We start from the raw sequence: 56,747 nt of genomic DNA, 5'->3' as shown, positions 1-56,747 counted from the left end.
CGGGTGCCCTGGCGCTCCTCGGATGGATCGCGGGGCCGGCCCTTGCCCAGACCGCGCCGGCGGCCCGCACGACCGCACGGCCGGTGTCGGCCGCATCGGCGTCGTTCGCGAAGAGCTTCGTCCGGGCCGACCTCGCCAGCGCGGCGGTCCGCCTGGAGACCGCGCTGAAGGCGGAAGCCGGCGGACCGCTGCGGCCGGCCGGCCAGTCCCGCGCCGCCGGGCTGGCCCTGCTCACCGCCGACAAGCCGGACGAGGCGGTGGCGCCGCTCGCCGCCGCGGTGGCGGCCGACCCGGCCGACGCGCGCAACTGGCAGGCCTATGCCCGCGGGGCCGCGGCGGCCCTGGGCGCGCTCGAGGACAACGACTATCAGGGCCGGTCGCGCCTGCGCGGTCGGGTGACGGCCGCCGCCTACCGCGCCTACGAGCGCGCCGGCACGGCCGCCGACGCCGCGGCGTCGCTGGCGGCCCTGGGGGCGGCAGAGGCCGAGCAGGAATCCTGGCGCCCGGCGCTGGACGCCTACGCAGCGAGCCTCGCCCTGGCCGAGACCGGTTCGGTCCGGGAGACCTACGAGACCCTGCGCGCGCAGCACGGCTTCCGCATCCTCGACTACAAGGTCGATTCCGACGCGGCCGCCCCGCGGGCCTGCTTCACCTTCTCGGAGGCGATCAAGCCCAAGACCGACTACGCCCCCTTCGTCGCCGTCTCGGGTAGCAGCGCGGCCGCGGTGACCGGGGAGGGCTCCCAGGTCTGCGTCGACGGGCTCAAGCACGGCGGCCGCTACGCCATCGTGGTCCGCCAGGGCCTGCCCTCGGCCGTCGGCGAGAGCCTGCTCAAGGCCGCCGATTACGAGATCTACGTCCGCGACCGCGCCCCGCAGGTGCGCTTCACCGGCCGCAATTACGTCCTGCCGCGGACCGGGCAGGCGGGCGTGCCCCTGGTCTCGGTGAACGCGCCGAAGCTCGACGTCGAGGTGCTGCGCATCGGCGACCGCAGCCTGCTGCCGACCCTGCGGTCGGAGGACTTCCTGGGCCAGCTCAGCGGATCCACCGCCCGGACGATCGCCTCCGAGAAGGGCCAGCGCGTCTGGAAGGGCACCCTCGACACCGCCAAGGCCGAGATCAATCAGGAGGCCGTCACCGCCTTCCCGGTGCTGCAGGCCGTGGGCAAGCTGGAGCCCGGCCTCTACGTGATGCTGGCCCGCCCCTCGGGCACGGCCGCCTCCGACGAGGAATACGATACGCAGGCGACCCAGTGGTTCGTGGTCTCCGACCTGGGACTCACCGCCACCAAGGGCCGGGACGGGGTCACCGTGGTCCTGCGCTCGCTGGCCTCCGCGCAGGTGATGGCGGGCGCCGAGATCCGGCTGATCGCCCGCAACAACGAGGTGCTGGGCACGCGGACCACGGATTTGCAGGGGCACGTCGCCTTCGATCCGGGTCTCGCCCGCGGGGAGGGCGGTCTGGCGCCGAGCCTCGTGGTCGCCCAGGCGGGCGGCGATTACGGCTTCCTCGACCTCAATCTCGGCGCCTTCGACCTCACCGACCGCGGCGTGAAGGGGCGGCCGGAGACCGGCGGCCTCGACGCCTACCTGTTCCCGGAGCGCGGGGTCTATCGCACGGGCGAGACCGTCCAGCTCACCGCCCTGCTGCGCGACCCCCGCGGCGCCGCCGTGCCGGACCTGCCGCTGACCCTGGTGGTCAAGCGGCCGGACGGCGTCGAGTACCGGCGCGTCTCGGTGCCCGACCAAGGGCTCGGCGGCCGCGCCCTGCCGCTGCCGCTCCTGTCGGGGGCGATGCACGGCACATGGCGGGTCTCGGCCTACACGGACCCGAAGGCGCCCGCGATCGGCGAGACCAGCTTCCTCGTGGAGGATTACGTCCCCGAGCGGCTGGAGGTGACCCTCAAGGCCCGGCAGGTGGCCCTGAACCGGGGCGAGGCCGCGCAGGTCGACGTCGCCGCCCGCTACCTCTACGGCGCCCCGGGGGCGGACCTCGACGTGTCGGGCAGCGTGACCGTGCAGGCGGCGGCCGCCAGCGGCATCAAGGGGCTGGAGGCCTACGCCATCGGTCTCGACGACGAGGCCGTGGAGCCGGCGACGCAGGAGTTGCAGGAGCATGCCACCACGAACGCGCAGGGCGGCGCCACCGTCACGGTGCCGGTGCCCCAGGTCGCGGCCCCGCGCGCCCTGGAGGCGAAGATCACGCTGGCGGTCGGCGAGCCCGGCGGCCGGGCGCTGTCGCGCAGCCTGACCCTGCCGATCCTCCCGGCCGGCCCGGTCCTCGCCCTGCGCAAGGGCTTCACCGATCTGAAGGAGGGCGGGGTCGCGGGCTTCGACGCGGTGTTCGCGCGCCCCGACGGGGCGCTCCTCGCCCGGCCAGGCGTGAGCTGGACCCTGTCGCGGATCGATTCCTCCTACCAGTGGTACCGGGCGGAAGGGCGCTGGTCGTTCGAGGCGGTCAAGTCCGCCCGGCGCATCGCCAGCGGCACCGTCGACCTCACGGCCGCCGGTCCGAGCCGGATCGAGGCGCCGGTCGGCCTCGGCCGCTATCGGCTGGAGGTCTCGACCGCGGGTGCCCCGGAGGCGACCGCGAGCCTCGGCTTCGAGGTGGGCTGGGGCGGCTCCGAGACCGCGGAGGCGCCCGACCTCCTCGACCTGACCCTCGACAAGGCCGCCTACGCGGCCGGCGACACGCTGCGGGCCAAGCTCAGCCCGACGTTCAAGGGTCAGGCCAGCCTGATGGTCGTCAGCGACCGCGTGCACCAGACCCTGGAGGTCAGCGTGCCGGAGGGCGGCACCACGGTCAGCATCCCGGTGAAGGCCGAGTGGGGCGCCGGCGCCTACCTGGTGGCCACCGCCTACCGGCCCCTCGACCAGGCGGCCAAGCGCCTGCCGGGCCGGGCGCTGGGTCTGGCGTGGTTCTCGGTCGACCGCGAGCGGCGCAGCCTCGGGGTCGCCCTGAAGGCGCCGGAGCGGGCGCGTCCGCGCCAGGACCTGACCCTGCCGGTCCAGCTCACCGGACTGAAGGCCGGCGCGCCGGCACGGATCACCGTGGCGCTGGTCGATGTCGGCATCCTTAACCTGACCCGCTACGCGGCGCCGAACCCGACCCAGTACTTCCTCGGACAGCGGGCGCTCGGGCCGGAGGTCCGCGACCTCTACGGCTACCTGATCGACGGCATGCAGGGCTCGGCCGGGGCGATCCGCTCCGGCGGCGACGCGGGCGGCGGCGAACTCGCCGATTCCCCGCCGACCCAGGCGCCGCTGGCGCTCTATTCCGGAGTCGTCACCGTGGGGCCGGACGGCGCGGCCAGTGTGACCTTCCCGATCCCGGCCTTCAACGGCACCGGTCGCGTCATGGTCACCGCCTGGAGCGGCGACCGGGTCGGGCAGGCGCAGGCCGACGTGATCATCCGCGATCCGGTCGTGCTCAGCGCCACGCTGCCGCGCTTCCTCGACACCGGCGACCGCTCGCGCCTGTTCGTGGCCCTCGACAATGTCGAGGGGCCGGCGGGCGAGTACACGGTCGACCTGAGCCCGACCGGCCCGGTCGTGGTCGGCGCCAGCGCGCTGCGCCAGACGCTGCGGCTGGAAGCCGGAGCCAAGGGCCAGTTCGCGATCCCGCTCACCGCCGCCGGACCGGGCACGGCCCGCCTCGACCTCGCCTTGTCGGGGCCCGGGCTCCCGGGCGCCCTGAACCAGAGCTTCGCCCTGGGGATCTCTCCGGGGACCGGCGCCCTGCTGCGCCGCTCGGTGCGCAGCCTCGCCCCGGGGGTCGGCCTGACGCTGACCTCGGACCTCCTCGCCGACCTGCAGCCGGGGACCGGCAGCGTCTCGCTCTCGGCCACGGCCCTGCCGGGGGTCGACGTGGCGGCGCTGCTCCGGGCCCTCGACCGCTACCCCTACGGCTGCTCCGAGCAGATGGTGAGCCGGGCGATGCCGCTCCTCTACGTCAACAAGCTCGCGGCCCTGGAGAAGCTCGCCCTCGACAACGGCGCCGACGATCGGGTGCGCGAGTCGATCGAGCGCCTGCTCGCCCGCCAGGATTCGAGCGGCGATTTCGGCCTGTGGTCGGCCCAGGGGTCGAGCGATCTCTGGCTCGACGCCTACGTGACCGACTTCCTCACCCGCGCCCGCGAGCGCAACTTCGCGGTGCCGCAGAAGGCCTTCGCCCAGGCGTTGGACTACCTGCGCAACGCCGTGGCCAACGCCACCGAGGTGCGCAACGGCGGCGCTGACCTCGCCTACGCGGCCTACGTGCTTGCCCGGAACGGCCGGCCGGTGATGGGCGACCTGCGCTACCTCGCCGACACCAAGATCGGCGACTTCTCCTCCGCCCTCGGGCGCGCGCAGCTCGCCGCCGCCCTGGCCCTGCTCGGCGACCGCGGCCGGGCCGCCAAGACAATGGACTCGGCGCTCACCCTGCTGCGCGCCGACCGCGACAAGGGCCTGTACCGCGCCGATTACGGCTCCCGCCTGCGCGACGGGGCCGGGCTGATCACGCTCGCCGCCGAGAGCGGGCTGGCGCAGGGGGCGCTGGGCCCCGCCGCTTCCGTGCTCGGCGAGGAGCAGCAGGCCGAGCGGGCGACGAGCACGCAGGAGAATGCCTGGATGGTGCTCGCCGCCGAGAGCCTGTCGAACGAGGCGGGCGCCCTCTCGTTCACCGTGGACGGCGCCCCGCAGACCGGAATGCTGGCCCGGGTCTACCGGGAGGCGGCCCTGGCCGACCGGGGCGTTCAGCTCACCAATACCGGGCGCAGCCCCGTGCAGGTGGCCGTGACCGTCAACGGCAGCCCTCTGGTGCCGGAGCCGGCAGCGCAGCAGGGCTACACGATCGAGCGCAGCTTCCGGCGGCTGGACGGCAGCACCGTCGACCCGGCGAGCGGCCTGCGCCAGAACGACCGGCTCGTGGTCGTGCTCAAGGTCACCGAGGCCAAGGCGGAAGCGGCGCGGCTCCTGCTGGTCGATCCGCTGCCAGCGGGGCTGGAGATCGACAATCCGAAGCTCCTCGACGCCGACGCGCTCCAGGGGCTCGCCTTCGCCAAGTCCGACGTCCAGCCGGTCCACACCGAGTTCCGGGACGACCGGTTCGTGGCGGCCTACGACCGCGACCCGAGCCAGTCGGCCTTCTTCACGGTAGCCTACACGGTGCGGGCGGTCTCGCCCGGGACCTACGTCCATCCGGGCGCCACCGTGGAGGACATGTACCGGCCGGCCCGGTTCGGCCGGACCGCCTCGGGCAGCGTGACGGTCGGGACGGCGAAGTAGGACGGGCGGCGTTCGAGCACTGCGCTCGCGAGGACGTCGGTGCTGAAGCCCTCGTCCGGACCCGCCTCGGACGCGACGGCGCAACCCGCCGGGCCGGGCCGCTGCGTTGCGGCGGGCACATGGTGCGTCGCGGAACCCCCATAATCGCCCGTCCATTCCCATAGGTCCCATTCGGAACCCGTGGAGCGATGCCCGATGCCGGACCTCGACGCGCTCGCCGGCTCCGCAGCCCGCGCGCTGGCCTACCTGCCGTGGTGGGCCGAGAGCCTGATCCTCATCGTCGCCTGCTGCGCCGTGGTGATGCCCCTGCACGGGGTCGTCTACCGGGCGATGAAGCGGGCGGTCTCGGGCAAGAGCCTGTTCTGGCGCTCGCTGGTCTCGCGTACCCGCGGGCCGAGCCGCCTCGGCCTGATCGTGGTGGCGATCAGCCTCGCCTCGACCACGGTGCATCTGTCCTGGGAGGTGCGGATCGCCCTCAACCAGATCCTGCTGGTGGCCTTCGTGACGCTGACCGGCTGGTGCTGCGCCACCGCGCTCCACATCGCCACTGTCATCTACCTGCGCCGGTTCAAGCTCGACGCCGAGGACAACCTGCTGGCGCGCAAGCACTTCACCCAGATGCGCATCCTGGAGCGGGCCGGCGTGACGCTGGTGGCGCTGATCACCCTCTCGGTGGCGCTGATGACCTTCGAGCCGGTGCGCCAGTACGGGGTCAGCCTCCTGGCCTCGGCGGGCGCGGCGGGCCTCGTCCTCGGGCTGGCCATGCAGCCGGTCCTGTCGAACCTCGTGGCCGGCATCCAGATCGCCATCACCCAGCCGATCCGGATCGAGGACGCGATCATCGTCGAGAACGAGTGGGGCTGGGTGGAGGAGATCACCGCCACCTACGTGGTGGTCCGCCTCTGGGACTGGCGCCGGCTGGTCCTGCCGCTGACCTACTTCATCCAGAAGCCGTTTCAGAACTGGACCCGCGACGGCGCCTCGCTGATCGGCAGCGTGTTCGTCTACGTCGACCACCGGGCGCCCGTCGCGGCGATGCGCGAGAAGCTCGCCGAGATCGCCAGGGCCACGCCCCTGTGGGACGGCAAGGTCGTGAACCTCCAGGTCTCGGACGCGAAGGAATCGACGATCGAGATCCGGATGCTGGTGAGCGCCCGCAACGCGCCCCAGGCCTGGGACCTGCGCTGCGTGGTCCGCGAAGCGATGATCACGTGGCTCCAGGCCGAGCACCCGGAGGCCCTGCCGCGGCACCGGACGGAATGGGTCGGCGCCGAGGAGCCGGCCCTGCGCCGGGCGGAGGCGCGGCGGTTCGCGGCGTGAGGCACTGCGTTCAGTGTTGCGGGATTCCCAGCCACGCCCTCATCCTGAGGTGCCGAAGCGCAGCGGAGGACTCGAAGGAGGGCTCCAGGAATCGCAGCGGCTTCTGGAGGGCTCCTTCGAGGCGGCTTCGCCGCACCTCAGGATGAGGGCGCGGGTCGGATGTCTTCCGATGGACCGTCGCTCAGTCGTCGGCGCCGGCGTAAAAACTCTCCACGCCGATGCCCTCCTCCTGCATCAGCCGGGCGCGGGCGCGCAGCTTCTCGGTCTCGCTCTTGAGCTGGCCGCAGGCCGCCAGGATGTCCCGGCCCCGGGGCGTGCGCACCGGCGAGGCGTAGCCGGCGTTGAACACGATCTCGGAGAAGCGCTCGATCCGGTCCCAGTCGGAGCATTCGTAGCGGCTGCCCGGCCAGGGGTTGAACGGGATCAGGTTGATCTTGGCCGGGATGCCCTTGAGCAGGCGGACCAGCTCCCGCGCGTCCGCGTCCGAATCGTTGACGCCCTTCAGCATCACGTACTCGAAGGTGATCCGGCGGGCGTTGCTCAGGCCCGGATAGGCCCGGCAGGCGGCGAGCAGCTCGGCGATCGGGTATTTCCGGTTGAGCGGCACCAGCTCGTCGCGCAGGTCGTCGCGCACGGCGTGGAGCGAGATCGCCAGCATGGCGTTGGCCTGCTCGCCGAGGCGCGGGATCTGCGGCACGACCCCCGAGGTCGAGACCGTGATGCGCCTCCGGGACAGGCCGAGCCCCTCCTGGTCCGACATCACCCCCACCGCGTCCACCACGGCGTCGAGATTGTAGAGGGGCTCGCCCATGCCCATGAACACGATGTTGGTCACGAGCCGGCCGACCTCGCCGGAGCCGCCGGCGTCGCGGCTCGGCATCTGGCCGGGCCAGTCGCCGAGCTCGTCCCGGGCGGTGACGAGCTGCTGCACGATCTCGGCGGCCGAGAGGTTGCGCACGAGGCGCTGCGTGCCGGTGTGGCAGAACGAGCAGGTCAGGGTGCAGCCGACCTGGGAGGACACGCAGAGCGTGCCCCGGTCCGGGCCGGGAATGTAGACGCACTCGATCTCGGCGCCGCGATTGTGCTCCTGCCGGTTGGTCGGCGCCATGCGGAGCAGCCATTTGCGGGTGCCGTCCCGGGAGACCTGCCGGCTGGCCACCTCGGGCCGCTCCAGGGTGAAGTGCTCGGCGAGCTGCGCCTTCAAGGCCTTGCCGACATTGGTCATCTCGGCGAAGTCGGACGCTCCGCGGAAATTGACCCAGTGCCAGACCTGGCCGGCGCGCATCCGGCTCTCGCGCTCGGGCACGCCCATGCCGACGAGCTGCGCCTTGAGGGCGTCGCGGGTCAGGCCGACCAGCGATGGGCGGCGGCCGGGCAGCGCCTCGGGGAGGAGATCGGGCGCCTTCTCGATCGCGGCATCGGCCGCGCGGGCGCTGTCGAGCGACGGCGTCGCCATGGCGTTCAAACAATCCATACGATTGGAAAGGGTCTGATATAGGCGATCGCGCCGGCGAATGCGAATGCGCGCTGGCGACGGCTGACCCCACGGAGAGCCATGACGACCGACACGCAGGCCGGGCAGGCGATCTACAATCCGCGGACGCTGCAGATCTACGACCTCGTCGTGCTGCGCCTGTCGAACCCGCTGATCTGGCGCTGCCCCACGGCGCGGATCCTGGATCTCTACGACCGGCACGCGGGCTTGGCGCATTGCGACGTCGGGGTCGGGACCGGCTGGTATCTCGACCGCTGCCGCTTCCCCGCGCCTGCGCCGCGCATCGGCCTGATGGACCTCAACGCCGACAGCCTCGCCTTCGCGGCCGACCGGATCGCGCGCTACCGGCCCGAGACCTACCGGGTCGACGTGCTCGGCGCCCCGGCCACCGGCATCGCGCCGTTCGACTCGATCGGGATGACCTACCTGCTCCACTGCCTGCCGGGCGACATCGCCGCCAAGGCGAAGGCCTTCGACACGGTGCGACCGTGCCTGCGGGACGACGGGGTGGTGTTCGGCGCCACGATCCTGTCGGGGGGCGTCCCGACCACGGCTGCGGCGCGCGCGCTGATGCGAGTCTACAACCGAAAAGGGGTGTTCTCGAACAGCGCAGACACGCTGCCGGCCCTGCGCGCGGCCCTCGATCAGCGGTTCCGGTCGGTGGAGATCACGGTCGTCGGCTGCGTCGCCCTGTTCGTGGCGCGGGAGCCCCGCTGACCCGGCCACCGTCCGCGCACACGAAAAAGGGCGCCCGCAGGCGCCCTGATCCGTTCGGCCAGTCCCAAAAAAAATCAGGCGGCTGCGGTCTTCACCGGCACACCCTTCTCGGCCAGGAAGGTCTGCAGCTCGCCCGACTGGAACATCTCGCGGGTGATGTCGCAGCCGCCGACGAACTCGCCCTTCACGTAGATCTGCGGGATGGTCGGCCAGTTCGAGAAGGCCTTGATGCCCTCGCGGATGCCCTGATCGGCCAGCACGTTCACGCCCTTGAACGGCACGCCGAGGTAGTTGAGGATCTGCACCACCTGCCCCGAGAAGCCGCATTGCGGCATCTGCGGCGTGCCCTTCATGAACACCACCACGTCCTGGGAGGCGATCTCGTTCTGGATGGTCGTGTTGGCGTCGGTCATCGCGTTAGTCCTCGTTCGTCCTGTGACGGTTTATCGTGCAGCAAGCTTATAAGCTTGGCGTATGCTTCCTTGATTCCGCGATTTGCAGCAGTATCGCGTCCATATCAAAGCGTGCCGAAAGAAGCTCGTCCGGATCAACCGGACAGCTATCCGGCAGGTTGGGCAGAAGGCCATCACCGTATGGCGTAAGACCCAAGTTGGCGGTTTCGCGTGCGGATTTCCAGATCCGGTCCCAATCCAAACGCTGCCGCATCGATCGCTCGAACCTGTTGCGCGCGGCGATTTGGAACGCCAGCGTCTCCTCACGCCAGGGGCGGGTGACGGGCAGATCCGGCGCCGATAGGCGCTTCAGCATATGGGCGAGAGCCTGGACCAGCAAACCCTCAACGGCTCGAAGTTGAGACCGTCCTACGCTCTCGATCTCCTCGGCGACATTCTCCCAGTCAACCGCATTCGACAGGTCGCTGCGGGCTCCGAGCGCGCGCAGAGCCGCAGCCTGCTCCTCGGCCGAGGTCACGATGTCGTCGTCGTAGAGGCTCGGTCGATCCATCGGGAGAGCTACCACGAGAAGGCCTAATCCTGCGGGACACCCGTGGTCAGCGCAAGGGCGTGGAGGACGCCGCCCATCCGGCCCTGAAGGGCACCGTAGACCATCTGGTGCTGCGCCACCCGTGACTTGCCCTTGAAGGCCGCCGACAGGACGGTCGCAGCGTAGTGGTCGCCATCGCCCGCGAGGTCGCGGATCTCCACCTGCGCGTCCGGCAGCGCTTCGCGGATCATGCGCTCGATCTCGCCCGCATCCATCGGCATCGGCAAACTCCTGGGCGTAAGGGGGTTCAGGCGGCGGGAGCGGCCGGCTGGCTCGCCATGTAGGCGGGCAGCCAGCCCTCGTGCGCCGTGGATAGGTCGGCCAGCGATATGGTCTCGCCGCCCGGCAGGGTCAAACGGTCGGAGCCGGTGACGCCGACCACCGCCGCGTCGATCCCCTGCGCCGAGGCGCTGTAGAGGAGGTCGCTGGCAGCTTCCGGATCGATCGCCAGCAGGTAGCGGCCCTGGTCCTCGCCGAACAGGTAGGCGTGGGGGGCGAGATCCACCGGCACCTCGGGCAGGGCAGCGCCGATGCCGCCGGCCATCGCCATCTCGGCGAGGGCCACCGCGAGGCCGCCGTCGGAAAGGTCGTGGACCGTGTCGACGGCGCCCGACTGGATCAGGGTGCGGACGAAGTCGCCGTTGCGGCGCTCCAGGGCGAGATCCACCGGCGGCGGCGCGCCCTCCTCGCGGCCCTCGATCACCGACAGGTAGGCGGATTGGCCAAGCCAGCCCTCGCCGGAGCCGATCAGCACCAGCACGTCGCCCTCGCGCTTGAGGGCGATGGTGGCGTGGCGCGCCACGTCGTCGAGCACGCCGACGCCGCCGATGGTCGGGGTCGGCAGGATGCCGACGCCGTTGGTCTCGTTGTAGAGCGAGACGTTGCCGGACACGACCGGGAAGTCCAGCGCCCGGCAGGCCTCGCCGATGCCCTGCAGGCAGCCGACGAGCTGGCCCATCACCTCGGGCTTCTCGGGATTGCCGAAGTTCAGGTTGTCGGTGATGGCGAGCGGCTTGGCCCCGACCGCCGTGATGTTGCGCCACGCCTCGGCCACGGCCTGCCGGCCGCCCTCGACCGGGTCGGCCTCGCAATAGCGCGGGGTGACGTCGCAGGTGAGCGCCAGCCCCTTCGGCCCGTCCTCGACCCGCACGATGGCGGCGTCGCCGCCGGGCTTCTGGACAGTGTTGCCCAGGATGAAGTGGTCGTACTGCTCGAAGACCCAGCGCTTGGACGAGAGGTCCGGGGAGCCGACGAGGCGCTTGAGCGCGTCGGTGAGCGAGGCCGGGGCCGGAACCTCGGAGGCCGCGAGCACCGGCAGGTGCGTGTTGGACAGGTGCGGCCGGTCGTAGAGCGGCGCCTCGTCGCCGAGCTCCTTGATCGGCAGGTCGGCCACGGTCTCCCCGTGCCACTTGATCACGAAGCGCAGCGTGTCGGTGGTCCGGCCGATCACCGCGAAGTCGAGCCCCCACTTCACGAAGATGGCTTCCGCCTCCGCCTCCATGCCGGGCTTGAGCACCATGAGCATGCGCTCCTGGCTCTCGGAGAGCATCATCTCGTAGGGGGTCATACCCTCTTCGCGGGCCGGCACCTTGTCGATGTCGAGTTCGACGCCGAGGTCGCCCTTGGCGCCCATCTCAACGGCCGAGCAGGTGAGGCCGGCGGCGCCCATGTCCTGGATGGCGATCACCGCCCCCGAGGCCATCAGCTCCAGGCAGGCCTCGAGCAGCAGCTTCTCGGCGAAGGGATCGCCGACCTGCACGGTCGGACGCTTCGACTCGGAGGCCTCGTCGAACTCGGCCGAGGCCATGGTGGCGCCGTGGATGCCGTCGCGGCCGGTCTTGGAGCCGAGATAGACGATCGGGTTCCCGATTCCGGCGGCGGCCGCGTAGAAGATCCCGTCGGTGCGGGCGAGCCCCACCGCCATGGCGTTGACCAGGATGTTGCCGTCGTAGCGCTTGTGGAAACCGGTCAGGCCGCCGACGGTGGGCACACCGAAGGAGTTGCCGTAGCCGCCCACGCCCGCGACCACGCCAGAGACGAGGCTGCGGGTGCGCGGATGGTCGGGGGAGCCGAAGCGCAGGGCGTTGAGCGCCGCGATCGGCCGAGCGCCCATGGTGAACACGTCGCGCAGGATGCCGCCGACACCGGTCGCCGCGCCCTGATAGGGCTCGATGTAGCTCGGGTGGTTGTGGCTCTCCATCTTGAACACGCAGGCGAGGCCGTCGCCGATGTCGATCACGCCGGCGTTCTCGCCCGGTCCCTGGATCACCCACGGCGCCGAGGTCGGCAGCCCGCGCAGGTGCTTGCGGGAGGACTTGTAGGAACAGTGCTCGTTCCACATGGCCGAGACGATGCCGAGTTCGGTCAGCGTCGGGTCGCGCCCGATCAGGCCGCGAAAGCGCTCGTACTCGTCCGGCGTCAGGCCGTGCTGGGCCACGAGCTCGGGGGTGATCGGAACGTCGTTGCGGAACATGGGGCAGCCTCGACGAGGGCGGTCCGGGAGCCCCGACAGGACCCCCGACCCGATAAGCGACCCGAACCGGGCAGCGTGCGGCGACGGTGACGGATTAGTGCGTTCTCCCACCGCGTTGCAATACGCCGTCTGACGCCACCGTGGATGAAGCCCGGTCACGCCGCCGGCGGATGGGCCAGGAAATCGGCGATCGCCGCCACGAACTTGTCGCCGTAGGCCTCGCGCTTGCGCTCGCCGACCCCGTGGACCGTGCGCAGAGCCCAGAGGTCGACGGGCTTCTGGCGGGCCATCTCGATCAGCGTTCGATCGGGGAAGACCATGAAGGCCGCGATGCCCTCGGCCCGGGCCAGCGTGGCGCGCAGGCCGCGCAGGTGCTGGAACAGCGCCTCGTCGGCCTCCGAGAGGGCGATCTCGCCGTCCTCGCGGGATGCAGGCCGGCGTCGCTCGCGGGATTCGGCCTTCGGCTCCGGATCCGGGCGGAGCTGGACCGGCTCCCGGCCGAACAGGATCGCCTCGCCCTTCTCGGTCATGGACAGGCCGCCGAAGCCGTCGGCGTTCTCCGCGATCGCCCCGGCCGCGAAGAGCTGGCGCAGGATCGCCCGCCACGCGGCCACCGGCTTGTCGGCGCCGACCCCGAAGGTCTTGAGGCTCGCGTGGCCGTTGCGGCGGATCTGCTCGCTCTCCTTCCCGTGGACCACGTCGCAGATATAGGCCGCGCCGAAGCGCTGGCCGGTGCGCACGATGGCCGAGAGGATCTTCTGCGCCGAGACCGTCCCGTCCACGAGGGTGACGCCGCCGCGGCACAGGTCGCAGCGGCCGCAAGGGCCGCTCGCCTCGCCGAAATAGGCGAGCAGCGACTGCCGGCGGCAGGTGGCGCCCTCGCACAGGGTGATCATCGCCTCGAGCTTGCGCCGCTCGACCCGGCGGCGCTCGTCGGAGATCTCCTTCTCGTCGATCTGGCGGCGGCGGAGCGCCATGTCGTCGAGGCCGTAGAGGGTCAGCGTGTCGGCGGGCAGCCCGTCGCGGCCGGCGCGGCCGATCTCCTGGTAGTAGCCCTCGACGTTGTTGGGCATGTCGGCGTGGCAGACGAAGCGCACGTCGGGCTTGTTGATGCCCATGCCGAAGGCGATGGTGGCGGTCATCACCACCCCGTCCTCCTGCAGGAACCGGTCCTGGTTGCGCATGCGCGTGCCCTGGTAGAGGCCGGCATGGTAGGGCAGGGCGTCGAACCCGTCCTTCTTGAGGGTCTCGGCCAGTTGCTCGACGCGCTTGCGCGACGAGCAGTAGATGATCCCGCTCTCCGCCCGCCGATGCTTCAGGAACCGCTCGATCTGCCGGGCCGGGTTGTCCTTGGGCTGGAAGGTCAGCCGGATATTCGGCCGGTCGAAGGAGTGGACGAAGATCTTCGGGGGCCGGTCCTGCGGGAACAGCCGCTCGGCGATCTCCGCGCGGGTCGCGGCATCGGCGGTGGCGGTGAGCGCCAGGGTCTGGATGTTGCCCAGCGCCACCCGGGCCCGGGCGATCTCCCGGTACTCGGGCCGGAAATCGTGGCCCCATTGCGAGACGCAGTGCGCCTCGTCCACCGCGAGCCGCCGGACCCCGGCCCCGCGCAGGGCCTCGATGCAGCCCTCCATCAGCAGGCGCTCGGGGGACACGAACAGGAGACGGAGGTCGCCCGAGCGCAGGGACCGCCAGGTCTCGCGGGACTCCGTCTCCGCCACCGTCGAGTTGAGTGTGGCGGCCTCGATGCCGACGCTCTTCATCTGCTGCACCTGATCGTGCATCAGCGCGATCAGCGGCGAGACCACGACGGTCAGACCGGGCTCGACCAGGGCGGGGAGCTGGTAGGTCATCGACTTGCCGGAGCCGGTGGGCATCACGGCGAACACGTCGGCGCCGTCCAGCACCGCGCCGATCACCTCGTCCTGCCCGGGCCGGAAATCCTCGTAGCCGAAGGTCTTCTTGAGCGCGGCGCGGGCCTCGTCGAGGCGGGTCATCGGGATCCTTGATCGGGGTTCTGGCCGCCCTTGCGGCAGGGGTGTTTAGACACTGGCCTCCGTGCGTCTACACGGGGGCTGCCATGCCGCTCAACATCCGCAGCGAAGAGGTGAATCAGCGCGCCGAGAAGCTGGCATCGCGGACGGGCGTGAGCAAGACCGAGGCGGTGCGACCCGCGCTCAAGAACGGACTGGCGCGGCAGAACGCGGAGCGCGAGACTTTCCTGGAGCCGGTCAAGCCGATCCAGGACAGGTTGGCATCCAACCCGTCGACGGGCCTCAAGGCGGATGAGGCCTTCTACGACAGCCTGAACGACGCGTGATGTTCGTCGACGCGTCCGCCAGCATGGCGATCGTCGCCGGCGAGCCGGGACATTCTGCGCTGATGGATCGGTTGCGCGACAGTCCCGTGCGGCTCACGAGCGGCGTTGCCGTGTATGAGGCGGTGCTCGCCATCACCCGGCTCCAGGCCGTCCCGCCCGAAGTCGCCGAAGAGATCGTGGACGATTTTCTGGCCGCCACAGGCGTCACGCGGGTCCCGATCGCCGAAGCGGAGACGCGCCTCGCCCTCGCGGCCCACGCCCGCCACGGCAAGGGCCGCCACCCGGCGCGCCTGAATCTCGGCGACTGCTTCGCCTGTGCCTGCGCGCGGATGCACGGCGTGCCGCTGCTCTACGTCGGCGACGCCTTTCCGCAGACCGACATCCGCTCCGCCCTGGCCTGACGCCTCAGCCGCCGTGGAACTCGGCCACGTGCTGGGCCACGATCGCGTCGAAGGATTCATCCGCCCGGAAGCCCAGAGCCAGGGCCGCCTCCGGCTCGAAGGCCTCCGGCCAGGAGCCGACGATCCGCGCGATGGTCGCGTCCGGCGCGCGCCGGATCAGCGCCACGGCCTTGTCGCCCGCCGCGCGGCGCAGGGCCTCGATCTCCTCGGCGACCGTGGCGGAGACGCCCGGCATGGTCAGGCTGATCCGGGGCCCGATCGCCGCGAGGTCGAGCCCGGCGGCGTGGACGAGGAAGCCGACCGCCGCGGCGGGGCTGGCGAACCAGTGCCGCACCGTGTCGGGCACCGGCAGGATCGCCTCCTGGCCGGCCAGCGGCTCGCGGATGATGCCGGAGAAGAAGCCCGAGGCAGCCTTGTTGGGCTTGCCCGGCCGCACGCAGATGGTCGGCAGGCGCAGACCGATCCCGTCGAGGAAGCCGCGGCGCGCGTAGTCGGCGAGCATCAGCTCGCCCATGGCCTTCTGCACCCCGTACGAGGAGGCTGGGCGCAGGATGTGGTCGTCCGGGATCACCTTGGGGAAGGGCGGCCCGAACACCGCGAGGGAGGAGGTGAAGACGAGCTTCGGACGGTAGCCGTCCGCCGCGTTGGCCGCCCGGATCGCGTCGAGGAGCAGGCGGGTGCCGTCGAGATTGACCCGATAGCCGAGTTCCAGGTTGGCCTCGGCCTCGCCGGAGACCACCGCGGCGAGGTGGAAGATCACCCCCGGCCGCCCGGCGATGGCGGCCTCGGCGGCACCCGGGGCCGTCAGGTCGGCGGCCTCGGCCCGCACCGGGCCGGAGAAGCCTTCCGGCGCCGCGGGCGGAACCACGTCGAGCAGGGTGAGGGCGCTGAGCGTCTGCCCGCCGACCTGGCCGTCCTTCACCAGGGCGTCCACGAGGCGGCGGCCGATCATGCCGGCGGCACCGAGAATCAGGGCGTGCATGGGAAACCTCTCGTCGGAGTATGCGGCCTCAGGCCATCATGTCGAGGGCGCGGCCGAAGAAGTCCGGGCCGCCGAAATTGCCGGATTTGAGGGCGAGCAGCATCGGCTCCGGTCGCCCTGCGGTCCGCAGCACCGGCACGCCCGCGGCGATCTCCGGCCCGAGCAGGAAGGCGGTGAGGCCCAGCCGGTCGACCACCGACCCCGAGGTTTCGCCGCCGGCGACCACGAGCCGGCGCACGCCGCGGGCGACGAGGCCCTCGGCGATGGCGGCCAGCGCCGCCTCGATGGCGTGGCCGGCCGCGTCGACCCCGTGTTCGGCCTGGAGGGCGCGCACCGCCTCGGGGGGCGCCGAGGACGCGATCAGCACCGGGCCTGCGGCGAGCCGTTCCGCCGCGAAGGCCAGGGCCTCGGCCACCACGTCGGCGCCGGCGAGCAGCCGGGCCGGGTCGAGGCGCATCACCGGCATGATCTTCTCCGCTGCGGCGACCTGCTGGAGGGTCGCCTGCGAGCAGCTGCCGGCGAGGCAGGCAGCGGCCCCGCCCACCGGCTCGCCCACGGCGGCCCCGGCGGCATCCTGCGTGCCGCGCCCGTCGGCCACCAGCGCCCGGGCGAGCCCGAGCCCGAGGCCGGACGCCCCCACGGAGAATTTCTCGGCGATGATCGCCCGCCCGAGGGTTTCGAGGTCGCTGTCGAAGATCGCGTCCGCGATGGCGGCGCCCTTGCCCTCGGCCGCCAGGGCCTGGAGGCGGGCCGCCACGGCCTCCGCACCCCGGGCCACCGTGGCGGTGTCGATCAATCCGACCGGGCTGGCGCTCTGGCGCCCCAGCACGCGCACGAGGTTGGCGTCGCGCATGGGGTTGAGCGGATGGTCCTTCAGAGGACTCTCGTTCAGCGGCACGGATCCGACGAACAGGTTGCCCTGGTAGACGCTGCGCCCGGTCTCCGGGAACGCCGGGGTCACGAGCGCGATGGCCGCGCCGGCCTCGGCCCGCAGGGCGTCCATCACCGGGCCGATATTGCCCGCATCCGTCGAATCGAAGGTCGAGCAGACCTTGAACATCACGTGGGCCGCGCCCCGGGCCCGCAGCCAGGCTTCCGCCTCGCGGGAGCGGGCCACGGCCTGGTCGGCCGGGATCGAGCGGCTTTTCAGCGCCACCACCACCGCGTCGGCCTCCGGCAGGGCGCGGCCCTCCTCAGGCACCCCGATGGTCTGGATCGTGCGCAGGCCCGCCTTGGTCAGGGTGTTGGCGAGGTCCGAGGCGCCCGTATAGTCGTCGGCGACGCATCCCAGCGCGAGGCTCATCGGGCGCTCCCCTTGTAGGCGGCGAGCCAGCCGAGGCCCGCGACGGTGTCGGCGGCCGGGATGTACTCGCAGCCGACGAAGCCGCGGTAGCCGAGCCGGTCCAGCTCGTCGAACAGGAAGAAGTCGTTCATCTCGCCGGTTCCGGGCTCGTGGCGCTCGGGCACGCTCGCCGTCTGGACGTGGCCGATGATCGGCATCAGGGCGCGCAGCCGCATGGTCACGTCGCCGTGCAGGATCTGGCAATGGTAGAGGTCGAACTGCAGCTTCAGGTTCGGCAAAGCCAGCTCACGGATCAGGTCCGCGGCGCGGCCGAAATCGTTGAGGAAGTAGCCCGGCATGTTCCGGCCGTTGATCGGCTCCAGGACGAGGTCGAGGCCGGCGTGGGCGAGCCGCTCGGCCGTCCAGGTCACGGCCCGACGGTAGGATTCGGCGGCCTTGGGATCGTCCCAGGGGGCGAGGCCCGCCATGAGGTGAAGCCGGCCCACGCCGGTCGCCTCGGCGTAGCGGAGCGCCGTGTCGACACCCGCCTTCAGCTCGTCGAACCGCTCGGGGAAGGCGGCGATCCCGCGCTCGCCCCCGGCAAAGTCGCCCGGCGGCAGGTTGAACAGCGCCTGGGTCAGGCCGTTCGCCCGGAGCCGCGCGCCGATGGCCTCGGGCGGATGCTCGTAGGGGAACAGGAACTCCACGGCGTCGAACCCGGCGCGGGCCGCAGCCTCGAACCGGTCGAGGAACGGCACCTCGTTGAACATCAGGCTGAGGTTGGCGGCGAAGCGCGGCATTCTTTTGGGACTCCCTGCCCGATCCTTAGAAACGCGACGGTCCGCTCAGCGGACCACGATCCAACCCAATCCCCGCATCCTGAGGTGCCGGAGCGCAGCGGAGGCCGCGAAGGCGGCCCGCTGGCGCGGGCACCTCAGGATGAGGAAGCGGGTGGGATCAGGCCTCCTCAGGCCGTCCCCGGCAGCTTCGCCCCCGAGACCTGCGCGTAGAGCCGCGCCACGGAGGCGTCGTCGTCGCGGCCCATGCCGGCGCCGGACGCCATCAGGAACATCTGGAGCGCCGCGGCCGCCACCGGGACCGGGTACTTCTCCGCCCGGGCCATGTCCTGCACGATGCCGAGATCCTTGACGAAGATGTCGACCGCGCTCTTCGGGCTGTAATCCGCGTCCAGGATGTGGGGCACCCGATTCTCGAACATCCAGGAATTGCCGGCCGACTTGGTGATCACCTCGTAGACGCGCCGGAGATCGAGGCCCTGCTTGGCCGCGAAGGCCATCGCCTCGCAGGCGGCGGCGATATGCACCCCGGCCAGCAGCTGGTTGATCATCTTGAAGGCCGCGCCCTGGCCGGCCGCGTCGCCGAGCTCGTAGAGCGTGCCCGCCATGGCATCGAGGGCGGGCCGCGCCTTCGCGAAGGCCGCCGCCGAGCCCGAGGCCAGGAAGGTCAGGCCGCCCTCGGCCGCGCGGGCGGCGCCCCCGCTCATCGGGGCGTCGAGATAGTGGCGGCCGGTGGCCTCCAGCCGGGCGGCGAGCGCGCGCGCGACGGCCGGATCCATGGTGGCGGAGGAGACGAACACCGCGCCCTCCGGCATCGCGGCGGCGGCCCCGTTCTCGCCGAACAGCACCGCCTCGGTCTGGGCGGCGTTGACCACCACGCTCACCACCACGTCGGCATCCCGGGCCGCCTCGGCGGGATTCGCGGCGCCCCTGCCGCCGGCCGCCGCGAAGCGCGCCACCGCCTCCGGGTTCACGTCGCAGGCGGCGACCGAGAAGCCCGCCCGCAGGAGCGAGCCGGCCATGCCGGAGCCCATGGAGCCCAGGCCGATCACCGCGGCGCGGCGGGTGGGGGTGTCTGTGGTCATCGCGGGCTGATCCTGCCTGAAGGGAAGGGCGCCCCTGCGTCGCCGCGCGGGGCCCGAGGCCCCTCTCCCGCCGGGAGAGGGGCCGTGTCGCGCTCGGCTCGAAGCCTCAGCGATTGACCATTCGGGCCGGCGTGACGAACACGCAGACCGAGCCGACCACCAGCATCGCGGCGAGCGCGTACATGCCGGCGGCGGTGCTGCCGGTGGCGTCGCGCAGCGCCCCGATCACGTAGGGGCTGACGAAGCCGGCAAGATTGCCCACCGAGTTGATCAGGGCGATGCCGGCCGCCGCGCCGGCGCCGCTGAGGAACGCCGTGGGCAACGACCAGAACAGGGGCGAGCAGGTCAGCACGCCGGCCGCCGCCACCGAGAGGGCCGCCACCGCGATGGTGGTCGAGCCCGCGCTCGCCGAGACCACGAAGCCGACGGCGCCGAGCAGGGCCGGGACGATCAGGTGCCAGCGGCGCTCGCGCATCCGGTCGGCGCTGAGCCCGAACAGAACCATCACGATGGCCGCGCACAGGAACGGGATCGCGCTGATCAGGCCGATGTTGAGATTGCCCTGCACGCCCGACGCCTTGACGATCGTGGGCATCCAGAAGGTGAGGCCGTACTGCCCGGTCACGAAGGCGAAGTAGATCAGGCTCATGAACCACACGCGGCCGTTGCGGAACACGGTGGCGATGGAGTGCGGGCTCGATTCCTTGCCCCGGTTGTCGGCGGCGATGTCGCGCTCCAGGAGCTGCTTCTCGGCGTCGCTCAGCCACTTCGCCTCGGCCGGGCGGTTGTCGAGGTAGAAGAACACGGCGAGTCCGATGAGCACCGCCGGCACCGCCTCGATCAGGAACATCCACTGCCAGCCGGACAGGCCCTGGGCGCCGTTGAACGCGTCCATGATCCAGCCGGAGAGCGGGTTGCCGAAGATCCCCGAGATCGGGATCGCCGCCATGAACACCGCGATCACCTTGGCGCGGCGATGGGCCGGGAACCACGACGTCGTGTAGAGGATCACGCCCGGATAGAAGCCGGCCTCGGCCAGCCCGAGCAGGAAGCGCATCCCGTAGAAGCTCCACTCGGAGTTCACGAACAGGAAGGCGCCGGAGATGATTCCCCAGGTGATCATGATCCGGGCGATCCACACCCGCGCGCCGACCCGGTGCAGGATCACGTTCGAGGGCACCTCGAACAGGAAGTAGCCGAGGAAGAAGATCCCGGCACCGAGGCCATAGACCGTCTCGGAGAACTTCAGCTCCTGGGACATCTGGAGCTTGGCGAAGCCGACATTCACCCGGTCGAGATACGCCACCACGTAGCAGAGCATCAGGAACGGCACGAGGCGCCAGAACACCTTCGCGTAGGTGCGGTCGGCGAAGGACTTTTCGTCCGCGGGCGCGGTGGCGCCCCCCAGCGGAGCGGCTTGGACCGGCATGGCGTTCTCCCTCGCCCATACGCTCGCGCGGATGGGCGGATCATGGTCTTCACCGCTCGTCGGGCGGCGCTGGGGCGGTGCCATATCGCCTTTTGGCAGCGCTGCCAATCCGGTTGTGCGACATAATGCAGGCCGCTATGTCAGGGTCCGGATCGCTGAGGACGGTCTTCCCAATTGCACCCTCATCCCGCGGTGGCGCAGCGCAGCGGAGGCCTCGAAGGAGCCCTCCAGGGAGCGCCGCGCCCTCTAAGGACCTTGTCCTTCGGGGCCCGGTCGCGCGGGCATCGCGCGATGAGGGTGCGGATGGGCGATGCGACGGACGTCATCAGAGACCGCGCCGGGAGAAGCGGGGCCATGGACGAATTCCAGCCGCCGGGGCGGCTCGTGACGCTCACCGACGTGGCCCGTGAGGCCGGGGTCGGCGAGAGCACGGTCTCGCGGGTCCTGCGCAACCACGGCTCCTATTCCAAGCGCGCCGGCGCGCGGGTGGCTGAGGCGGTGGCCCGGCTCGGCTACGTGCCGAACCGCCTCGCCGGCAGCCTCGCCGGCCAGGGCGCGAGCGCGCGGCTCGTGGGCGTCGTCATCCCGTCGCTCGCCAACGTGGTCTTTCCCGACCTGCTGCGCGGCCTGACATCGGCGCTCGATGCCGAGGGCATCCCCTGCGTGATCGGGGTGAGCGAGTACGATCCGGACCGGGAGGAGGCGCTGGCCGCCGCGCTCCTGTCCTGGCGGCCGGCGGCGCTGCTGCTCACCGGGCTGGAGCACAATCCCGGGACAGTGGCCCTCGCCAGGGCCGGGGGCGTGCGCGTCGTCGAGATGATCGACACGGATGGCGACGGGATCGACACGGTGGTCGGGTTCTCCAACCGGGCCGTGGGGGCGGCGAGCGCCCGCCACCTCGTCGCGCGGGGCTACCGCCGCATCGCCTATCTCGGCCACGACTTGCGCATAGACGTGCGGGCGGGCAAGCGGCTGGCCGGGTTCGAGGAAGCCCTGGCGGAGGCCGGGCTGGCGCTCCAGGCCCAGGAGATCCGGTCGGGGCCGTCCTCGCCGGCCTCGGGGCGGGCGGGGCTGGAGGCGCTGCTGGCGCGCCACCCGGATCTCGATGCCGTCTACTTCTCCAACGACGACATGGCGCTCGGCGGCTACTTCGCCTGCCTGGCGGCGGGGCTCGCGGTCCCGGGACGGATCGCGCTGTTCGGCTTCAACGGGCTCGACTTCGCGGCGGCGATGCCCCAGCCCCTCTCGACGGTGCGCACGCCGCGCCTGGAGATCGGCCGGCGGGCCGCCGCCTGCCTGACCGATCAGAGTCCAAAGAAAATCGATCTCGGGTTCGAGCTGATCGAGGGAGCGACCGCATGAGCGACGAGAGCCGGCTGCGCGAAGACATCTGCCGCTACGGCCGCTCGCTGTTCGAGCGCGGCCTGACGCCGGGCTCGTCCGGAAACATCTCGCTGCGCCTGCCCGACGGCGGCTGGCTGGTGACGCCGACCAACGCGTCCCTCGGCTTCCTCGACCCGGCGCGGATCTCCCGGCTGGACCAGCAGGGGCGCCTCGTCTCGGGCGACAAACCCACCAAGGAGATCCCGCTGCACAGCGCGCTCTACGAGAGCCGCAGCGAAGCGAAGGCGATCGTCCACCTGCACTCCACCCACGCGGTGGCGGTCTCGATGCTGCCGGAGATCGACCCGCGTCAGGTCCTGCCGCCGCTGACGCCCTACTACCTGATGCGCGCCGGCGGCACGGCGCTGGTGCCCTATTACCGACCCGGCGACCCCGCGGTCGCGGACGCGATCCGGGGGCTCGCCGGCCGGTACAGTTCGGTGCTGCTCGCCAATCACGGCCCGGTGGTGGCCGGGGACAGCCTGGAGGGCGCGGTCTTCGCCACCGAGGAGCTCGAGGAGACCGCCAAGCTCTACCTGCTGCTCCGCAACCTCAATCCGCGGCAGCTGAGCCCCGGGCAGGTGGCCGATCTGGTGAGCCATTTCGGCCTGACCCTACCGAAGCCGGAGGACCATGCCGGGCACGATCACGGGTGAGGGTGGCCGTCCGTGGTCTGTGCGAAGGCGCAACGCGCCCCCTCTCCCATGCGGGAGAGGGTCGGGGTGAGAAATCGGGTCTTTCCGGTGAGGTCGCACCCCTCACCCTGTCCCTCTCCCGCACGGGAGAGGGGAGCCGCGCTCCGTTCAGATGGCGATTGTCCGCGGGGAAGGCTCCGCCTCACCCCTCGATCTTCGCGAACTCCGCCACCTCCCGTGTCGCGGCGCGCAGGGCGTTGAGCAGAGCCAAGCGGTTCTCGCGGAGCTTCGGATCGGGCGCGTTGACGGTGACGTCCTGGAAGAAGGCGTCCACCGGCGCGCGGAGCGTGGAGAGCGCCTGCATGGCCCCGGCGAAATCCTCGCGGGCGACCGCCGCCGAGGCGGTCTCCCGGGCCTTCGCCAGCGCCTCGGCCAGTGCTCGCTCGGCCGGCTCGCCCGCGGCGGCGAGGGCGGCGTCGGGCGCGGCATCGTAGGCGCGGCCGTCCTTCTTCTCCTCGATGCGCAGGATGTTGGCCGCGCGCTTGTAGCCGGCCAACAGGTTCTTCCCGTCCTCGGTGTCGAGGAACTGTCCGAGCGCCTCGACGCGGCGCACGACCATCAGCAGGTCGTCCTGGCCGGGCAGGGCGAAGACGGCGTCGATGAGGTCGTGGCGGGCGCCCTGGTCGCGGAGGTAGACCTTGAGGCGGTCCGCGAAGAAGCCGAGGAGATCCCCGGCATCCGCACCGGCCCGCCCGGCGAGGCCGCGATCCGCCGCGCCGACCTGCTCGAGAAGGCGCAGGCGCAAGCCGCGGTCGAGGATCAGCCGGATCACGCCCAGAGCCGCCCGGCGCAGGGCGAACGGGTCCTTGCTCCCCGTGGGCTTCTCGTCGATCGCCCAGAACCCCACCAGCGTGTCGAGCTTGTCGGCGAGCGCCACCGCGATGGAGACCGGATCGCTTGGCACCCGGTCGGAGGGGCCGAGCGGCTTGTAATGCTCCTCGATGGCCGCGCAGACGCTGTCGTGCTCGCCCTGGAGCGCCGCGTATTTGCGGCCCATCAGGCCCTGGAGCTCGGGGAACTCGCCGACCATCTCGGTGACGAGGTCGGCCTTGGCGAGACGGGCCGCGCGTTCGGCGAGCGCCGGGTCGGCGCCCACGCGCGGCGCGAGGTCCTTCGCCAGCGCGGCGATACGGGCGATCCGCTCGCCCTGCGTGCCGAGCTTCTCGTGGAAGACGATGCTGTCGAGCTTCGGCAGCCGATCCTCCAAGCGGATCGCCTTGTCGGTCTCCCAGAAAAACTTCGCGTCCGACAGGCGCGCCCGGACCACCCGCTCGTTGCCTGCTGTGATCGCCCGGCCGCCGTCGATGGCGACGAGGTTCGAGACCAGGATAAAGGCCGGCGCCAGGTCCTCCGACCCGCCCTTGCGCAGGACGAAGCACTTCTGGTTCGCCCGGATGGTCGCCCGGATCGCCTCGGCGGGGATGTCGAGGAAGGCCTCGTCGAACGAGCCCATCAGCACCACCGGCCATTCCACGAGGCCCGACACCTCCTCCAGCAGCCCCTCGTCCTCGACGAGGTCGAGGCCGCGGGCGAAGGCGAGGTCGCGGGCATCGTGCAGGATCACGTCCTTGCGCCGGTCGGCGTCGAGGATGACCTTCGCCCGCTCCAGGGCCTGGATGTAGTCGTCGAACCGGCGCACCTCGATCGCCTCCGGGGCGAGGAAGCGGTGGCCGTAGGTCACCGTGCCGGCCGCGATCCCGCCGACCGCGAACGGCACGACCTCGGGGCTCTCGGTCTCCGGCCCGAAGGTCGCGACGATCGATTGCAGCGGGCGCACCCAGCGGAGGGACCCCGGCTCCGCCGAGGCCGCGCCCCAGCGCATGGATTTCGGCCAGGGGAAGTTCTTGACGATTTCGGGCAGGAGCTCGGCCAGGACGTCCAGCGTCTCGCGGCCGGGCCGCTCGATCACCGCGAGGTAGAATTCGCCCTTCTTGGGATCGGTGACGGTCGTGGCCTGATCGAGGCTCGTCAGTCCCGCGCCCTTCAGGAAGCCCTGGACGGCCGCCTCGGGGGCGCCGACCCGCGGGCCGCGGCGCTCCTCGCGCACGGCCTCGCCCCGGGCGGGGAGGCCGGCGATGTGCAGCGCCAGCCGGCGCGGCGTCGAGAACGCCTTGGCGCCCTCGTACAGGAAACCGCGCGCCACCAGGGCGTCGGTGACGAGCTTTTTCAGATCCTCCGCCGCGCGCCGCTGCATGCGGGCGGGGATCTCTTCCGAGCGGAGTTCGAGCAGGAGGTCGGGCATGGCGCGGCCATATCGCCGCGCCGCACCCCTGTCGAGGGTCGACGGCCCAGGCTCAGCGCGCCTCGCCCTTGAGGATGGTCGTGAGCTGCCACTTGCGGTCGCCGATCGCGTGGGCGTCGGAGACCTTCCAGCCGCCATCCTCGCGCACGAGGTCGTAGACGATCGCCTTCGATCCGTCGCCGCCCTTGCGCTCCACCGTGACCTTCGCTTGGTCCTTGCCCTCGGTGGCCTCCTTGAAGGTCAGGTTCTTCACCGTGTCGGGCTTCAGGGGCTCGCCGTTCAGGCGATAGTCGAAGTCGAGGTTGCCGGTGGCACCGTTGGCCTGCTTCGCGTCGGCGTCGAACAGGCCCTGCAGGCGCTTCGAATACACGGAGGAGTGATTCGGGTGCGGCTCGGCGTAGAGCTTCTTGACTGTGGCCTCAGGCCCGGGATCGGCCGCCAGCGCGGGGGCGAGGCCGAATCCGAGGAGGCTGAGGGCGAGGATCGTCTTCTTCATCACGAGGTTCCCGCGTCTGCGGACGCGCCGGAGCGCGCCGGTTGGCGGGGGTTGCAACGCGCGAAGGCTCAAGGGGCTCCGCCGGCCGCGGTCTTCAGCCACGCGGCCCCGCAGGCCTTGGCGAGTTCCCGCACCCGCAGGATGTAGCTCTGGCGCTCCGTCACCGAGATCACGCCGCGCGCGTCGAGGAGGTTGAAGACGTGGCTGGCCTTGATGCACTGGTCGTAGGCCGGCTGCGCCATCCGGTGGCGCTCGCCCTCCGCGGCGGGCGCGCCCGCCGCGAGGTAGGACCGGCAGGCCGCCTCCGCGTCGGTGAACTGGCGGAACAGCATCGTCGTGTCGGCGGACTCGAAATTGTGGCGGGAATATTCCTGTTCGGCCTGCAGGAACACGTCCCCGTAGGTGATCCGGTCCGCACCCTCGGCGCCGTTGAAGTCGAGGTCGTAGACGTTCTCGACGCCCTGGACGTACATGGCGAGCCGCTCCAGCCCGTAGGTCAGCTCGCCCGCCACCGGCGCGCACTCGAAGCCCGCGACCTGCTGGAAATAGGTGAACTGGCTGACCTCCATCCCGTCGCACCAGCATTCCCAGCCCAGGCCCCAGGCGCCGAGCGTCGGGCTCTCCCAATCGTCCTCGACGAAGCGGATGTCGTGGAGCTTGAGGTCGACGCCGATGGCCGCGAGCGAGGCGAGGTAGAGCTCCTGCAGGTTCGGCGGGTTCGGCTTCAGGATCACCTGGAACTGGTAATAGTGCTGGAGCCGGTTGGGGTTCTCGCCGTAGCGGCCGTCCTTGGGCCGGCGCGACGGCTGGACATAGGCCGCCTTCCAGGGTTTCGGGCCGAGCGCCCGCAGGGTCGTGGCCGGATGGAAGGTGCCGGCGCCGACCTCCATGTCGTAGGGCTGGAGGATCACGCAGCCCTGCGCCGCCCAGAATTCCTGAAGCGTCAGGATCAGACCCTGGAAGGATTTCTTTTGGGACATGGGTGTCGGAGGCTCGGGCTCGCGCGGCGGCTCGGGCCGCTGGCGGGCCGGTTTAGGTGCGGGCGGGCAGGGGTGCAAGGCGCAGGGTGTCGGGTGAAGGCGATCGGGTGACGGGTCTTCGGCGCCGGCGGCCCGGGTTGCCTGTCCGGGCCGGATGAGGTCCGATCCGTCCGGACCAGCGGAGAGAATCATGGACAGCAGCCTCGCGATCCGCCGGATCGGCGCCGGCGACCGGGATGCTTGGCTGCCGCTCTGGCGGGGCTACCAGGCGTTCTACAAGGTCGACCTGTCGGACGCCGTCACGGAGACGACCTGGCGGCGCCTCAACGACCCGGCCGAGCCGGTCGACGGAGCCCTGGCGTGGCGCGGCACGGAGGCGATCGGCCTCGTCCACCACATCCGCCACCGCTCGGCCTGGACGGTCGGGGATTACTGCTACCTCCAGGACCTGTTCGTGGCGGACGGCGCCCGGAATCTTGGGATCGGGCGGCGGCTGATCGAGCACGTCTGCGAGGCCGCGAAAGCCGCCGGCTGCTCCCGCGTCCACTGGCTGACGCACGAGACCAACACCGACGCGATGCAGCTCTACGACCGGATCGCCGAGAAATCCGGCTTCGTGCAGTACCGCAAGATCCTTTGAGGGCCCGCGCCCCAGGTGCGGCGGGACACGCAAGCGTGGCGGTTTTTGGGCAATACCGGGAACCGCCAAGCCAACGGCCAAGTTATCGCTGCAACAGGGGATCTCGGCACCTCAGCGCTGCCGAACGCAATACGACGGACCACTCGTCATGTTCAATGCTCGCACCCGCAACACCTTCGGCCGCAAGAACATCGCCGTCTTCGCCGCGCTCGCCATCTCGTCGCTGGCCGCGACGCCCGTCGTGATGAGCGCCAGCCGCGCGCTCGCCACCTCCGAGGACCAGCCGGTGGCCGCGACCCTGCGGGTCGAGCCGGTGGACGTCGCGCCCGTGGCGGTGGCGCCGAAGTCCGAGGGGACCTGCCTGCGCAAGGTGCGGGTCGTCTACAGCGGCTACGGCCAGCCGGCGGACGGCTGCGCCGCCCATTGAGGAGCCGCACCCCGGCCGGGCGCGGCTCCAGGCCCCTGGTTCGACGCGCTCTCCGACGCCGGACGGGATCCCACTTCGGCGGAGAGCGTCCTAGCCATGGGCCGGCGCGGTCCCAGCCAGACGTTTGAGATGGAGCTCTTCCAGATCGATCTCCGTTTCCAGCTGACGCAGCACCGAGCTGTGGACCCGGTTCTGCCGGTGCAGGTCGATTAGCGCCGACCGGCCTGACCGCACGGCGAGCAGCGCGGCGGCGAAGTGCTCGTTCTTCTCGGCTTCGAGCGCCGTCCGCTCGTCCCGGTCCCGCGAGGAGGCCCGGACCCGGCGACGATACTCCTCCACGAGGCGCGGGTGCTGCAGCGCCCCGGTCTCGGGGAACACCAATCCCTCCAGGGCGGCGAGTCCCGCCTCGTTGACGACGACGCGGGCCATGGGCGCGTCGAGATGGCCGTCGGGCAGGTGCGCCACGGGATCGAGGCGGAGCCGGCGGATCAGCGGCCCCAGGGTCGTGCCCTGCACCAGCACGGTGAACAGGATCACCACGAAGGCCGCGACCAGGATGGCGTCGCGGCCGGGGAAGTCCACCGGCAGCGCCAGGGCCGCCGCGAGGGTCACGACCCCGCGCATCCCGGCCCATCCGACGATCAACGGCACGGCCGGGTTCGGGGAGGGTTCCCGCGCGCGCAACCGCGGCGACAGGAGCCGCCGCAGGTAGACGGCGGGAAACACCCAGAGCAGGCGGGCGACGACGCAGGTGGCGGTGACGGCGAGCGCCAGGGGCAGCCCCGCCGAGAGCGACCCGTACTCGCCGCCGGTCCGGGCCAGCACGCCGCGCAGCGCCAGGCCGATCAGCACGAAGACCAGGGCCTCCAGCACGAACACCACGAATGCCCACACCGCCACGGAATGGCGGCGGGCATGGGCGTCGAAGGTCTCGTGCTCCCGGCCGCCCATCATCAGGCCGCAGGCCACAACCGCGAGGACGCCGGAGGCGTGGACCTCCTCGGCCGCAAGGTAGGCGACATAGGCGGCGAGGAAGCTCAGCACCGTGATGGCGTTGGCGTCGTGCAGCCGCCGCATCCCGGCGTTCACCGCCAGACCGCAGGCGAGCCCGACCGCGACGCCCGCCACCGCGAGCCACGCGAAGCTGCCGGCCGCCGCCCAGGCGCTGAAGCTCCCCGTCAGCGCGGCCGCCACGGCGAAACGGTAGAGCACGAGGCCCGAGGCGTCGTTGACGAGGCTCTCGCCCTCCAGGACCGTGATCATCCGGCGGGGCAGGGCGACCCGGGCCAGCACCGCCTTGGCGGCGACCGCGTCCGGCGGCGAGACGATGGCGCCCAGGGCGAAACAGGCGGCCCAGGGCAGGGCCGGCACCACCGCGTGGGCGACGAGCCCGACGATCAGGGTCGTGAACAGGACCGCCCCGAGCGAGAGCGACAGGATCGGGCCGAGGCTCGCCCGGAAGTCGCGCCAGACGGTGAAGTAGGCGGATTCGAGCAGGAGCGGCGGCAGGAACAGGACCATGATCAGGTCCGGGTCGAGCGTGAAGGCCGGCAGGCCCGGCACCACCGCCAGCGCCATGCCGCCGATGACCAGGGCCGCGGCCGGCGGGAAGCCCAGGCGCCCGGCCGCCAGCGACAGCAGCAGGGCCGCGCCGAGGAGGCCGAGGATCAGCTCGAACAGGGCGACGGAGGTCATCGATGAATCGGGCTCGGCGCTGGATCGGCGGGAAGCGCGGCCGTTCTACGCAGATTTCAATCGTCGGTGGAATACCAGTGCAGACGTACCAGACCGAACTCCGCCGTCCATCGCCAATCGGTCGTCTGCGCGATCAGCCGCCCTGCGCGGCCTCCCGATCCAGCGTGGATGTCCTTTTCGCAGATGGCGCATCGCTCGCTCCCGCGATCCTCGGGAGCCTGTGGGAGGCCGGCCTGCGGTTCATGACGCGATCGAACGCATCCGTGTCCGCGCCTCGACCACGTTCGGCGAGACAGCTGCCGCTCTCGTCGCCGAAAGCTTCTCGGCCACCGCCGACGCGACGGATGGGTCCAGCGTCGTTCAGCCGTCCCGGGCGGTCCGTCGCGTCGGCGCGAATCCGGCCGCCGGCCGTATCCTACAGCGCCCCCTCCCGCACCGCGCCCGGATCGGCGAGCGCGTGGAGGATGCGCGCGGCGCTGTGGGCGAAGCGGAGCGTCACGGCCTTGCGCCGGGCGCCGCTCAGCGGATGCTCGGGCGCCGCACGCAGGATCCCAGCCCCGTAGGCATCCGCGACGATCAGGCCGCATTCCTCCGGGATCAGGGACTCGGGCACGTCCTCGGGGATCGCGAAGAAGAACCGGTCGCAGAAGTCGCGGTAATCCGGCCATTTCCGGTCGGCGCGGAAATCCGCCACGCTCGACTTGATCTCCACGATGGTGAGCTTCCCGGCGCCGCACAGGGCGATCACGTCGGCGCGGCGGCCGTTGACGAGGGAGAATTCCGGCAGGGTGACGCAGCCCATCTCGGAGAACAGCCGCCGCACGCCGCGCTGGATGCGCAGCGCCGTCGGCGATTGCCGCCGGTCGGGCGGCAGGAGCGCCTCGGCCGCCGGGGGCGGAGAAGCGGAATCGGAAACGCCGATGGAAGCGGACATCAATCTCGGGGAATGCGCCTGTGCCGAATCGGGACATCCTGCCAATCCGGGCGCCGTCCGTCACCTGCGGCGCGGCATCGCCCCGGGGCAATCATCCAAGGCAGTCATCCGAGGCGGTCATCCGAGGCAGGCCCGGATCGCGTCGAACCCGTCGGTGAGCGCGGCCGGGCCGGGCTGCAGGATCAGCGGCGACTTGATCTCGTGGATGCGCCCGTCGCGCACGGCCGGGATCGCCGCCCAGCCGGGTCGGGACCGGATGCGGTCGACATTGACCCGCTTGCCGCACCACGAGGCGAGGATCACGTCGGGCGCGGCTTCGATCACCTGTTCGGGCGTGACGATCCGGTCCTGCGCGGCCGGCTGCCGGCTCAAGGCCGGGAACACGTCCCGGCCGCCCGCGAGGCCGATCAGATCCGAGACCCAGCCGATGCCGGAGATCATCGGCGCGTCCCATTCCTCGAAGTAGACGCGCAGGGTCGGCCGGTCCCGCACCGCCGCGGCGGCCTCCGCCAGCCGCGCCTCGAAGCCGGCCGCCAAAGCCTCGGCCCGTTCCGGAAGACCGACGAGAGCGCCGAGGGTGCGGACCATGGCAAGGCAGCCCGCCACGTCGCGCTGGTTGAACAGGTGCACCGCCACGCCTGCCCGGGCGAGGTCGGCGACGATGCCGGCCTGGAGGTCCGAGAAGGCCAGGACGAGGTCCGGCGCCAGCGCCAGGATCTTCGGGATGTCCGCGCTGGTGAAGGCCGAGACGCGCGGCTTCTCCTTCCGGACCCGGGGCGGGCGCACCGCGTAGCCCGAGACGCCGACGATCCGGTCCTCCGCACCCAGCAGGTACAGGGTCTCGACGGTCTCCTCGGTGAGGCAGACGATCCGCTCGGGCGGGAAGCGCCGCATCAGCGATGGAACCACGTGAGCAGCCCGGCCCCGGGGGCCAGCAGCACGAAGGCCCAGACCAGGGCGGAGGCGACGTTGGCCAGCTGGAACGGCAGCCGCGCCAGGCCGAGGATGCCGGCAAAAAGGGGCACCAGGGCCCGGGCCGGCCCGAAGAACCGCCCCAGCGCCACCGCGGCGATGCCCCAGCGCCCGATGAAGGCCTCGGCCTTGGCCATGAGCTCGGGGTAGCGCCGCAGCGGCCACTTGGTCTTGGCCCCCGGTCCGAGCCAGCGCCCGGCCTCGTAGGAGATCCAGTCGCCGAGCGCGGCGCCCACCGCCGCGGCGATCACCACCGGCCAGAACGGGATGTCGGCGCCGCCGACGAGGGCGCCGATGCCGACCAGGATCACGGTCGCCGGCACGAACAGCGACAGGACCGCGATCGATTCGCAGAAGGCGAGGCCGCCGGCGATGAACGGCGTCCAGGCCTTGTGCGCCTCCACGAAGGCGAGGGTCGTGGTGCGCAGCGCTTCGATGTCCATGGGGCTCTGAACGGGGCTCGGCGGGTGGGAGGAGGGTCGGTCCCATCTGAGGCGCGCGGGGGAGGGCGGCAAGGGATAGGGGTGCAGGCGGCGCGGGAACCGGCTAACCGTAGCGGGACAACGAGCGAGTCCCGCGTTGAACGTCCTGTCGATCCAGTCCCATGTCGCCTACGGCCATGTCGGCAACGCCTCGGCGGTGTTTCCGATGCAGCGGCTCGGGGTCGAGGTCTGGCCCGTGCATACGGTGCAGTTCTCCAACCACACCGGTTACGGCGCGTGGCGCGGCCCCGTCTTCGACGCGGCGATGATCCGCGAGGTGGTGCGCGGCATCGGCGAGCGCGGCGTGCTCTCGACCTGCGACGCGGTGCTGTCGGGCTACATGGGGTCGGCCGAGATCGGCGCCGCGATCCTGGAGGCGGTGGACGCCGTGCGGGCGGCGAACCCCCGAGCGCTCTACTGCTGCGACCCGGTGATCGGCGACGTCGAGGAGGGCGTCTACGTGCGGCCCGGCATCGAGGCGTTCCTGCGCGAGCGCGCGGTCCCGGCCGCCGACATCCTCACCCCCAACCAGTTCGAACTCGGCCTCCTCACCGGCCTGCCGAGCCGCACCCTGGCGGAGGCCGGAGCCGCGATCGCGGCGCTCCAGGCGCGGGGGCCGCGGGTGGTCCTGGTCACCTCGGCGCTCTGCGCCGACACGCCCGCCGACAGCATCGACCTGCTCGCGGGCGCGGAGGGACGGGTGTTCCGGGTCCGCACCCCGCGGCTCGCCATCGCGGTGAACGGGGCGGGGGACTGCATCGCGGCCCTGTTCCTGGTGCACTATGCCCGGACCGGCTCGGCCGAGGCGGCGCTCGGCGCGGCGGCGGCCTCGATCTACGGGCTGCTCAAGCGCACCGCCGAGGCAGGATCGCGGGAGATCCTGACGGTGGCCGCGCAGGAGGAATACGTGAACCCGAGCGCGCGGTTTCCGGTCGAGGCGGTGTGAGGGCACGCCCTTCGGCCGGGCCCGGCGAGAGCAAGAAGGATGGACACGATGGCGCGCCGCTTCGTCACCCTCGACGTGTTCACCGAGCAGAGGCTCGCCGGCAATCCGCTGGCCGTGGTGCTCGACGCGGAGGGGCTCGACACCGCCGCCATGCAGGCCATCGCGCAGGAATTCAACCTGTCGGAGACGGTGTTCGTCCTGCCGCCCACGGAGGCCCGGCACCGGGCGTCCTTGCGCATCTTCACCCCCGGCCGGGAGCTGCCCTTCGCCGGCCACCCGACGGTGGGCACCGCCGTGCTGCTGGCGCTGCAGGATCCGTCCCGGGGCGATGCCCGGGCCTTCGGCCTGGAGGAGCGGATCGGAATCGTCCCCTGCGTGGTCGAAACGCTGGCGGACGGCAGCGGCGGACGGGCGCGGTTCCGGCTGCCGATCCTGCCGGAATACCTCGGTCCCGGCCCCGAGCCCGCCTTGCTGGCCCCGCTCCTCGGCCTCAAGCCCGCCGACATCGGCACCGGCCGGCACGCGCCGAGCCGCCACGGCGTCGGGCCGAGCTTCACCTGCGTGCCCGTGGGCTCGGTGACGGCCCTCGACGCCGCCCGGCCGGCCCAGGCGCCCGACCCGAACGACGGGCTCTACCTCTACACACCCGACCCCGAGGGCACCGGCCAGAGCTGGCGGGTCCGCATGTTCGCGCCGAATTTCGGCGTCACGGAGGATCCCGCCACCGGCTCGGCGGCCTCCGCCTTCGCGGGGGTGCTGATGCAGTTCGAGGCCCTGGGCGACGGCACGCACGACGTGGTGATCCGCCAGGGTGAGGCGATGGGGCGGCCGAGCGACATCGCGCTCCAGCTCACCATCGAGGCGGGGGCCCTGCGGAGCGTCGAGATCGGCGGGGCCGCCGTGATCGTGGCCGACGGCACCCTGCATGTCTGACGGCTTCCGGATCACGCAGCTTGCCGCCGTGACGGCGCGGTTCGTGACCTACGACTGGGCCTTCCCCCGGGAGAATGCCGCCGCCATCGCGGCGCATTGGCAGACCCGGATCGCCCGCGCGCCCGGCATGTTCGACGGCACCGTCCTGCTGTGCTGCGACCACGCCGTCGCGGACCGGGCCGCCCGCCTCGACCTGTTCGCGACGCGCTACGCCACCTTCACCTACTACCGGGACACCCGGCACGCCGACGCCCGCATCGCAGACGCCCGCATCGCCAACGCCTTCGCGGCGATCGTGCCCTGGACCTCGGACGGCGCCGTCCTGCTCGGCGAGATGGGGGCCCGCACGGCCAATGCCGGCCAGCTCTATTTCCCCTGCGGCACTCCGGATCCGGACGACATACAGGGCGCGCGGGTCGATCTCGCCGGCAGCGCCGCCCGGGAACTCGCCGAGGAGACCGGCCTGGCGCTGCCGGACGAGGCCGAAACGGATTGGGTGCTGCTGGAGGGGGAGGGCCAGCTCGCGTTCCTGCGGCCGGTGCGCTTCCCGGAGACGGCCGCGCGGCTCGTGGCGCGGATCGCCGACCATCTCGGCGCCGAGGCCGAGCCGGAACTCGCCGGGATGCACGTCGTGCGGGGCCGCGACGACATCGATGCCGCGCGGATGCCGGGCTTCGTGCGGGCCTACCTGGCGTACGCGTTCCCGCCCGCCCGCTGACCGGCGCGGCGCGGTGAAAGACGTTCGTCTCCCCGCGGGGGCGGCCGGATGTCATCTCTGGCATCAATCGCGGGCAATACAGATTTTCGTTTCATTGACCGCCCTGGCGGCAAGCATAAGCTCGGCCTTCCACAGAACAGCCCCGCACAACGCGGGCAGCGGATCGCGGCAGGCCCCATGCTCATCGGATCTCACGCGCGTCCCGGCGTCCGCCGGTTCGCCGGCGCGCTGCTCGCCGCCGCACTGACGCTGGCCACAACGACGCTGGCCACGACGACGCTCACCGCGGTGGCCGCCCGCGCGGAGGAGGTCGTCCTGCGGGTCGGCGACCAGAAGGGCGGGAACCGGTCACTCCTCGAGAGCGCCGGCTCCGCGAAGGATCTGCCCTACCGGATCGAATGGTCGGAATTCCCCGCCGCCGCGCCGATCCTGGAGGCGCTCAACGCCGGCGCGCTCGATGTCGGCTACACCGGCGACCTCTCCTTCCTCACGGTCGTCGCGGCCGGGGCACCGATCAAGGCGATCGGCGGCACCAAGTCGGATCCGCGGACGCAGGCGATCCTGGTCCGCGCGGATTCGCCGATCCGCTCGGCCGCCGACCTCAAGGGGAAGCGACTCGCCGGCACCCGCGGCGGCTGGGGCCAGTTCCTGATCAGCGCGACGCTGGAGAAGGCCGGGATCGCGCCATCCGAGGCCACCTTCGCGCCGCTCAACCCGGTCGACGCCAAGGTCGCGCTGATGGCCGGCTCGGTGGATGCCTGGGCGGTCTGGGAGCCCTACGTCTCGTTCGCGACGCTCAGGGACAAGGCCCGGCCGATCGCGGATGGCGCGGGCCTCACGCCGACCATCACCTTCATCGTCGCCTCGGACAGCGCCATCGCCACCAAGCGGGCCGCCCTGCAGGACTTCCTGAGCCGCCTGGACAGGGCGCGGCTCTGGTCGCTGGACCATCTCGACGCCTACGCCCGGAACACGGCCGCGCTGACCAGGCTGCCGGAGGACGTCCTGCGCGCGGCCTACACGGCGCAGCGGACGCGGCCGATCGCGCTCGACGACGGTGTCGTGACGGAGGTCCAGGAGGCCTCGGACCGGGCGACGCGGTACGGGATCCTGTCGAGGACGCTGGACGTCGGGCGGGCCATGGACCGGAGCTTCACCGCCGCGGCCTCGAACTGAGCGCGGCGCGGTCGTGACGCGCCCGCGATTTTTGCGGCACCGCGGGAGCTTCGCTGTTTCCGGCACGTTCACCCGACGCTCCCCGCGGCGGCACGTGGCCGGGCGGGTCGCGTTCCGGAGTGTCCATGTCCTCTACTCGTCGTCCCGCATCGCAGTCCCGCGCGGCCCGCACGCGCATCCAGGAAGGCCAACCCTACCCCCTGGGCGCCACCTGGGACGGGCTCGGCGTCAACTTCGCCCTGTTTTCCGCCCACGCCACCAAGGTCGAACTCTGCCTGTTCGACGATGCCGGCGAGCAGGAGATCGAGCGGATCGAGCTGCCCGAGTACACGGACGAGATCTGGCACGGCTACCTGCCCGACGCCCGCCCCGGCACGATCTACGGCTACCGGGTCCACGGCCCCTACGAGCCGAAGGCCGGCCACCGGTTCAACCCCAACAAGCTGCTCATCGACCCCTACGCCAAGGGGCTCGTCGGCTCGATCACCTGGAACCCGGCCCTGTTCGGCTACAAGATGGAGACCGGCGACGACCTGACCTTCGACGAGCGGGACAGCGCCCCCTACACCCGCCGCTCCCGGGTGATCGACCCGGCCTTCACCTGGGGCCGGCACCAGAAGCCGCTGGTGCCCTGGGACAAGACCATCGTGTACGAGGCCCACGTCAAGGGCATGACCAAGCTCGACCCGCGGGTGCCGGAGAAGCTGCGCGGCACCTATGCCGGCCTCGGGACCCGGGACGTGCTCGACTACATCAAGAGCCTCGGCGTCACCTCGGTGGAGCTGCTGCCGGTCCATTCCTTCGTGCAGGACGACTACCTGCAGGAGAAGGGGCTGGTGAATTACTGGGGCTACAACACGATCTCGTTCTTCACCCCCGCCCGGCGCTACGCGGCGGTGCCGGACTTCGCCTTCTCCGAGTTCAAGGAGATGGTCTCGCGCTTCCACGGCGCCGGCCTCGAGGTGATCCTCGACGTGGTCTACAACCACACCGCCGAGGGCAACGAGAAGGGCCCGACCCTGTCGTTCAAGGGGGTCGACAACGCCTCCTATTACCGGCTCCTGCCCAACGAGCCGCGCTACTACATCAACGACACCGGCACCGGGAACACCTTCAACCTGTCGCATCCGCGGGTGCTGCAGCTCGTCACCGATTCCCTGCGCTACTGGGCGCAGGAGATGCAGGTGGACGGGTTCCGCTTCGATCTCGCCACGATCCTGGGCCGCGAGCCCTACGGGTTCGACGAGGGCGGCGGCTTCCTCGACACCTGCCGCCAGGATCCGGTGCTCAACAACGTCAAGCTCATCGCTGAGCCGTGGGATTGCGGCCCGGGGGGCTACCAGGTCGGCGGCTTCCCGCCCGGCTGGGCCGAGTGGAACGACCGGTTCCGCGACGACGTCCGCGCCTACTGGAAGGGCGATGGCGGGCTGCTGCCGGATCTGGCGGCGCGGATCGCGGGCTCGGCCGACAAGTTCAACAAGCGCGGGCGCAAGCCCTGGGCCTCGGTGAACTTCCTCACCGCCCATGACGGCTTCACCCTGCACGACACGGTCTCGTACAACGACAAGCACAACGACGCGAACGGCGAGGGCAACCGCGACGGCCACTCGCACAACCTCTCGTACAATTACGGGGTGGAGGGCCCCACCGACGACCCGGAGATCCGGGCGGTGCGCCTGCGCCAGATGCGCAACATGCTGGCGACGTTGTTCCTGTCCCGCGGCACGCCGATGCTGCTCGCCGGCGACGAGTTCGCCCGGACCCAGAACGGCAACAACAACGCCTACTGCCAGGACAACGAAGTCTCCTGGCTGGACTGGGATGCGATCGGCGACGAGGAGCGGGATCTCGCGGAGTTCACCCAGCGCCTGATCATCCTGCGCAACGCCCTGCCCATCCTGAGCCGCGGGCGGTTCCTCACCGGTCAGTACGACGAGGAGTTCGGCGTCAAGGACGTGACGTGGCTGCGGCCGGACGGAAGCGAGATGGCGGGCGAGAACTGGTCGGACGGCGAGGCCCGCGCCTTCGCGGTCCAGCTCGACGGGCGCGCCCAGGCCACCGGCCTGCACCGCCGCGGCGGGGACGCCACGCTGCTGATCATGTTCAACGCCTACCACGACCTCGTGACGTTCACGCTGCCCGAATCCGTGGGAGGCGTGGCCTGGACGCGGCTCCTCGATACGAACCTGCCCGACAGCCAGGACGTGGAGAGCTTCAAGTTCGGCTCCGGCTACGACGTGACCGGGCGCTCGCTCCTGATGTTCGTGCTGAAGCCCGAGGACAGCCCCGGGACGGAGGACAACGCCATGGAGCGCTCCTACCAGCACGTCATGCAGGCCTTCGAGCGGGCGAACGTGGAGCATGTCCGCTTCCACCTCGACGAGGCCGAGGGGTGAGGGACGCGGCCGGGCGGTTTTCGCATCGCCCGGCCGACTGCGCCTTGCGCCGGACGGCGCACCCGGCTAACAGCACGGCACCGCGCGGCCCTGGCCGCGTCCGGCGCGCCGCGTGCGCGCCCGGGCGCCCGGTTCGCGGACGGAGGGGTGGCCGAGTGGTTGAAGGCGCACGCCTGGAAAGTGTGTATACCGGAAACGGTATCGCGGGTTCGAATCCCGCTCCCTCCGCCACCACAAGCGCCGAAACGCGGTCTCTTCGAGCCTTCTGCGGCTGAGCGCCGACACGGCGGCTGTCGCGCGGTCGCGGACCGTCGAGTTCGGCCCCGACGTGGCGCCCCGGAGATGCGTGGCAGCACCGATCCGTCCGGCAGGCTTGCACCCCGCACTCCGATCACCCGGCCGACATCCCGAAACGACTTGGCCGGTCGGTGGACCGCGCGGGGCTCGCGGGTCTGGAGACGCGTCGAACCATCGGGCTTGGCCAGCAGCCGCATCGGCGCGCCTCCAACCGCAGCAGAGGCCGTCCAGCGCGCAGGGTTGCGCATCACGTCCTCGCGCGCATGCCCGGCAGAGACATCGCGGTAACCATTCAGGCGCATTGCCCGCTGCAGCAGCCGCCGGAGCCCTCATGCCCAGCCCCCGATCGACGATGCCCCGCCCGTTGACGGCGACGCCCCACACCCTGGAGACGACGGTTCTCGCCGATCGGATCAAGGCGCTCACGGTCTGGGATGCCGGCGCGGCGATGGCCCGAACCGCCAAGGCTGCGGATAGCGACCCGCCGGTGATCAGGCTGCCGCTGGCCGCCTAGCATCGACACGGCCCGTCTGCGCGGACCCGCCCGGCTCGCCGCGGCGGGCCTTGTCGTGCGCGCGGCGTCCAGCCGGGAAGGACGCATCATTTTCCGGCGCGGGCCGGATTATCGCCCCGCATCGGACGTCAACACTCCGACATGCCAAGTTTGGAAGCATTCTCAGATCCGCCGTTCGCCCGTCCCGCCGCCCGGGGACGCGCCCCGCGGATGCGCGCGAGCGGGCCACCGATCCGAGGCCTGCCGAGACGCGCCGAGAGCAAACCGCGGAACCGGGCATGACATCCGAAATTGTTTGATGCATCGTTCAATATAATCTGCACGCCTGCGCAGATTTTTTCCCTTGCATCGAAGAATTTTTCTGTCAGAAACGCGAAGCTTATCTGATCAATTCGGGGTCTATACATGCGTATGCTTGCACTCGGCGCCGTCCTCGCCGTCGTCATGCCCCTCGCGGCGCAGGCCCAGGAGGCCGGGGATGCGGCCGCCGGCGAGAAGGCGTTCGCTCCCTGCAAGGCGTGCCACAATTTCCAGAAGAACGGCGTGGGTCCTGACCTGAAGGGTGTCGTCGGCCGCAAGGCGGGCACCTACGAGGGCTACAACTACTCCGCCGCCCTGAAGAATTCCGGCATCACCTGGGACGAGGCCAACCTGCACGAGTGGCTGAAGAACCCGAAGGCGAAGGTCCCGGGCAACAAGATGATCTTCCAGGGCATCACGGACGACAAGAAGATCAACGACGTCATCGCCTATCTGAAGACCCAGTCGTAAGGCCGATCCGCCTTCGGAGCGGCGACACGAGCGATCGGCGCTCTGGATTCACTGATTTCACCCCGTCCGGCCGAGCCGGACGGGGGTTTATTCGTCACTCTACAGTATTGAAGAAATAATTTGCCGGATTTGTCATCGCGAGAGCTTCACATCGCGAGCAATGATGGTATTCTAAAACCAGTCGCCCGACGTAACGCACCGGGCGTCCTCAACCTTCAGCCCCGCCGGCACCCGCCGCGTGGGGCTTTTTCGTGGCTCAGCGTCCGCTGCCGGAGGACAAGCTCGACCCGACGCTTCCGGAGAGCTGGCTCGGCGTTCCCAGCTGGGTGCCGTTCGGATTGGTGTCCAGGCTGAGATCGGGCGACACGAGGCCGCCGGGCGCGGGGTTCGTCGACTGGGCCGGCTCGAAGGCCTGCCGGGCGCCGGCGAGCGGAATGATGACCCGGTCCGGTCGGATCGTGGTCTCGCAGAGCCCCTGGCAGATCGGAATCGTGAGGTCCGTCTCCTGGCAGATCGCCTTCATCTCGCCCCGGACGCACGTGCAGCGGCACAGCGCCGAGGCCGGGACGGGCAGGGCCAGCAGGGCGGCGGCGAGCATGATCGTGCGCATGATGATCGACCTCAGGGCCCGCGACAGGGCGATCGGGGCTCATAGCACGTTGCGCCCCGGAGCCCGAACGCGCCGGCACCACCGGCATCCCGCGTCGCAGCGAAGCCGGGCGAGGCTGACGCGGTCCTGAACCGCCCCGGGGAATCAGGAGACCGGCGCGCCGGTCTCCCGGATGATGCGGACGGGCCGAAAGGCGCGCGCGGACACCTCGGCCTCGACCCAGGCGCGGGCCGCGTCGGCCGCGGGATGATCGGCGAAGGCGGCCGGGCGCGGCGGCCATTCCGATCCGGACTGGACGACGTAGCCGCGCATGCCCGCGGCGCACGGGCCGACATAGCCGAAGACCTTGCCGGTGCCGTCCACGAGGTCGGTGCAGTGGACCGGCCCCTCGGTCCAGCGGAGGTCAGGCATCGTCTCGCCTCATGCGCGCCCCGGGCTCGATCGGTCTCTGCCCGTCGGTCAGGTGGTCTTGGTGCGCCGCGACCGGCCGGCGACGCGCCGCGCGGGCCGAAGCGAGTCGACGCGGGCCCGGGCCGCCCCTATACGCGCCCGGCGGCCGGACCGTCATCGGCGCCTTCCGAGCCCGCAGAGGGATCCGGCGTGGCGGACAGCTCGGCAGACAGCGTGGCGATCGTCGGCCTGGGCTATGTCGGGCTCCCGCTCGCCCTGGCGTTCGGCCGGGCGCGGATCACGATCGGCTACGAGCGCGCCGCCGACAAGGTGGCGGCCTACCGGGCCGGACACGACCCGGCGGGAGAGATCGACGCGGCGGCGTTCCGGGCGGCCGGGCACCTCGCGATCACCGACGACCCGGCCGCCCTGAGCGCGGCGGACGTGATCATCGTCACGGTCCCGACCCCGGTGGACGCGGCCCAGAGCCCCGATTTCACCCTGCTGATCCGGGCCTCGGACCTCGTCGGGCGGCACATGCGGCCGGGCGCGACCGTGGTGTTCGAATCCACCGTCTATCCCGGCGCCACCGAAGAGGTCTGCATCCCCGTCCTCGAGCAATCCTCCGGCCTGCGCTGGAAGACGGATTTCTTCGTCGGCTACTCGCCGGAGCGGATCAATCCGGGCGACCGGGAGCACAGCCTCGCCAAGGTGGTGAAGATCGTCGCCGGCGACACGCCCGCGACGCTGGAGCGGCTGAAGGCCCTCTACGGGTCGATCATCGAGGCGGGCCTCCACGCCGCCTCGTCCATCCGGGTGGCCGAGGCCGCCAAGGTCATCGAGAACACCCAGCGCGACCTGAACATCGCGCTCATGAACGAGCTGTCGCTGATCTTCGACAAGCTCGACCTCGACACGCAGGAGGTCCTCGCGGCGGCGGGGACCAAGTGGAACTTCCTGCCGTTCCGCCCCGGGCTGGTCGGCGGCCACTGCATCGGCGTGGACCCGTACTACCTCACCCACAAGGCCGCGATGATCGGCCATCATCCCCACGTGATCCTGGCGGGGCGCCGGATCAACGACAGCATGGCCGCCCACGTGGCGCGCAGCACGGTGAAGCGGATCGTCCGGCGCGGCGGCCATGCCGGGCGGGCGCGGGTCATCGTCCTCGGCCTGACCTTCAAGGAGAACTGCGCGGACCTGCGCAACTCGAAGGTCGCCGACCTCGTGCGGGAGCTGGAGGAATTCGGCTGCGCCGTGTCGGTCCACGATCCCCGCGCCGGATCGGCGGAGGCCCGGGCCGAGTATGGCATCACCCTCGTCGACTGGGCCGACCTGCCCGCCGACGCGGACGCGGCCGTGATCGCGGTCCCGCACCGGGATTATGCCCGGCTCGGGCCGGAGGCGATCGCCGCCCGGGTGAAGCCCGGCGGCCTGATCGTGGACGTGAAGGCGCTGTACGAGCGCGCGGCGTTCGCACGGCTGGGCTACGAGGTCTGGCGGCTGTGACCGTTGCCGGGCCGCCGGCAAGCATTGCGATCATCCGGACGACGAGGGGACAAGCCATGGACGAGACCGGCCACGATCACCGGCAGCCCGCGCCCGGCGACCTGGCGGCGCTCGCGGAGCGCCACGCCCGCTACCCCGACGCGCAGATCCGCGCCCTCCTGAACACCACGCGCACGATCGCGCTGGTCGGGGCCTCGGCGAACCCGGCGCGCCCGAGCTGGATCGTCCTGAAATACCTGCTCGACCGCGGCTACGCGGTGACGCCGGTCAATCCCGGCCTCGCCGGCCAGGACCTGCTCGGGCGCCGGGTGGCGGCCTCCCTGGCCGAGGTCCAGGCCAGCCTGGGCGACCGGCCGATCGACATGGTCGAGATCTTCCGCAATTCCGCCGCCGCCGGGCCGCTGGTCGACGAGGCGCTGGCGCTCAGCCCGCCGCCGAAGGTGATCTGGATGCAGCTCGGCGTGCGCGACGACGCGGCCGCCGCCCGGGCCGAGGCGCGCGGCCTCACGGTGATCATGAACCGCTGCCCCAAGATCGAGTACGGCCGGCTCTCGGGCGAGATCGGCTGGACCGGCGTGAATTCCCGGATCCTCAGCGCCCGGAAACCGGTGCTGGCGGCCAAGGGCGTCCAGAAGCTGACCATCGCGGAGCGGGGCCGGCGGGGCGACTGAATCCGATCCTCATACGGTCCGAGACAGCGCCCCGTGGCCAGCGCCCCATTCGCAGCGCCGCGTCCGATCGCGTTGCGACGGTCTGGAAGGAAGGCGATTCCGTTCGAGACATCCGCGCCATCCTCCCTCTCCCGTTCGGGAGAGGGTTGGGGTGAGGGACACGACGCTTCGCGGTCGAGCGCACCATCACGGCTCGGGCAGGCGAGCCTCGTCCGGACGAACCTGATCCCTCACCCTGTCCCTCTGCCGCACGGGAGATGGGACCCGCGCATCGCGTGGAACGGGCCCGGTTATCGCCCCCGCCTCAGCGCGATCGGGAACGATTCCCGCCGGATCGGGTCAGCCCACCCCACACCCTGATTCCGAGGCGTGAGCGCAGCGAGCCTTGAAGGAGGCCTCCGCCGCTCTCCGGCCCCTCACGATGCGGCGGTGACGGGGAGAGCCGAGCCGGCCCTCCGCGGTCCCGTGCCCGCTTTGATGTGGTATTCTGATACCTTAACCGCCAAGCCGCTCTGATTGCTCGCCTTTTCGCGATTTCCGATTTCGCTGTTGACCCGGCATCCGGGCCCGTCTATGCACTGGCCACCGCCGCCGCGTGTGCCCCACGCGGCGGCTCGTTTTTCGGCACCCCGATGTTCTCGGATCCCGACGCGTCGGGGCCCTGGTCCGTCGGAACCCCTGGGATTTGGCTATGAAGACCACCTCGCTGAAGCCCGCCGAGGTCGACAAGAAGTGGATCGTGATCGACGCGGAGGGCCTCGTCGTCGGCCGCCTCGCGTCGATCGTGGCGATGCGCCTGCGCGGCAAGCACAAGGCCGCCTACACGCCCCACGTCGATTGCGGCGACCATGTCATCGTCGTCAACGCGGACAAGGTGAAGTTCACCGGCCGCAAGTACGTCCAGAAGCGCTACTACTACCACACCGGCTATCCGGGCGGGATCAAGGAGCGCACGGCCAAGTTCATCCTCGAGGGGCGCTTCCCCGAGCGCGTGGTGGAGAAGGCCGTCGAGCGCATGCTGCCCCGCGGCCCGCTCTTCCGTCAGATCCTCGGCAACCTCCGCGTCTACAAGGGCTCCGAGCACCCGCATGAGGCCCAGCAGCCGCAGGCGCTCGACGTCGGCGCCCTCAACCGCAAGAACGTGAGCGCTTGATCATGGCGACCCTGCAGTCCCTCGCCGACCTCAACCGGTCGAACACCGGCGCGGTCGATCCGGCCAACGAAGCGCCCATCCACGTCCAGAAGCTGGACGCCCAGGGCCGGGCCTATGCCACCGGCAAGCGTAAGGACGCGGTCGCCCGCGTCTGGATCAAGCCCGGCAACGGCACGGTCACGGTCAACAAGCGCCCGGTGGAGACCTACTTCGCCCGTCCGGTGCTGCGCATGATCCTGCGCCAGCCGCTGGAGATCGCCGGTCGCGTCGACCAGTACGACATCACCGTCACGGTGGCGGGCGGCGGCCTCTCCGGTCAGGCCGGCGCGGTGCGCCACGGCCTGTCGAAGGCCCTGACCTACTACGAGCCGGAGCTGCGTGCCCCGCTGAAGCGCGAAGGCTTCCTCACCCGCGACGCCCGCGTGGTCGAGCGTAAGAAGTACGGCCGCAAGAAGGCCCGCCGCAGCTTCCAGTTCTCCAAGCGCTGATATCCGGTCACACCGGTGTCACGGAGAGGGCGGTTCCTGCGGGAGCCGCCCTTTCGCGTTTCGGGGCTGCGGCGCGGCCGTTGACAGGCTGTCGCACCGCGCTCACCAGTTTCCCGGCCGCGATGGCCGACTCGGGCGGCACTGCCTTTCGGAGAGAGCGAGACGGACGATGGCTGGCGACGGCGTACAGAAGCCCACCGTGTTCATCGACGGCGAGGCCGGCACCACCGGCCTCGGCATCCGCGAGCGCCTGGAGCGCGACGGGCGGGTCGCCCTGCGCAGCATCGCGCCGGAGCACCGCAAGGATCCGGAAGCCAAGCGGGCGCTGCTCGCCGAGGTCGACCTCGTGGTGCTCTGCCTGCCGGACGAGGCCGCCAAGGAGACCGTGGCGCTCGCCGACAGCCTGCCCGGCGGCGGCCCGCGCGTCCTCGATGCCAGCACGGCCCATCGGGTCGCGGAGGGCTGGACCTACGGCTTCCCCGAGCTGACCCGGGAGCAGGGGGCCGCGGTGGCCCGCGCCCGGCGGGTGGCCAATCCCGGCTGCTACCCGACCGGCGGCGTCGCGCTCCTGCGCCCGCTCGTGGAAGGCGGCCTGATCCCGGCCGATCACCCGATCAGCATCAACGCGGTCAGCGGCTACAGCGGCGGCGGCAAGAGCATGATCGAGGCCTACGCGCAGGGCACGGCGCCGCCGTTCCAGCTCTACGGCCTCGGCTTCGCCCACAAGCACCTGCCGGAGCTGCAGCGCTACAGCGGGCTGACCCGCCGGCCGATCTTCGTGCCGGCCGTGGGCAACTTCCGGCAGGGCATGCTGGTGAGCGTGCCGCTCCATCTCGACGCGCTGCCGGGCCGGCCGGCGGCCGCCGACCTGGAGGCCGCCCTGCGCGACTGGTACGCCGGTCAGCCGCTGGTGCAGGTCGTGCCGGGCGCCGCCACCGGCGCGCACCGCGAGAAGATCGAGCCGGAGGACCTCAACGACACCGACCGGCTGGAGCTGCGGGTGTTCGGCTCGTCCGAGCACGGGCAGGCGGTGCTGGTGGCCCGGCTCGACAATCTCGGCAAGGGCGCCTCCGGGGCGGCCGTGCAGAATCTCGGGCTGATGCTCGGGCTCGACGGCTAGCCGGCGGCAGCAGACGCATCAGCCCCGGCTTTGCGCGCGGAGCGAAGGAATCGAGGGCCGCGCGCCGTTTGGCGGCGTGCCGCGTCCCGTTCGAGTCGCGCCGCGCGCAAGACGTCGAGGACCGTGTCGGGCTCCGCGTGAGCACGACGCGGCAACGCGAGCCTCAGGCCCTCCTCGACAGAGGGGACGCCGCCGGCGAAGAGAAGGCCGTGAGGCAAGGCCCTCGAACCGCTCCCTTCGCACCGCGAGAGGCGATGAACGGCGACCTGATCGATGTGGCGTTCGGCCGGCCCTGGCGCAGCAGGGACGCTGCGGCGGACGAGACCGCCCTGCCGCGCGGCACCCTGGGCTTGCAGGTCGATCTCGGCTTTCGATGCCCGATTCGACGCGTCGAGATCGGAACCGCTTGTGCCGCGCGGCCGAGCCTCGCCCTGTCCGATGACGGACAGGTCTGGCGCACGCCCGACCTCGACGCCTCCCAGAGCGGGGCGGAGGCCGCGGCCCTGATCCTCGGAGCCGGGGAGGGCGCCTGGGCGCGGCATGTCCGCGTCACCCTGGACGCGCCCGCCGGAAGCGGCCTGCCTGCGGTGCAGGTCCTGTGCGCGCAGGCCGATTTCGACCTCATCGTCCTGCGGCGCGTGCTGGACGTGCCCTTCGACATGGCCGACGAGCGGCCCGGCGCGAACCCTTACGTCTCCTACCGCCTCGTCAGCGCCGAGCGGCCGCGTTCGCGCGCCCTGGTGGGGCTGGCGCTCTACGAATGCGGCGCTTTCGGCAACTGCCTGATCCAGTTGCTGCTCGCCATCGGCATCGCCCGCAACCTGAACCTGAAATACATCAAGCTCCCGGCCGCAGACCGCAGCGAAGTGATCGGGCTGAGCGGCCCGCTGACCTGCGGCGGGATCACCTTCATCCCCGGCTCCGCGCCCCTGCCGGACGACGGCGCCTTCCTGTCGGGGATGTATTTCGATCTCGGGATCCAGCAGCTCGCCGGCCCCCTCGGCCCCGCCGAGACCCGGGACATCGTCCGAACCTGCATCCGGCCGCTGTTCAGCCGGCTGCCGCCGACCATCCCCGCCAAGCCCGACGACGCGCTGCTGATCCACATCCGCTCGGGGGACATCTTCAGCACCTGGGTGGCGCCGACCTACCCGCAGCCGCCGCTCGCCTTCTACCAGATGGTCATCCGGCGGCTCCTGTCGGAGGGCCGCATCCGTCGGATCAAGATGGTGTTCGAGAACCGGCTCAACCCGGTGATCCCGGTTCTGGAAGCCTGGATCGCGGATCTCGGCGTCCCCCTGACGACGCAGAGCGGCACCCTCGTCGACGACGTCGCCGCGCTGATGAACGGGCGCTACCTCGTCTTCGGGCTCGGCACCTTCGGACCGGGCGTCTGCCAGCTCTCCGAGCATGTCGAGCAGGTCTTCTACTTCGCCTCCGGCTGGCCGCAGCACTTCAAGAGCATCCCGACCATCGGGCGCGTCGTCGAGGTGCTGGACGTGGCCGGCGCCTACACGAAGGTGGGCGAATGGGACAACTCCCCCGAGCGGCGGGCCCTGATGCTCGACTACCCGACCGAGAACCTCGCCTTCGACGACGCCTGATCCCGCCGGGACCGCCTTGCCGAAGCCGGCAAAACCGGTGACAAGCGCCCGGCTCATCCGTCGGAGGACAGATTTGGCCAGCGCTGACCAGCCATCGGAAGCCCTGCGCGTCAACGCCTTCGACATGCACCGCGCCGAGGTCTTGATGCTGCAGCGGCGTCGGCTCCGGCCGCGCCATGCCACCCTGGTCAGCTTCGCCGCCAAGTATCACTACGTCGAGAGCCAGCGCCGGCTGGTCGCGGCGGCCGCCGCCACGGGCGATTTCGACACGATCGAGAGCTGGTCCCCCGACCGGCTGCGCGAGACGCCGTTCTACCGCGCGCACCGGGGGATCCTCGACCGGTCCCGGGGCGCCGGGAACTGGGCCTGGAAGCCCTACGTCATCGCCGAGGCGCTGGCGCAGCGCCGCGACGGCGACTTCATCGTCTTCAGCGACACCGGCATGCAGGCGGTGGGCGACGATCCGCTGCCGCCGGTGGCGCCGCTGCTCACGTGGCTCGACGGCTCGGAGCGCCGGGTCGCGGTGGGTGTGCTCCACGGACGGCCGCAGCGGGCCTGGACCAAGCGCGACTGCTTCGTGCTGATGGACTGCGACGCGGAACGCTACTGGGAGGCCGACCAGATCCAGGCCTCCTGGATCGCCTTCATGGTGAGCCCCGCCACCCGCCACCTCGTCGCCGAATGGCTGCGCTACGCGGGCGATCCGCGCATCGTCACCGACAGCCCCAACGCGATGGGCCTGCCGGATCTCGACGGCTTCATCGACCACCGCTTCGACCAGAGCATCCTGTCGAACCTGATCTACAAGCTCGACCTGGAGATCCCGCCGCTGCGGCAACCGTCTAAGCAGATCCGGACCCTGATCGAGGAGCTGGAGACGGACACGCTGGTGACGGCGCGTCCCTCGGAGAACATCGCGCTGGGCAAGACCTGGCGGGCGAGCTCCGCCTCTGCCTGGTCGGGGACGACCGGCACCTACGGGGAGCGCACCACCGGCGACCCGTCCTTCTTCTTTCACACCGGGCTCGACCGGAACCCCTGGTTCGTCCTCGATCTCGGCGCGGTCGAGCGGGTCTCGGAGATCCGGATCTACAATCGCTGGGGGCAGCTCAGCGAACGGGCGCAATTCATGCGCGTCTGGCTGGGCGAGACCGAGACCGATTACCGTCTCGTCTTCGATGCCGTGGACGCCCATTGCCATCCGGGCCTGCCCCTCCACCTGCGGTTCGACAATGCCCGGTTCCGCTACCTGAAGATCGATCTCGACGAGGAGCAGTACCTGCACCTCGACGGGGTCGAGATCTTCGCGGCGCGCTGAGACGACAGAGCCATCAGTCCCGCATGAGCGCCCCGGCACAGGACAAACCGCTGTTTCCGTTCGGGCCGATCCTGTTCTTCGGCGATTCGGTGACGGCGGACCTGACGGCCGAGACGCCGCCGCTCTTCTCCGGCCCTCAGACGGTCGCGCGGGGGATCGGCGGGCAGTCGACCCGGGACATGGTGCGGCGGCTTCGCTCCGACATCGCGCTTTACGGCGCGCGGGGCCTCCACCTCATCGGCGGCCGCGACGATATCCTGAACCGCGATCGGGTGCCGTCGCTGGACCGCATCGTGGCCGATATCGCGGCCATGCTGCAGGACGCACGCGACCTCTACGTGCGGACCTGGGTCGGCTCGATCCCGCCGGTGGATCCGGACGCGCCGGGCGCGGCCGGATTACCGGTCTCGCTCATCGGGGACGTCAACGCGTGGCTGCGCGACCACGTGGGGACCTACGGGGCGCAGTTCATCGACTACGACGCCGTCCTGGCCACCGAGACGGGCGCGCTGAGGCCTGGATTCAGCGACGACGGACTCCGGCTCAACGCCGCCGGCTATGCGGCGCTCCGGGACGCGATGATGGCGGCCCTGACGGCCCCGGGTGTCGAGCAGATCTGGGCGCCGCCGGAGAGCGAGGACGCCGTACGCCGGCGCAAGTTCCTGCACCATTTCGGCTATCTCGACTCGAACACGCGCTATCCGAGCCCGTTCATCCAGTTTGCCGGCAAACCGGGTGCCAGCCATTACGGCGTGCCGTTCGACGCCGACGGCTTCCTCAACGCCGCCCCCATCGTGGAGCGCAAGCCGCAAGGCGAGACCCGGATCCTGGTCGTCGGCGATTCGACCACCATCGACGGCGGCGACATCGCCAACACCCTTCCCGGCCGCCTCGAACGGATCCTGCGGGCGGAGGGGCTCGACAGCGCGAAGGTCTACAATTTCGGGGTCATGTCGAGCTGCCTCACGCAGATGACGCACCTGATCTGGTCGCGTCTCGTGACCTACGCTCCCGACGCGATCCTCGTGCTCAGCGGCAGCACCGACCTGTTCCAGCCCTGGACCTACGATCCCCGGCCGGGCCATCCCTACAACGCCTTCATCACCCAGCGGCTCTACGACCATTTCTTCGACACGCACGATCCCCGGGCCCGCGAGGACGGCCTGTCCTACGAGGCGCTGATCACGCTGATCTACGAGGAGCTGAAGCGGCTGCGCGCCGAGGTGGGCTGGCAGAGCCCCGGCTGGGAGGATGCCATCATCCACCATTACGCGCTCGCGGCCCACCGGCTGACCAAGCTGTCGCACGACCACCAGGTGCCGATCGTCAGCGTCCTGCAGCCGACGATCCTGCGCAAGCGGCACCTCACCGAAGCGGAGCGCGGCGTCGCCTCGGGGGCGTTCCTGGCCTATCTCGACCGGCAATACGCCAAGCTGGAGGCCTTCACCGCGCAGCTCGCCGCGCGGCGCCCTTACCGGCGCACCTTCACGGCCCTCGACCTCAGCGGGATTTTTCGCGACCGGGAGGAGGGGACCTTCTACGACATCGTCCACTACGACGATCCCGCCCGCGAGATCGTCGCGACGCGGCTGGCTGTCGAAGTGCGGCGGCTGCTCGCGCAACCCCGCTCCCCCATGGCGCGGGTCCGCCGCTTCCTGACGGGCGGCCGCAGGCGATAGGGCCGCCGCGGCTCCGTCTCAGCCGGCGCTCAGCCGTCGAGCGGATGACGGAGAGCCCGGTTCCCGGAGCCGGCAAACGAGGCCCCGCCCCCGTCGCGGCGGCAACCGGGCATCGTCGAAATCTGCACACCGAAGAACATGCCACCGGCTTCCGGGCCCCGGTCGTCGGCAGGGCGGCCAGCCCTCCGAGGCCGGCAACTTCTGGATGCCGTATCTCAATTTTTTTCGCCCATTCGGAGAGTGTTTACGTTTTGCTGAGGATGGTCGATCTTCTCTAGGTTGTCGCAGTCCGAGAGGAAATCGTTCCGATGATCAGCTCCGAGGATCGGGCGGCCAAGTTCGAGCGCTTCAGACATATCCTTGAGGAGCCGTGGCACCAGTCGAAGGCAGGAACATTTCCGCTCTTCACCACCGATCGCTCCTACGATCTCGAGACTTACCAGAGCGAGAGCCAGGGCAATCTCCCCGAAATCTTCACGCACTTCGTCGAAGTCCAGCCGGACAAGCTGTTTATGGACCTCGGATGCGGATATCGAGGCGACATCCTTTTCCACAATGTTCTGAATGTGGAAGTCTACCCGAGCCGCTCGGCAGATCTCGTCGTCGATCCGACCCGCCCGTACCCGATCCGATCCGAGACTCTGGATGGCATCGGCTGCTTCGCCGTCCTCGAACACACCCGACAGCCTTGGGTTGTCGTCCGGGAGATGCGGCGCATGCTGCGCAAGGGTGGGACGGTCTTCATCGACTGGCCCTTCCTGCAACCCGTTCACGGCTACCCGAGCCACTATTTCAACGCGACGCGGGAGGGGCTCAAGACCATCTTCGAGGACGAAGGGTTCGAGGTCGAGCTGTGCGACACGTTCGTCAACCAGACGGTCGCCTACACGGTCTCCTGGGTGCTGGGCGCCTTGAACCACCATCTGCCCGCCGAGATCCGGCCGGAACTGCTCAACATGACGGTCGGAGAGCTGATGGCCCTCGACGTTCAAGGGGAGCAGTGGCGCAGGTGGCTTGAGGCCTTGCCCGCATCCGCCCGGGAGGAGCTGGCCTGCGGAAACTCCCTGGTGGCCAAGAAGGCAGCCTGAGCGAAGAAGGCAGCCTGAGCGAGAAGGCAGCCTGAGGCGGCCGGACCGCCGTCGGCTCGGGGGACGGGCTTTACCCCTGTTGACCCGACCGCTTGACCCGGTGGGTGAAGATCACCGAGAGCCAGGGCACCACCGTGTGCTCGACCTCGATCGAGATCAGCACCTCGAGGTGGAGGGCGTAGGGTAGGGTGAAGCGGAAGCCGCAGCGGGCCTCCTCCATGGTGGTGGGGATGTCGCCGAGCACCGCCGCGATCACGTCCGGCCGGTGGACGTCCACGGGGATGCGCTGGACCTCGCCGTCCACCTCCACGACCAGGGTCGCCTTGGCGCGGCTCGCCGACACGACCCAGCCGGCCAGCACCACCTGCCCGTCCTGGATCTCGGCCCAGACCCGATCCTGCGGGGCTTCGAGGTTGGCGCGGGCGAAGGAATCCGGCAATTCGCCGTCGAGCTCGGCCACGGTGCAGCCGACCTCGTACTTCTCGAAGCCGCGCCCCTCGCCGAAGATCCCGGCGAATTCCTTCTGGTACTGGGCGATCCGGGCGTTCTTCATGTCCTCCGGCAGGCCCGACCACTGGCCCTTGGCCTGAACCGTGTAGACCGAGAGCAATTCGCGCAGGAACGCGATGCGCCCCTTGTCGGCGACGTAGAGGTTCATCAGCCAGTCGGCGGCCGACGCGTTCTCGTAATAGGCCTCCGGCACCCGGCGCAGGGCCTCGGCGCGGTAGAAGCAGCAGGAGAAATTGGCGGTGAGCGGCGAATTGGCCAGCACCGGGAAGCTGATCGTACCGGTCGGGTAGCGGCCCTGCTCGTCGTGCGGCAGGTAGGAGCCGGTGGCCGGGTAGTGGAGCAGCACCCAGTTGAAGCACATGTCGAGGCTGCGGTCGTTGCGCAGCATGCGCATCTGCATGGCGACCTTGCGGTCGGACAGCCAGTAGTCGTCCGCCTCGCAGAAGGCGACGTAGCGGCCCGTGCAGGCCGAGAGGCAATCCTGCATGTTGCGCAGCATGCCGAGGTTCTGAGGCCGGGGCCGCACTTCGATCCGCTCCGGGTCGCGCGCCCGGTAGGTTTCGACGATTCCCGCCGTCCCGTCGGTCGACTTGTCGTCGCCGATCACCACCTGCATCCGGAACAGGCCGCGCTGCCGCAGGATCGCGTCGAGGCAGCGGCCGATATCGGCCGCATGGTTGTAGGCCGTCACGATGACGCTGACGGTGAGCTGCTCCAAGAGCCACGCGCGCAGGGCCTCCGGCTCGCCGGAGAGGTCGTCCGGCGCGTCGAGGCCCATATCGCCCAGGGCGTCCCGGGCGATGTCGGGATTGGCCTCGATCAGCCGTCCGAGGCTCGGGACGTCCTCCTCGTCGAGATAGGCCTCGGCCAGCCGGCGGAAGATCGATTTCTGCGCGGCCTCGTAGCCTGCCGCGTAGCGGCCGCCGAAATGGCCGCGCAGCTTGCGGAAGAACGCGATCTCGGAATTGCCGAGCTTCTTGTGACGGGCGAGTTCGGTGGCGTAGGTCGCCCACATCCCGGCGGCGTGCTTGCGGTAGACCGCCATCACCTCCGGCAGGAAGCCGATGCGCCCGACCTCGGCATGCATCAGGTGGACGTACCAGTCGCCCGGGGCGATGCCCTCGTCGAACGCGAACGCTTCGGCACCGTGGTAGCGCCAGCGATAGAGCACGCTGTTGGTCTGGACGAAGTTGTGGGCCACGAGGTCGGACAGCGACGGCTGCGGGCTGCACTGCTTCGGGTACAGCTCCTCGACCCCCGGCATGTCCTCGTAGACCACCCGCACCCGATGGAAGCAGAGGGTGAATTCCGGGCGTGCCCGCAGGAAGTCGACCTGGCGCTGGAGCTTGCGCGGGTCGGTCCAGTAATCGTCGCCTTCGCAGATCGCCACGAACTCGCCGCGGCAGCGTTCCGTGAGGTCGGCGAAGTTCCTGTTCGGGCCGAGGTTCTCGCTGCGCAGGACCGCCACGAGGTTGGGATGGCGCGCGGCGTACTCGGCGACGATCTCGGCGGTCCCGTCGGTGGAGCGGTCGTCGCCGACCAGCAGCTCGAAGGGGAAGTCCGTGGCCTGACCGAGGATGCTGTCCAGGGTCTGCCGGATGAAGGCCGCCTGGTTGTAGGTGATGCACAGGACCGAGACGACCGGCCGGTTCCAGGCTGGTGCGGGCTGGGTCTCGGCGCGAGCCCGGATCCAGGCCGCGAAGGGATTGACGAAGCTGCCGTCGAAGGTCTCGTCCGGCCGCGCGGTGAAGTCGGCCCGGGGCCGGCGCCCGAGCCGGGCACCGTACTTCACGTAATGTTCGAGGGGCGACAGGTCGGTGAGACCCACGTCGGGATAGCACGTCGCGTAGCCGATATGGTCGAATAGGCCGCTGGCGTAGATCGTCGCGAAATCGTCCTGCCACGGCTCGAGCGCCGGCGCGGCCTCTCCTGCACCGTCCTGCATCGATCAGATCCCTCGAACGCGCGTCAGCGGGCCGCTTCCCCAGACCGGACCCTCAGAGGGTGCTGGGGAGGCGCCCTTCCTCGGAGCCGTGGTTGTAATAGTGTTGCGTCGGATCGGCGCCGGCATTCGCGACGTCGTCGTTGCACGCGAGGTAGTACTGGCGGTCGAACAACCCGGAGGTTTCGAGCCATCCGAGCATCGTCGCCTCGGGTACGACGGGGGCACGATCGGGCGTGGCAGCGGCAGCCTCGCGGTAGAGATGCGCGAACCGGGCGATCCGGGCGGCCACCTCCTTGGCGGCGGGCCTGCGGACCGAGGAAGCGACGACGCTCGACTGCTCACCGGGGCGCCGGCGCTGGAGGTCGGCCTCGGCCAGACGCACCAGACGGGCGAGTTCGCCCTGGGCCTCCTTGAGCCGTGCCTGGGTCTCGGCGAGCTCGGCCCGCAGCGCTTCCACGTCCTCGCTCAAAGTTAGCTCCGTCTCAGTCACGGGGCCCGACGGGTCTCGGGCACGCAGCCATCAGAGGATTCGGCCGGAGGCCGGCGCGACGGGAGTGCCCCAGTCGGGTTGCGGCCGGCTGTACGATCGCCTCCGGGACCGGTCAACCCGCCGCTCGACGACGCGGCGCCACCGCCTCGGCTCATGGAACACCGCATCGACCGACGGTTCGGACCGCCGTCCTGGCCAGCCGCCCGCCAATCTCTCACGCCACCACCCCTAAGGCGTCTTCGTCTTCGGCTGCAGCTTCGGCCTGCGGACGCAGGAGCCGGCGACCGATCACGAGCAGGAGGCCGGCGGGGACGACGAGGATCAGGGCGATGCCGAGGATCCCGATATGCCCGATGAGCCGTCCGTAGAGGCCACCGGTGACGCCGTCGTGCCACGAGATCGCCGTCATACCGACGACGGCGGCGACGAGGAGCACGGGGATCTTGAACCACAGGGGCCAGGGCGCGCGGCGGGTCCGGAGGGCCGCTTGCGCGGCGGGCTGCGGCGCCGCGCGCTCCCGCTGCGCCAGGAGCGCCTCGATCTGATTCTGAAAGTCCGCCTGGATCGGGCTGTTCGGGTCCAGGCCGCCATTTCCCGGAGTGGGCTCGACCTGCGGTCGCGCCTCGTCCAATCTTTCTGCCAGCGGCCCCGGGATCGCCGCCTCGGCGGCGACCATCAGGCGCGCCTCGTGCCGGCGCATGAACAGCCAGAGTGCGACAGCGCCCATCAGGACGAAGGCCAGCAGCCCGAGGCCGACCGGCCCCATGACGTTCTCGATGGAGCGCCCGCAGAGATACGCGCCGAAGCCCATGATCGAGGCCCAGGCGACGCCGCCCAGCGCATTGAAGGCGAAGAAGCGGCGGGCGTCGAGCTTGTTCACGCCGGCAAGCACCGCCGCATAGGCGCGCAGCATCGCGGTGAAGCGGCCGAAGAACACGATCTTCCCGCCGTGCCGGCGGAACAGGTATTGGCCGAGCTTGAGCCGGCCGTGATCGAGGCCGATCAGGTGCCCCTTGCGCAGGAGCAGGGGCAGGCCCCAGCGGCGGCCGACCCAGTAGCCGGCATTGTCGCCCAGGATGGCCGCGGTTGCCGCGATGGCCACCACCACGGCGATGTTGATGTTGCCGGTGCTGCCGGCATAGGCCGCCGAGGTCAGCAGGACCGTCTCGCCCGGCAGGGGCAGGCCGGCGCTCTCCAGCGTGATGATGACGAAGATCGCCAGGTAGCCATAGTGCGCGATCAGGTCGGCGATCGGCAGATCGTGCAGGAAGGACATGCGGTCTCCGTGCGGCTCGCAGGTCGCGCTGTCGACGACAAACGTGGCCGCTCCGGGGCGGCGTGACGATCAAGCCCGCCGCACAGGCGCCGTCCCGCCGTCGGCCGCGACGGCGGTCACGGGCGCTTCATCCCTCACGGGCGGGGTGCGGCGCCGCAGCGCCCGCTCCGATCTCAGCGAGATGGGCGCGCATCCACGCGATGGTGCTGATGAGCCCCTCGCGCAGGGCGACGCGCGGTTGCCAGTCGAGCTCGGACCGGATCAGCGCGGTGTCGAGGACGTTGGCGGGCACGTCGGCGGCGCGACTCGGCTTGTGGATGCAGGGCAGGCGATCCCGGCCGAAGGCCACCTCCAGCTCGGCGATGATCTGGTTGACGCTCAGGCCCCTGCCGCTGCCGACATTCAGCACCTTGTGCGGCCCGTCATAGGACACCGCGGCGAGGAACGCGTCGCTGACATCGTCGACGTGCAGGAAGTCGCGCACCACCTCCCCGGTCCCCCAGACCTCCAGCGGCAGGCCCAAGAGGACACGGTGGATGTAGCTGCCGATCAGGCCCTGGTGCTTGGTGCCGAGCTGGAACCGGCCGTACGGGTTCGCGATCCGGAGGATCTGGTAGTCGATCCCGTGGAGATGCCGGTACAGGTGGAGCGACTTCTCGATCATCAGCTTGCCGATGCCGTAGGCCGAGATCGGGTCGGTCGGCGCCTGCTCGGGGATCGGGATGGCCCGGGGAATGCCGTAGATCGCGCCGCCGGAGGACGAGAACACGAGCTTCTTGATCCGGGCCGAGCGGCAGATCTCGAGCAGATGCAGGGTGGCGATCGGCGCGGCGGCGAGTTCCGCGGACGGATCCCGGTTCGAACTTTCCGGGATCGAGCCGGCGATCAGGTGGAAGACGACGTCCTGACGCTCGACGGCGTTGGCGATCGCGAGGCGGTCGGCGAACTGGCCGGTGACCCGGGCGACACGTCGGTCGAGCACCTCGGACTGGATGTGGCTGCGGCTGAAGCAGGTGACTTCGGCCCCCGCCGCCGCGAGGCGGTTGCACAGGTTCAGCCCGAGGAAGCCGCCGCCGCCCAGCACGAGGCAGCGGAGCCCCGCCATGGACGGCGCGGGCTGACCGGATCCGGCGGGATCGAGCGGCTGCGGGCCCTGCCGGGTCTCACTCATGGCCGACATTCAGCGCCGTCTTGGATCGGCGTGGGGGCCGGAAGGGCATCTTCCGGCCGCCGGCCCAGATCGGCGGGATCGCGCTCACGGGCCTCGATCATGCGCTCGACCAGCGCAAGGGCCGAGCGCTGAAGCGCCTGCCGCGTCGGTTCGAGGGGCGCCTTCCCGCAGGCGCGGGCCGCCGCGTAGGCGGCCGCGTAGGCCGCGTCCCAGCCGGCGGCGAGGACTGACGGGCCCGCGGCCTCCAATGCGTCCCGAACGGTGCCCCAGGCCGCTTGATGGGCCGCGTCCCAGGCCGCGGCCCGAACGGCCGAGCCGGTCTGCCGCAGGGTCAGGTTGGCGACGGCCGCCCGCTTGCGCGCGCGCTTGAGGTGATCGCACAGGAAGACGAGTTGGGCGACGTCCTCGACCTCGGGCAGGTCGGCCAGTTCGTCCCCCTCCACGTTCAGCTTGGCGAG

General features: G+C 70.8%; 49 protein-coding genes, 1 tRNA gene and 1 pseudogene (2 of these 51 only partly in view). 26 read left to right on the top strand and 25 right to left on the bottom strand.

The annotated features are described in order from the left end of the window. A protein-coding gene (locus PQI07_RS33045; protein ID WP_274928998.1) for an alpha-2-macroglobulin family protein crosses the window boundary here: on the top strand, positions 1–5,267 show its 3' portion. The gene continues 22 nt to the left of window position 1, outside the view; the window shows 5,267 of its 5,289 coding nt (coding positions 23–5,289); its start codon lies beyond the left edge, outside the window; the stop codon is at positions 5,265–5,267. 195 nt (positions 5,268–5,462) lie between these two features. After that, positions 5,463–6,587 carry a mechanosensitive ion channel family protein gene (locus tag PQI07_RS33040; protein ID WP_274928997.1) on the top strand — a complete coding sequence of 375 codons (1,125 nt, stop codon included), beginning with the start codon at positions 5,463–5,465 and terminating at the stop codon, positions 6,585–6,587. Between the two features lie 181 nt (positions 6,588–6,768). On the opposite strand, the gene rlmN is transcribed toward PQI07_RS33040, so the two are convergent. Further along, positions 6,769–8,043, bottom strand: coding sequence for a dual-specificity RNA methyltransferase RlmN (rlmN, locus tag PQI07_RS33035; RefSeq protein ID WP_043347814.1), 1,275 nt, complete (start codon positions 8,041–8,043; stop codon positions 6,769–6,771). Between the two features lie 99 nt (positions 8,044–8,142). Between rlmN and PQI07_RS33030 the strand changes: the two genes are divergently transcribed. After that, entirely contained in the window at positions 8,143–8,799 is a 657-nt protein-coding gene (locus PQI07_RS33030; protein ID WP_043756200.1) for a class I SAM-dependent methyltransferase, read from the top strand. A gap of 74 nt (positions 8,800–8,873) precedes the next feature. Here the strand turns inward: PQI07_RS33030 and grxD are convergent, their stop codons facing one another. From grxD to recQ, 5 genes are all read right to left on the bottom strand, one after another. Continuing rightward, positions 8,874–9,212 carry a Grx4 family monothiol glutaredoxin gene (grxD, locus tag PQI07_RS33025; RefSeq protein ID WP_043347809.1) on the bottom strand — a complete coding sequence of 113 codons (339 nt, stop codon included), beginning with the start codon at positions 9,210–9,212 and terminating at the stop codon, positions 8,874–8,876. A 46-nt stretch (positions 9,213–9,258) separates the two neighbouring features. After that, positions 9,259–9,762 carry a DUF29 family protein gene (locus tag PQI07_RS33020; protein ID WP_274928996.1) on the bottom strand — a complete coding sequence of 168 codons (504 nt, stop codon included), beginning with the start codon at positions 9,760–9,762 and terminating at the stop codon, positions 9,259–9,261. A gap of 23 nt (positions 9,763–9,785) precedes the next feature. Beyond that, positions 9,786–10,022, bottom strand: coding sequence for a BolA family protein (locus PQI07_RS33015; RefSeq protein WP_043383516.1), 237 nt, complete (start codon positions 10,020–10,022; stop codon positions 9,786–9,788). A 26-nt stretch (positions 10,023–10,048) separates the two neighbouring features. Beyond that, a complete protein-coding gene (purL, locus tag PQI07_RS33010; RefSeq protein WP_043347803.1) occupies positions 10,049–12,274 on the bottom strand; it encodes a phosphoribosylformylglycinamidine synthase subunit PurL in 2,226 nt (741 codons plus the stop codon). 155 nt (positions 12,275–12,429) lie between these two features. Then, a complete protein-coding gene (recQ, locus tag PQI07_RS33005) occupies positions 12,430–14,271 on the bottom strand; it encodes a DNA helicase RecQ (protein WP_274928995.1) in 1,842 nt (613 codons plus the stop codon). Between the two features lie 83 nt (positions 14,272–14,354). Here recQ and PQI07_RS33000 point away from each other — a divergent pair, with 83 nt between their 5' ends. Beyond that, the gene (locus PQI07_RS33000; RefSeq protein ID WP_182593049.1) at positions 14,355–14,594 is read left to right on the top strand and encodes a type II toxin-antitoxin system VapB family antitoxin; all 240 of its coding nucleotides are present in this window, start codon (positions 14,355–14,357) and stop codon (positions 14,592–14,594) included. After that, entirely contained in the window at positions 14,594–14,995 is a 402-nt protein-coding gene (locus PQI07_RS32995) for a type II toxin-antitoxin system VapC family toxin (RefSeq protein ID WP_182593050.1), read from the top strand. Before PQI07_RS33000 ends, PQI07_RS32995 begins: the two co-directional genes overlap by 1 nt. A 4-nt stretch (positions 14,996–14,999) precedes the next feature. On the opposite strand, the gene denD is transcribed toward PQI07_RS32995, so the two are convergent. The 5 genes from denD to PQI07_RS32970 all read right to left on the bottom strand — a co-directional run bounded on the left by denD (position 15,000) and on the right by PQI07_RS32970 (position 20,570). Next, the gene (gene denD / locus PQI07_RS32990) at positions 15,000–15,977 is read right to left on the bottom strand and encodes a D-erythronate dehydrogenase (RefSeq protein WP_043383522.1); all 978 of its coding nucleotides are present in this window, start codon (positions 15,975–15,977) and stop codon (positions 15,000–15,002) included. 28 nt (positions 15,978–16,005) lie between these two features. After that, positions 16,006–17,280 carry a 3-oxo-tetronate kinase gene (gene otnK / locus PQI07_RS32985; RefSeq protein ID WP_274928994.1) on the bottom strand — a complete coding sequence of 425 codons (1,275 nt, stop codon included), beginning with the start codon at positions 17,278–17,280 and terminating at the stop codon, positions 16,006–16,008. Next, on the bottom strand, positions 17,277–18,059 hold the full coding sequence (gene otnI, locus PQI07_RS32980) for a 2-oxo-tetronate isomerase (RefSeq protein WP_043756211.1): 783 nt from the start codon (positions 18,057–18,059) through the stop codon (positions 17,277–17,279). Before otnI ends, otnK begins: the two co-directional genes overlap by 4 nt. 167 nt (positions 18,060–18,226) lie before the next feature. Next, a complete protein-coding gene (gene ltnD / locus PQI07_RS32975; protein ID WP_274929153.1) occupies positions 18,227–19,255 on the bottom strand; it encodes an L-threonate dehydrogenase in 1,029 nt (342 codons plus the stop codon). Beyond that, the gene (locus tag PQI07_RS32970) at positions 19,248–20,570 is read right to left on the bottom strand and encodes an MFS transporter (RefSeq protein WP_053609192.1); all 1,323 of its coding nucleotides are present in this window, start codon (positions 20,568–20,570) and stop codon (positions 19,248–19,250) included. The genes ltnD and PQI07_RS32970 overlap by 8 nt, the downstream gene beginning before the upstream one ends. A gap of 354 nt (positions 20,571–20,924) precedes the next feature. On the opposite strand from PQI07_RS32970, the gene PQI07_RS32965 reads away from it, so the two are divergent. Continuing rightward, entirely contained in the window at positions 20,925–21,932 is a 1,008-nt protein-coding gene (locus PQI07_RS32965; RefSeq protein ID WP_043347788.1) for a LacI family DNA-binding transcriptional regulator, read from the top strand. Next, positions 21,929–22,609 (top strand): 3-oxo-tetronate 4-phosphate decarboxylase, encoded by a 681-nt coding sequence (otnC, locus tag PQI07_RS32960; protein WP_075379837.1) that lies wholly within the window; start codon positions 21,929–21,931, stop codon positions 22,607–22,609. The genes PQI07_RS32965 and otnC overlap by 4 nt, the downstream gene beginning before the upstream one ends. 181 nt (positions 22,610–22,790) lie before the next feature. Here otnC and glyS read toward each other — a convergent pair whose 3' ends face one another. The 3 genes from glyS to PQI07_RS32945 form a co-directional block, all read right to left on the bottom strand. Then, positions 22,791–24,890, bottom strand: a complete 2,100-nt coding sequence (glyS, locus tag PQI07_RS32955) for a glycine--tRNA ligase subunit beta (RefSeq protein WP_053609194.1) — start codon at positions 24,888–24,890, stop codon at positions 22,791–22,793. Between the two features lie 52 nt (positions 24,891–24,942). Then, the gene (locus PQI07_RS32950) at positions 24,943–25,386 is read right to left on the bottom strand and encodes a DUF3828 domain-containing protein (protein ID WP_043347783.1); all 444 of its coding nucleotides are present in this window, start codon (positions 25,384–25,386) and stop codon (positions 24,943–24,945) included. Positions 25,387–25,454: 68 nt separating this feature from the next. Then, on the bottom strand, positions 25,455–26,366 hold the full coding sequence (locus PQI07_RS32945) for a glycine--tRNA ligase subunit alpha (protein ID WP_043347781.1): 912 nt from the start codon (positions 26,364–26,366) through the stop codon (positions 25,455–25,457). Positions 26,367–26,556: 190 nt separating this feature from the next. On the opposite strand from PQI07_RS32945, the gene PQI07_RS32940 reads away from it, so the two are divergent. Continuing rightward, positions 26,557–27,006 carry a GNAT family N-acetyltransferase gene (locus tag PQI07_RS32940; protein ID WP_043389491.1) on the top strand — a complete coding sequence of 150 codons (450 nt, stop codon included), beginning with the start codon at positions 26,557–26,559 and terminating at the stop codon, positions 27,004–27,006. Between the two features lie 148 nt (positions 27,007–27,154). Further along, the gene (locus PQI07_RS32935) at positions 27,155–27,433 is read left to right on the top strand and encodes a hypothetical protein (protein ID WP_051044690.1); all 279 of its coding nucleotides are present in this window, start codon (positions 27,155–27,157) and stop codon (positions 27,431–27,433) included. 90 nt (positions 27,434–27,523) lie between these two features. Here the strand turns inward: PQI07_RS32935 and PQI07_RS32930 are convergent, their stop codons facing one another. The 4 genes from PQI07_RS32930 to PQI07_RS32915 all read right to left on the bottom strand — a co-directional run bounded on the left by PQI07_RS32930 (position 27,524) and on the right by PQI07_RS32915 (position 31,477). Continuing rightward, on the bottom strand, positions 27,524–29,128 hold the full coding sequence (locus PQI07_RS32930; protein WP_043389493.1) for a Na+/H+ antiporter: 1,605 nt from the start codon (positions 29,126–29,128) through the stop codon (positions 27,524–27,526). A 415-nt stretch (positions 29,129–29,543) separates the two neighbouring features. Beyond that, positions 29,544–30,062, bottom strand: a complete 519-nt coding sequence (locus PQI07_RS32925; protein ID WP_053609197.1) for an MmcB family DNA repair protein — start codon at positions 30,060–30,062, stop codon at positions 29,544–29,546. A gap of 117 nt (positions 30,063–30,179) precedes the next feature. After that, the gene (locus PQI07_RS32920; protein WP_075379839.1) at positions 30,180–30,956 is read right to left on the bottom strand and encodes a cobalamin-binding protein; all 777 of its coding nucleotides are present in this window, start codon (positions 30,954–30,956) and stop codon (positions 30,180–30,182) included. Then, entirely contained in the window at positions 30,956–31,477 is a 522-nt protein-coding gene (locus PQI07_RS32915) for a DedA family protein (protein WP_043347771.1), read from the bottom strand. Before PQI07_RS32915 ends, PQI07_RS32920 begins: the two co-directional genes overlap by 1 nt. Before the next feature lie 136 nt (positions 31,478–31,613). On the opposite strand from PQI07_RS32915, the gene pdxY reads away from it, so the two are divergent. The 8 genes from pdxY to PQI07_RS32875 all read left to right on the top strand — a co-directional run bounded on the left by pdxY (position 31,614) and on the right by PQI07_RS32875 (position 39,267). After that, positions 31,614–32,462, top strand: a complete 849-nt coding sequence (gene pdxY, locus PQI07_RS32910) for a pyridoxal kinase PdxY (protein ID WP_043756227.1) — start codon at positions 31,614–31,616, stop codon at positions 32,460–32,462. Between the two features lie 48 nt (positions 32,463–32,510). Then, positions 32,511–33,395: a PhzF family phenazine biosynthesis protein gene (locus PQI07_RS32905; RefSeq protein WP_274928993.1), complete on the top strand. Its 885-nt coding sequence runs from the start codon at positions 32,511–32,513 to the stop codon at positions 33,393–33,395. Next, positions 33,388–34,113 (top strand): NUDIX hydrolase, encoded by a 726-nt coding sequence (locus PQI07_RS32900; RefSeq protein ID WP_274928992.1) that lies wholly within the window; start codon positions 33,388–33,390, stop codon positions 34,111–34,113. Before PQI07_RS32905 ends, PQI07_RS32900 begins: the two co-directional genes overlap by 8 nt. Positions 34,114–34,290: 177 nt before the next feature. Further along, complete coding sequence (locus tag PQI07_RS32895; protein WP_274928991.1) at positions 34,291–35,289, top strand: ABC transporter substrate-binding protein; 999 nt, start codon at positions 34,291–34,293, stop codon at positions 35,287–35,289. A gap of 125 nt (positions 35,290–35,414) precedes the next feature. Beyond that, a complete protein-coding gene (gene glgX / locus PQI07_RS32890; RefSeq protein ID WP_043347763.1) occupies positions 35,415–37,685 on the top strand; it encodes a glycogen debranching protein GlgX in 2,271 nt (756 codons plus the stop codon). Positions 37,686–37,826: 141 nt separating this feature from the next. Continuing rightward, a tRNA-Ser gene (locus tag PQI07_RS32885) sits at positions 37,827–37,916 on the top strand. A 418-nt stretch (positions 37,917–38,334) separates the two neighbouring features. Continuing rightward, complete coding sequence (locus tag PQI07_RS32880; protein ID WP_274928990.1) at positions 38,335–38,496, top strand: hypothetical protein; 162 nt, start codon at positions 38,335–38,337, stop codon at positions 38,494–38,496. Positions 38,497–38,901: 405 nt separating this feature from the next. Then, a complete protein-coding gene (locus tag PQI07_RS32875; RefSeq protein ID WP_043357149.1) occupies positions 38,902–39,267 on the top strand; it encodes a c-type cytochrome in 366 nt (121 codons plus the stop codon). Between the two features lie 256 nt (positions 39,268–39,523). Here PQI07_RS32875 and PQI07_RS32870 read toward each other — a convergent pair whose 3' ends face one another. Together PQI07_RS32870 and PQI07_RS32865 are read right to left on the bottom strand one after the other, a co-directional pair. Continuing rightward, positions 39,524–39,877, bottom strand: a complete 354-nt coding sequence (locus PQI07_RS32870; RefSeq protein ID WP_236952880.1) for a hypothetical protein — start codon at positions 39,875–39,877, stop codon at positions 39,524–39,526. A gap of 144 nt (positions 39,878–40,021) precedes the next feature. Next, entirely contained in the window at positions 40,022–40,288 is a 267-nt protein-coding gene (locus tag PQI07_RS32865) for a hypothetical protein (protein ID WP_043356855.1), read from the bottom strand. A 189-nt stretch (positions 40,289–40,477) separates the two neighbouring features. Between PQI07_RS32865 and PQI07_RS32860 the strand changes: the two genes are divergently transcribed. From PQI07_RS32860 to PQI07_RS32820, 9 genes are all read left to right on the top strand, one after another. Next, a complete protein-coding gene (locus PQI07_RS32860) occupies positions 40,478–41,776 on the top strand; it encodes a nucleotide sugar dehydrogenase (RefSeq protein ID WP_052083562.1) in 1,299 nt (432 codons plus the stop codon). A 56-nt stretch (positions 41,777–41,832) separates the two neighbouring features. Next, the gene (locus tag PQI07_RS32855) at positions 41,833–42,447 is read left to right on the top strand and encodes a CoA-binding protein (RefSeq protein ID WP_051045094.1); all 615 of its coding nucleotides are present in this window, start codon (positions 41,833–41,835) and stop codon (positions 42,445–42,447) included. Positions 42,448–43,138: 691 nt separating this feature from the next. Beyond that, positions 43,139–43,600 carry a 50S ribosomal protein L13 gene (gene rplM, locus PQI07_RS32850; RefSeq protein ID WP_043356851.1) on the top strand — a complete coding sequence of 154 codons (462 nt, stop codon included), beginning with the start codon at positions 43,139–43,141 and terminating at the stop codon, positions 43,598–43,600. A gap of 2 nt (positions 43,601–43,602) precedes the next feature. Continuing rightward, complete coding sequence (gene rpsI / locus PQI07_RS32845) at positions 43,603–44,088, top strand: 30S ribosomal protein S9 (protein WP_043356850.1); 486 nt, start codon at positions 43,603–43,605, stop codon at positions 44,086–44,088. 169 nt (positions 44,089–44,257) lie between these two features. Then, positions 44,258–45,208 (top strand): N-acetyl-gamma-glutamyl-phosphate reductase, encoded by a 951-nt coding sequence (argC, locus tag PQI07_RS32840; protein ID WP_274928989.1) that lies wholly within the window; start codon positions 44,258–44,260, stop codon positions 45,206–45,208. Between the two features lie 254 nt (positions 45,209–45,462). Continuing rightward, complete coding sequence (locus PQI07_RS32835) at positions 45,463–46,812, top strand: coagulation factor 5 8 type domain-containing protein (RefSeq protein WP_274928988.1); 1,350 nt, start codon at positions 45,463–45,465, stop codon at positions 46,810–46,812. 73 nt (positions 46,813–46,885) lie between these two features. Beyond that, positions 46,886–48,130 carry a discoidin/SUN/FTP domain-containing protein gene (locus PQI07_RS32830; protein ID WP_274928987.1) on the top strand — a complete coding sequence of 415 codons (1,245 nt, stop codon included), beginning with the start codon at positions 46,886–46,888 and terminating at the stop codon, positions 48,128–48,130. A gap of 23 nt (positions 48,131–48,153) precedes the next feature. Next, entirely contained in the window at positions 48,154–49,809 is a 1,656-nt protein-coding gene (locus PQI07_RS32825; RefSeq protein ID WP_182593076.1) for an SGNH/GDSL hydrolase family protein, read from the top strand. A 308-nt stretch (positions 49,810–50,117) separates the two neighbouring features. Then, the gene (locus PQI07_RS32820; RefSeq protein ID WP_274928986.1) at positions 50,118–50,897 is read left to right on the top strand and encodes a class I SAM-dependent methyltransferase; all 780 of its coding nucleotides are present in this window, start codon (positions 50,118–50,120) and stop codon (positions 50,895–50,897) included. Between the two features lie 70 nt (positions 50,898–50,967). Here PQI07_RS32820 and PQI07_RS32815 read toward each other — a convergent pair whose 3' ends face one another. From PQI07_RS32815 to PQI07_RS32795, 5 genes and pseudogenes are all read right to left on the bottom strand, one after another. Next, entirely contained in the window at positions 50,968–53,352 is a 2,385-nt protein-coding gene (locus PQI07_RS32815) for a glycosyltransferase family 2 protein (RefSeq protein WP_274928985.1), read from the bottom strand. A gap of 52 nt (positions 53,353–53,404) precedes the next feature. Further along, on the bottom strand, positions 53,405–53,821 hold the full coding sequence (locus PQI07_RS32810) for a hypothetical protein (RefSeq protein ID WP_075379855.1): 417 nt from the start codon (positions 53,819–53,821) through the stop codon (positions 53,405–53,407). A 661-nt stretch (positions 53,822–54,482) separates the two neighbouring features. After that, positions 54,483–55,118, bottom strand: a pseudogene (locus PQI07_RS32805) (DedA family protein); the annotation flags it as partial. Positions 55,119–55,245: 127 nt separating this feature from the next. Further along, entirely contained in the window at positions 55,246–56,289 is a 1,044-nt protein-coding gene (locus PQI07_RS32800; RefSeq protein WP_274928984.1) for an NAD-dependent epimerase/dehydratase family protein, read from the bottom strand. Further along, positions 56,286–56,747, bottom strand: partial view of a glycosyltransferase family 61 protein gene (locus PQI07_RS32795; protein WP_274928983.1) — the end only. 2,211 nt of this gene lie beyond the right edge of the window; the window shows 462 of its 2,673 coding nt (coding positions 2,212–2,673); its start codon lies off the right edge, out of view — the gene reads right to left on this strand; the stop codon is at positions 56,286–56,288. The genes PQI07_RS32800 and PQI07_RS32795 overlap by 4 nt, the downstream gene beginning before the upstream one ends.

Source organism: Methylobacterium sp. 092160098-2 (assembly GCF_028920805.1).
Taxonomy (GTDB): Bacteria; Pseudomonadota; Alphaproteobacteria; order Rhizobiales; family Beijerinckiaceae; genus Methylobacterium; species Methylobacterium fujisawaense.
Note: the sequence above shows the minus strand (reverse complement) of the source record. Positions and strands in the feature narration are given on the sequence as shown.

Coding starts and splice junctions, on each gene's coding strand:
- PQI07_RS32900 (WP_274928992.1), top strand. CDS start 33,388: ATGTCTGACGGCTTCCGGATCACGCAGCTTGCCGCCGTGACGGCGCGG.
- PQI07_RS32855 (WP_051045094.1), top strand. CDS start 41,833: ATGGACGAGACCGGCCACGATCACCGGCAGCCCGCGCCCGGCGACCTG.
- PQI07_RS32835 (WP_274928988.1), top strand. CDS start 45,463: ATGAACGGCGACCTGATCGATGTGGCGTTCGGCCGGCCCTGGCGCAGC.
- PQI07_RS32970 (WP_053609192.1), bottom strand. CDS start 20,570: ATGCCGGTCCAAGCCGCTCCGCTGGGGGGCGCCACCGCGCCCGCGGAC.
- PQI07_RS32870 (WP_236952880.1), bottom strand. CDS start 39,877: ATGCGCACGATCATGCTCGCCGCCGCCCTGCTGGCCCTGCCCGTCCCG.
- PQI07_RS32995 (WP_182593050.1), top strand. CDS start 14,594: ATGTTCGTCGACGCGTCCGCCAGCATGGCGATCGTCGCCGGCGAGCCG.
- PQI07_RS32800 (WP_274928984.1), bottom strand. CDS start 56,289: ATGAGTGAGACCCGGCAGGGCCCGCAGCCGCTCGATCCCGCCGGATCC.
- grxD (WP_043347809.1), bottom strand. CDS start 9,212: ATGACCGACGCCAACACGACCATCCAGAACGAGATCGCCTCCCAGGAC.
- PQI07_RS32875 (WP_043357149.1), top strand. CDS start 38,902: ATGCGTATGCTTGCACTCGGCGCCGTCCTCGCCGTCGTCATGCCCCTC.
- PQI07_RS32915 (WP_043347771.1), bottom strand. CDS start 31,477: ATGGACATCGAAGCGCTGCGCACCACGACCCTCGCCTTCGTGGAGGCG.
- PQI07_RS32825 (WP_182593076.1), top strand. CDS start 48,154: ATGAGCGCCCCGGCACAGGACAAACCGCTGTTTCCGTTCGGGCCGATC.
- PQI07_RS32965 (WP_043347788.1), top strand. CDS start 20,925: ATGGACGAATTCCAGCCGCCGGGGCGGCTCGTGACGCTCACCGACGTG.
- argC (WP_274928989.1), top strand. CDS start 44,258: ATGGCTGGCGACGGCGTACAGAAGCCCACCGTGTTCATCGACGGCGAG.
- recQ (WP_274928995.1), bottom strand. CDS start 14,271: ATGACCCGCCTCGACGAGGCCCGCGCCGCGCTCAAGAAGACCTTCGGC.
- rplM (WP_043356851.1), top strand. CDS start 43,139: ATGAAGACCACCTCGCTGAAGCCCGCCGAGGTCGACAAGAAGTGGATC.
- otnK (WP_274928994.1), bottom strand. CDS start 17,280: ATGAGCCTCGCGCTGGGATGCGTCGCCGACGACTATACGGGCGCCTCG.
- glyS (WP_053609194.1), bottom strand. CDS start 24,890: ATGCCCGACCTCCTGCTCGAACTCCGCTCGGAAGAGATCCCCGCCCGC.
- PQI07_RS32895 (WP_274928991.1), top strand. CDS start 34,291: ATGCTCATCGGATCTCACGCGCGTCCCGGCGTCCGCCGGTTCGCCGGC.
- PQI07_RS32925 (WP_053609197.1), bottom strand. CDS start 30,062: ATGTCCGCTTCCATCGGCGTTTCCGATTCCGCTTCTCCGCCCCCGGCG.
- rlmN (WP_043347814.1), bottom strand. CDS start 8,043: ATGGCGACGCCGTCGCTCGACAGCGCCCGCGCGGCCGATGCCGCGATC.
- PQI07_RS33000 (WP_182593049.1), top strand. CDS start 14,355: ATGCCGCTCAACATCCGCAGCGAAGAGGTGAATCAGCGCGCCGAGAAG.
- otnI (WP_043756211.1), bottom strand. CDS start 18,059: ATGCCGCGCTTCGCCGCCAACCTCAGCCTGATGTTCAACGAGGTGCCG.
- PQI07_RS33040 (WP_274928997.1), top strand. CDS start 5,463: ATGCCGGACCTCGACGCGCTCGCCGGCTCCGCAGCCCGCGCGCTGGCC.
- PQI07_RS32815 (WP_274928985.1), bottom strand. CDS start 53,352: ATGCAGGACGGTGCAGGAGAGGCCGCGCCGGCGCTCGAGCCGTGGCAG.
- PQI07_RS32945 (WP_043347781.1), bottom strand. CDS start 26,366: ATGTCCCAAAAGAAATCCTTCCAGGGTCTGATCCTGACGCTTCAGGAA.
- PQI07_RS33030 (WP_043756200.1), top strand. CDS start 8,143: ATGACGACCGACACGCAGGCCGGGCAGGCGATCTACAATCCGCGGACG.
- PQI07_RS32865 (WP_043356855.1), bottom strand. CDS start 40,288: ATGCCTGACCTCCGCTGGACCGAGGGGCCGGTCCACTGCACCGACCTC.
- purL (WP_043347803.1), bottom strand. CDS start 12,274: ATGTTCCGCAACGACGTTCCGATCACCCCCGAGCTCGTGGCCCAGCAC.
- PQI07_RS32920 (WP_075379839.1), bottom strand. CDS start 30,956: ATGCGGCGCTTCCCGCCCGAGCGGATCGTCTGCCTCACCGAGGAGACC.
- PQI07_RS32935 (WP_051044690.1), top strand. CDS start 27,155: ATGTTCAATGCTCGCACCCGCAACACCTTCGGCCGCAAGAACATCGCC.
- PQI07_RS32950 (WP_043347783.1), bottom strand. CDS start 25,386: ATGAAGAAGACGATCCTCGCCCTCAGCCTCCTCGGATTCGGCCTCGCC.
- PQI07_RS32820 (WP_274928986.1), top strand. CDS start 50,118: ATGATCAGCTCCGAGGATCGGGCGGCCAAGTTCGAGCGCTTCAGACAT.
- PQI07_RS32930 (WP_043389493.1), bottom strand. CDS start 29,128: ATGACCTCCGTCGCCCTGTTCGAGCTGATCCTCGGCCTCCTCGGCGCG.
- PQI07_RS33020 (WP_274928996.1), bottom strand. CDS start 9,762: ATGGATCGACCGAGCCTCTACGACGACGACATCGTGACCTCGGCCGAG.
- rpsI (WP_043356850.1), top strand. CDS start 43,603: ATGGCGACCCTGCAGTCCCTCGCCGACCTCAACCGGTCGAACACCGGC.
- PQI07_RS32880 (WP_274928990.1), top strand. CDS start 38,335: ATGCCCCGCCCGTTGACGGCGACGCCCCACACCCTGGAGACGACGGTT.
- PQI07_RS32905 (WP_274928993.1), top strand. CDS start 32,511: ATGGCGCGCCGCTTCGTCACCCTCGACGTGTTCACCGAGCAGAGGCTC.
- PQI07_RS33015 (WP_043383516.1), bottom strand. CDS start 10,022: ATGCCGATGGATGCGGGCGAGATCGAGCGCATGATCCGCGAAGCGCTG.
- otnC (WP_075379837.1), top strand. CDS start 21,929: ATGAGCGACGAGAGCCGGCTGCGCGAAGACATCTGCCGCTACGGCCGC.
- denD (WP_043383522.1), bottom strand. CDS start 15,977: ATGCACGCCCTGATTCTCGGTGCCGCCGGCATGATCGGCCGCCGCCTC.
- PQI07_RS32940 (WP_043389491.1), top strand. CDS start 26,557: ATGGACAGCAGCCTCGCGATCCGCCGGATCGGCGCCGGCGACCGGGAT.
- glgX (WP_043347763.1), top strand. CDS start 35,415: ATGTCCTCTACTCGTCGTCCCGCATCGCAGTCCCGCGCGGCCCGCACG.